The sequence below is a fragment of the Acidobacteriota bacterium genome (assembly GCA_016716905.1).
Lineage (GTDB): Bacteria > Acidobacteriota > Vicinamibacteria > Vicinamibacterales > SCN-69-37 > SYFT01.
The window spans coordinates 115343-173013 of sequence record JADJUS010000014.1 but is presented as its reverse complement, the minus strand read 5'-3'; the positions used below and the strand labels follow the sequence as shown (position 1 = coordinate 173013).

The 57671-nt window shown below is 64.8% G+C and carries 51 protein-coding genes and 1 other RNA gene (2 of these 52 running past the window's edge); 40 read left to right on the top strand and 12 right to left on the bottom strand.

The window, feature by feature from the left end; all coding sequences use genetic code 11:
• Both IPL75_14670 and IPL75_14665 read left to right on the top strand, forming a co-directional pair.
• Window positions 1-1625 carry the 3' portion of a YvcK family protein gene (locus IPL75_14670; GenBank protein ID MBK9241466.1) on the top strand. It extends 283 nt beyond the left edge of the window, so only the last 1625 of its 1908 coding nucleotides appear in the window; the start codon falls outside the window, past its left edge; it ends in the stop codon at window positions 1623-1625.
• A gap of 21 nt (window positions 1626-1646) precedes the next feature.
• Window positions 1647-2582: a class I SAM-dependent methyltransferase gene (locus IPL75_14665; GenBank protein ID MBK9241465.1), complete on the top strand. Its 936-nt coding sequence runs from the start codon at window positions 1647-1649 to the stop codon at window positions 2580-2582.
• Between the two features lie 15 nt (window positions 2583-2597).
• On the opposite strand, the gene IPL75_14660 is transcribed toward IPL75_14665, so the two are convergent.
• The 3 genes from IPL75_14660 to IPL75_14650 all read right to left on the bottom strand — a co-directional run bounded on the left by IPL75_14660 (window position 2598) and on the right by IPL75_14650 (window position 5921).
• Window positions 2598-4226, bottom strand: coding sequence for a hypothetical protein (locus IPL75_14660; GenBank protein ID MBK9241464.1), 1629 nt, complete (start codon window positions 4224-4226; stop codon window positions 2598-2600).
• Window positions 4132-4650 carry a hypothetical protein gene (locus IPL75_14655; GenBank protein ID MBK9241463.1) on the bottom strand — a complete coding sequence of 173 codons (519 nt, stop codon included), beginning with the start codon at window positions 4648-4650 and terminating at the stop codon, window positions 4132-4134. The genes IPL75_14660 and IPL75_14655 overlap by 95 nt, the downstream gene beginning before the upstream one ends.
• A gap of 107 nt (window positions 4651-4757) precedes the next feature.
• Window positions 4758-5921 carry a hypothetical protein gene (locus tag IPL75_14650; protein ID MBK9241462.1) on the bottom strand — a complete coding sequence of 388 codons (1164 nt, stop codon included), beginning with the start codon at window positions 5919-5921 and terminating at the stop codon, window positions 4758-4760.
• A gap of 165 nt (window positions 5922-6086) precedes the next feature.
• Here IPL75_14650 and IPL75_14645 point away from each other — a divergent pair, with 165 nt between their 5' ends.
• Window positions 6087-6815 (top strand): hypothetical protein, encoded by a 729-nt coding sequence (locus IPL75_14645; GenBank protein MBK9241461.1) that lies wholly within the window; start codon window positions 6087-6089, stop codon window positions 6813-6815.
• Between the two features lie 77 nt (window positions 6816-6892).
• Here the strand turns inward: IPL75_14645 and IPL75_14640 are convergent, their stop codons facing one another.
• Together IPL75_14640 and IPL75_14635 are read right to left on the bottom strand one after the other, a co-directional pair.
• On the bottom strand, window positions 6893-8095 hold the full coding sequence (locus tag IPL75_14640; protein MBK9241460.1) for a hypothetical protein: 1203 nt from the start codon (window positions 8093-8095) through the stop codon (window positions 6893-6895).
• A gap of 78 nt (window positions 8096-8173) precedes the next feature.
• Entirely contained in the window at window positions 8174-9151 is a 978-nt protein-coding gene (locus IPL75_14635; GenBank protein ID MBK9241459.1) for a flippase-like domain-containing protein, read from the bottom strand.
• A 122-nt stretch (window positions 9152-9273) separates the two neighbouring features.
• Between IPL75_14635 and IPL75_14630 the strand changes: the two genes are divergently transcribed.
• The 3 genes from IPL75_14630 to IPL75_14620 are packed head-to-tail and all read left to right on the top strand — an operon-like array spanning window position 9274 to window position 13946.
• Window positions 9274-10413 (top strand): glycosyltransferase family 4 protein, encoded by a 1140-nt coding sequence (locus IPL75_14630; protein MBK9241458.1) that lies wholly within the window; start codon window positions 9274-9276, stop codon window positions 10411-10413.
• A complete protein-coding gene (locus tag IPL75_14625; protein ID MBK9241457.1) occupies window positions 10410-12284 on the top strand; it encodes a hypothetical protein in 1875 nt (624 codons plus the stop codon). Before IPL75_14630 ends, IPL75_14625 begins: the two co-directional genes overlap by 4 nt.
• A 6-nt stretch (window positions 12285-12290) precedes the next feature.
• Window positions 12291-13946: a hypothetical protein gene (locus tag IPL75_14620; protein ID MBK9241456.1), complete on the top strand. Its 1656-nt coding sequence runs from the start codon at window positions 12291-12293 to the stop codon at window positions 13944-13946.
• Here IPL75_14620 and IPL75_14615 read toward each other — a convergent pair.
• On the bottom strand, window positions 13907-14971 hold the full coding sequence (locus IPL75_14615) for a flippase-like domain-containing protein (protein MBK9241455.1): 1065 nt from the start codon (window positions 14969-14971) through the stop codon (window positions 13907-13909). The genes IPL75_14620 and IPL75_14615 overlap by 40 nt on opposite strands.
• 176 nt (window positions 14972-15147) lie before the next feature.
• On the opposite strand from IPL75_14615, the gene IPL75_14610 reads away from it, so the two are divergent.
• The 10 genes from IPL75_14610 to IPL75_14565 all read left to right on the top strand — a co-directional run bounded on the left by IPL75_14610 (window position 15148) and on the right by IPL75_14565 (window position 23151).
• Window positions 15148-16230: a glycosyltransferase family 4 protein gene (locus IPL75_14610; protein ID MBK9241454.1), complete on the top strand. Its 1083-nt coding sequence runs from the start codon at window positions 15148-15150 to the stop codon at window positions 16228-16230.
• Window positions 16227-16988 carry a class I SAM-dependent methyltransferase gene (locus IPL75_14605; GenBank protein MBK9241453.1) on the top strand — a complete coding sequence of 254 codons (762 nt, stop codon included), beginning with the start codon at window positions 16227-16229 and terminating at the stop codon, window positions 16986-16988. The genes IPL75_14610 and IPL75_14605 overlap by 4 nt, the downstream gene beginning before the upstream one ends.
• Complete coding sequence (locus tag IPL75_14600) at window positions 16985-17965, top strand: NAD-dependent epimerase/dehydratase family protein (protein MBK9241452.1); 981 nt, start codon at window positions 16985-16987, stop codon at window positions 17963-17965. Before IPL75_14605 ends, IPL75_14600 begins: the two co-directional genes overlap by 4 nt.
• A 184-nt stretch (window positions 17966-18149) precedes the next feature.
• A complete protein-coding gene (locus IPL75_14595; protein MBK9241451.1) occupies window positions 18150-18701 on the top strand; it encodes an acyltransferase in 552 nt (183 codons plus the stop codon).
• A 3-nt stretch (window positions 18702-18704) separates the two neighbouring features.
• On the top strand, window positions 18705-19757 hold the full coding sequence (locus tag IPL75_14590; protein MBK9241450.1) for a glycosyltransferase family 4 protein: 1053 nt from the start codon (window positions 18705-18707) through the stop codon (window positions 19755-19757).
• A 5-nt stretch (window positions 19758-19762) separates the two neighbouring features.
• The gene (gene ttcA, locus IPL75_14585; GenBank protein MBK9241449.1) at window positions 19763-20545 is read left to right on the top strand and encodes a tRNA 2-thiocytidine(32) synthetase TtcA; all 783 of its coding nucleotides are present in this window, start codon (window positions 19763-19765) and stop codon (window positions 20543-20545) included.
• A 6-nt stretch (window positions 20546-20551) separates the two neighbouring features.
• Window positions 20552-21001 (top strand): D-tyrosyl-tRNA(Tyr) deacylase, encoded by a 450-nt coding sequence (locus IPL75_14580; protein ID MBK9241448.1) that lies wholly within the window; start codon window positions 20552-20554, stop codon window positions 20999-21001.
• Window positions 20998-21849 carry a transporter gene (locus tag IPL75_14575; protein ID MBK9241447.1) on the top strand — a complete coding sequence of 284 codons (852 nt, stop codon included), beginning with the start codon at window positions 20998-21000 and terminating at the stop codon, window positions 21847-21849. The genes IPL75_14580 and IPL75_14575 overlap by 4 nt, the downstream gene beginning before the upstream one ends.
• Before the next feature lie 56 nt (window positions 21850-21905).
• Window positions 21906-22703: a methyltransferase domain-containing protein gene (locus tag IPL75_14570; GenBank protein MBK9241446.1), complete on the top strand. Its 798-nt coding sequence runs from the start codon at window positions 21906-21908 to the stop codon at window positions 22701-22703.
• A gap of 10 nt (window positions 22704-22713) precedes the next feature.
• Window positions 22714-23151: a hypothetical protein gene (locus tag IPL75_14565; GenBank protein MBK9241445.1), complete on the top strand. Its 438-nt coding sequence runs from the start codon at window positions 22714-22716 to the stop codon at window positions 23149-23151.
• Between the two features lie 269 nt (window positions 23152-23420).
• Here IPL75_14565 and IPL75_14560 read toward each other — a convergent pair whose 3' ends face one another.
• Window positions 23421-25946, bottom strand: a complete 2526-nt coding sequence (locus IPL75_14560) for a serine/threonine protein kinase (protein MBK9241444.1) — start codon at window positions 25944-25946, stop codon at window positions 23421-23423.
• Window positions 25947-26022: 76 nt separating this feature from the next.
• Window positions 26023-27627: a glycerol-3-phosphate dehydrogenase/oxidase gene (locus tag IPL75_14555; GenBank protein ID MBK9241443.1), complete on the bottom strand. Its 1605-nt coding sequence runs from the start codon at window positions 27625-27627 to the stop codon at window positions 26023-26025.
• A gap of 23 nt (window positions 27628-27650) precedes the next feature.
• Between IPL75_14555 and IPL75_14550 the strand changes: the two genes are divergently transcribed.
• From IPL75_14550 to gcvP, 22 genes are all read left to right on the top strand, one after another.
• Window positions 27651-28412, top strand: coding sequence for a methyltransferase domain-containing protein (locus tag IPL75_14550; protein MBK9241442.1), 762 nt, complete (start codon window positions 27651-27653; stop codon window positions 28410-28412).
• Window positions 28413-28415: 3 nt separating this feature from the next.
• A complete protein-coding gene (gene dapF / locus IPL75_14545; protein MBK9241441.1) occupies window positions 28416-29219 on the top strand; it encodes a diaminopimelate epimerase in 804 nt (267 codons plus the stop codon).
• A complete protein-coding gene (locus tag IPL75_14540; protein ID MBK9241440.1) occupies window positions 29216-30742 on the top strand; it encodes a DASS family sodium-coupled anion symporter in 1527 nt (508 codons plus the stop codon). Before dapF ends, IPL75_14540 begins: the two co-directional genes overlap by 4 nt.
• Window positions 30743-30849: 107 nt before the next feature.
• Window positions 30850-31533, top strand: a complete 684-nt coding sequence (gene radC / locus IPL75_14535; GenBank protein ID MBK9241439.1) for a DNA repair protein RadC — start codon at window positions 30850-30852, stop codon at window positions 31531-31533.
• A 38-nt stretch (window positions 31534-31571) separates the two neighbouring features.
• Window positions 31572-33560 carry a methionine--tRNA ligase gene (gene metG, locus IPL75_14530; GenBank protein ID MBK9241438.1) on the top strand — a complete coding sequence of 663 codons (1989 nt, stop codon included), beginning with the start codon at window positions 31572-31574 and terminating at the stop codon, window positions 33558-33560.
• Between the two features lie 18 nt (window positions 33561-33578).
• Window positions 33579-34391, top strand: a complete 813-nt coding sequence (locus tag IPL75_14525; GenBank protein ID MBK9241437.1) for a TatD family hydrolase — start codon at window positions 33579-33581, stop codon at window positions 34389-34391.
• 46 nt (window positions 34392-34437) lie between these two features.
• The gene (locus IPL75_14520; GenBank protein MBK9241436.1) at window positions 34438-35439 is read left to right on the top strand and encodes a polyprenyl synthetase family protein; all 1002 of its coding nucleotides are present in this window, start codon (window positions 34438-34440) and stop codon (window positions 35437-35439) included.
• A gap of 1 nt (window position 35440) precedes the next feature.
• On the top strand, window positions 35441-37471 hold the full coding sequence (ligA, locus tag IPL75_14515; protein MBK9241435.1) for an NAD-dependent DNA ligase LigA: 2031 nt from the start codon (window positions 35441-35443) through the stop codon (window positions 37469-37471).
• Complete coding sequence (locus tag IPL75_14510) at window positions 37468-38958, top strand: trypsin-like peptidase domain-containing protein (protein MBK9241434.1); 1491 nt, start codon at window positions 37468-37470, stop codon at window positions 38956-38958. The genes ligA and IPL75_14510 overlap by 4 nt, the downstream gene beginning before the upstream one ends.
• Window positions 38955-40340, top strand: coding sequence for a sigma-54-dependent Fis family transcriptional regulator (locus tag IPL75_14505; GenBank protein ID MBK9241433.1), 1386 nt, complete (start codon window positions 38955-38957; stop codon window positions 40338-40340). Before IPL75_14510 ends, IPL75_14505 begins: the two co-directional genes overlap by 4 nt.
• 21 nt (window positions 40341-40361) lie before the next feature.
• Window positions 40362-40917: RNase P RNA component class A (rnpB, locus tag IPL75_14500), an RNA gene on the top strand.
• A gap of 353 nt (window positions 40918-41270) precedes the next feature.
• On the top strand, window positions 41271-42314 hold the full coding sequence (locus IPL75_14495) for an amidohydrolase family protein (GenBank protein ID MBK9241432.1): 1044 nt from the start codon (window positions 41271-41273) through the stop codon (window positions 42312-42314).
• Window positions 42315-42551: 237 nt separating this feature from the next.
• A complete protein-coding gene (locus IPL75_14490) occupies window positions 42552-43481 on the top strand; it encodes an SDR family oxidoreductase (GenBank protein ID MBK9241431.1) in 930 nt (309 codons plus the stop codon).
• Between the two features lie 287 nt (window positions 43482-43768).
• Complete coding sequence (locus IPL75_14485) at window positions 43769-44116, top strand: helix-hairpin-helix domain-containing protein (protein MBK9241430.1); 348 nt, start codon at window positions 43769-43771, stop codon at window positions 44114-44116.
• Between the two features lie 86 nt (window positions 44117-44202).
• On the top strand, window positions 44203-44748 hold the full coding sequence (locus IPL75_14480) for a GspH/FimT family pseudopilin (GenBank protein MBK9241429.1): 546 nt from the start codon (window positions 44203-44205) through the stop codon (window positions 44746-44748).
• The gene (locus IPL75_14475; GenBank protein MBK9241428.1) at window positions 44745-44990 is read left to right on the top strand and encodes a hypothetical protein; all 246 of its coding nucleotides are present in this window, start codon (window positions 44745-44747) and stop codon (window positions 44988-44990) included. Before IPL75_14480 ends, IPL75_14475 begins: the two co-directional genes overlap by 4 nt.
• A gap of 102 nt (window positions 44991-45092) precedes the next feature.
• A complete protein-coding gene (locus IPL75_14470; protein ID MBK9241427.1) occupies window positions 45093-46031 on the top strand; it encodes a sigma-54-dependent Fis family transcriptional regulator in 939 nt (312 codons plus the stop codon).
• 77 nt (window positions 46032-46108) lie between these two features.
• The gene (locus tag IPL75_14465; protein MBK9241426.1) at window positions 46109-46888 is read left to right on the top strand and encodes a hypothetical protein; all 780 of its coding nucleotides are present in this window, start codon (window positions 46109-46111) and stop codon (window positions 46886-46888) included.
• Window positions 46889-46908: 20 nt separating this feature from the next.
• Window positions 46909-47097: a hypothetical protein gene (locus IPL75_14460; GenBank protein ID MBK9241425.1), complete on the top strand. Its 189-nt coding sequence runs from the start codon at window positions 46909-46911 to the stop codon at window positions 47095-47097.
• A gap of 103 nt (window positions 47098-47200) precedes the next feature.
• Window positions 47201-48328 carry a glycine cleavage system aminomethyltransferase GcvT gene (gene gcvT / locus IPL75_14455; protein ID MBK9241424.1) on the top strand — a complete coding sequence of 376 codons (1128 nt, stop codon included), beginning with the start codon at window positions 47201-47203 and terminating at the stop codon, window positions 48326-48328.
• Between the two features lie 10 nt (window positions 48329-48338).
• On the top strand, window positions 48339-48710 hold the full coding sequence (gcvH, locus tag IPL75_14450) for a glycine cleavage system protein GcvH (protein MBK9241423.1): 372 nt from the start codon (window positions 48339-48341) through the stop codon (window positions 48708-48710).
• Entirely contained in the window at window positions 48711-51578 is a 2868-nt protein-coding gene (gene gcvP / locus IPL75_14445) for an aminomethyl-transferring glycine dehydrogenase (GenBank protein ID MBK9241422.1), read from the top strand.
• Window positions 51579-51959: 381 nt separating this feature from the next.
• Here gcvP and IPL75_14440 read toward each other — a convergent pair whose 3' ends face one another.
• Window positions 51960-52355 carry a GxxExxY protein gene (locus tag IPL75_14440; protein ID MBK9241421.1) on the bottom strand — a complete coding sequence of 132 codons (396 nt, stop codon included), beginning with the start codon at window positions 52353-52355 and terminating at the stop codon, window positions 51960-51962.
• 412 nt (window positions 52356-52767) lie between these two features.
• Window positions 52768-53646: an aminotransferase class IV gene (locus IPL75_14435; protein MBK9241420.1), complete on the bottom strand. Its 879-nt coding sequence runs from the start codon at window positions 53644-53646 to the stop codon at window positions 52768-52770.
• Window positions 53647-53751: 105 nt separating this feature from the next.
• Here IPL75_14435 and IPL75_14430 point away from each other — a divergent pair, with 105 nt between their 5' ends.
• The gene (locus IPL75_14430) at window positions 53752-55335 is read left to right on the top strand and encodes an NAD(P)H-hydrate dehydratase (protein ID MBK9241419.1); all 1584 of its coding nucleotides are present in this window, start codon (window positions 53752-53754) and stop codon (window positions 55333-55335) included.
• Window positions 55332-55739 (top strand): tRNA (adenosine(37)-N6)-threonylcarbamoyltransferase complex ATPase subunit type 1 TsaE, encoded by a 408-nt coding sequence (gene tsaE, locus IPL75_14425; GenBank protein MBK9241418.1) that lies wholly within the window; start codon window positions 55332-55334, stop codon window positions 55737-55739. The genes IPL75_14430 and tsaE overlap by 4 nt, the downstream gene beginning before the upstream one ends.
• Window positions 55740-55745: 6 nt before the next feature.
• Here tsaE and guaB read toward each other — a convergent pair whose 3' ends face one another.
• Complete coding sequence (gene guaB, locus IPL75_14420; protein ID MBK9241417.1) at window positions 55746-57230, bottom strand: IMP dehydrogenase; 1485 nt, start codon at window positions 57228-57230, stop codon at window positions 55746-55748.
• A gap of 123 nt (window positions 57231-57353) precedes the next feature.
• A protein-coding gene (gene secA, locus IPL75_14415; GenBank protein ID MBK9241416.1) for a preprotein translocase subunit SecA crosses the window boundary here: on the bottom strand, window positions 57354-57671 show its 3' end. It continues 2607 nt past the right edge of the window; only the last 318 of its 2925 coding nucleotides appear in the window; its start codon lies beyond the right edge, outside the window — the gene reads right to left on this strand; its stop codon occupies window positions 57354-57356.

Here is a 57671-nt window from a genome sequence, read left to right as displayed (position 1 = left end):
CGGCCAAGCGAGGCGATCAGCCCTGGACGGTCGCGGTGTCGCGCTACCTCGAGGCATTTGAGCGGGAACTCGATCGCACCGGGCGCCCGTTCGAGTTCTCCGACTGCAGCCTGGGCAACCTCGTATTCGCTGGCGCGTTCCTGGCAGCGGAACACAACTTCAATCGCGCGGTCGCCGACTATTGCTCGCTGCTGAATCTGCCTGCGGGGCTGGTGGAGAATGTCACCGATGGTACGAACGCCTACCTGGTGGCGGTGGACACTGCAGGACGGTTGCTCGCGAGCGAAGAGGACGTGGTGGATGCGAAGCGCCAGAACCGCATCGCCGACATCTATCTAATCGGGCGGCCGCTTGAGCCTGCCGAGCAGTCGCACGTGGCCGCACTCAGTCCCGCAGAGCGCGATCAGTTTCTGGAAGGGCGATCGGTGCCGGTGCACGTGAATCCGGCGGTGGTGGCCGCATTGCAGGACGCAGACCTGATCATCTACGCGCCGGGCACCCAGCACTCGAGTCTGTTTCCGTCGTATCTTACGCCGGGCCTGAGCGCAGCCATTGCCGGAAACCTCACGGCGATCAAACTCCTCATCACCAATCTGTATCAGGACGCAGAAATCACGGGCGCCAGCGCCGTCGACATCATCAACCGGGCCCTGTATTACCTGTGTGAGAAGGGCCGGGCCACAGTGCCAACCCCGTGCCTGATCACGCACTACCTGCTCAACGATCCTGGCCGTGAGTCACCCGTGCCGTATGTGCCGCTTGGTGCGGTTGAAGCGCTCGAGGACCCGAGGCTCGTGCGCATTGGCAACTACGAGGATGGCGTCACTGGCCATCACGATGCCGAGAAGCTGCTCAAACCGTTTGTGGCGTCGCTGCTTGGGTCGGATCGCGAACCCACCGTCGCTGTGTATCTGCACGACGCCGATTCCCCCAACAAGCTGCTCCAGACGCTGCTCGAGATGGTCCGGGGCGGGATGGGCGACCTGCCGCTCCGGGTGACGGTGGTGCACACCGCGCATGCGGTGGATGCCGGGCTCGCGGCGTCGTTGCCGTTCGCCGTGCGGTTCGTCGCACAGTCCCAGGTGCTCGATGTCCTGCGGGGCGGGGAGTTCGAATACGTGATCCTGTTCGAGTCGTCCGGGATGTATCGGGGAGAAGACATTGTTGCGCTGGCCTCGCAACTCGCGTTTGTCCGGCTCGATGCTGTGTGGGGCAGCCGGCGGCTGTCGATCAGGGATGTTGAAGAGGCGATGGCGCTGCGGTACCGCCACAACTGGTGGCTCAAGACGGCCAGCCATCTCGGCAGCCATCTGCTGAGCGCGCTTTACCTCGTGTTGTTCGGCCGCTACATCAGCGATACACTTTCAGGTGCGAGGGCCGTTCGGGCGAAGTACCTCCGTGGAGTGAATGTCGATCCGGCCCTCAAACTTGCGAACCACCAGTTACTGGCCTCGCTCTTGCGGGACCGGCCAGAGGTTCTTGAGATCCCGGTTCGGTTTTTCCCCATTTCCCCCAAACGCGTGAAACGGACCTCGGTGTTCGAGGGCTTCCGCGCCGTGTGGGAAATTGTGGTGCGGCGCCTGTCGCCCGCGCCTGGGGCGACGCGCCCCGAGGGCGGGGCCTGAGTCTTGTTGCGGAGAGCGGACGTGCATAGCCAGAGTTCGACTGAAGGCCCGACCGGGCAGTATGAATCGGTTCCGTGCAACCTGTGCGGCGGGACGGACCTGGCGACGGTACTTCCCGCCACGCAACGTACCGAAATCGAGCTTGAGGTCCGATTCAAGAGTTCCAGCGATGAGGCGCTGCACGACCCCCTTGTGGAGTGCCGGTCGTGCGGACTGCAGTTCGTGAACCCCCGGTTGCGCGCCGACGTGATTCTCGGCGGCTACCGCGACGGCACGGACGAGACATTTGTCTCGCAGGCGCCGGCCCGCGAACGGACCTTCGCCAAAGCGCTCAACATGATCGAACGGCTCGCGCCCCACCGGGGGCACATGCTGGACGTTGGCACAGCCGCCGGCTCATTCCTCCATGTCGCGAAGGTGCGCGGCTGGACGGTGTCGGGGTGTGAGCCCAACACCTGGCTCGGCGCCTGGGGCAAACGCACATACGGCATCGACATTCAGCCCGGCACGTTGTTCGAACAGCACTACGCCGACGCGACGTTTGATGTGGTGACGGTGTGGGACGTGCTGGAGCATACCCACGATCCCCAGGGCTTTCTCGGGGAGTGCCAGAGGGTGCTCAAACCCGGCGGCCTGCTCATCGTGAACGTACCGGATATTGGCAGTTGGCTCGCGCGACGCATGGGGCGTCACTGGCTGATGCTGCTGAGCACGCATCTGTACTACTTCACCCGGCAGACGCTCGGGCAGATGCTGCAGCGGGTTGGCTTTCAGGTGGTCCGGATGAAGCCGCACATCCAGTGGCTGGAACTGGGCTATGTCATCAAACGGGGAGAGCCTGTGGCCGGGCCCGTGGCGCGGCTGGCCGGCAAGCTCACCTCGGGCGTGGGCGCCGCCGGTCTTCATGTGCCGTATTGGATCGGCCAGACCCTCGTCATCGCGCGCAAGCGCGCGTGACGTCCGGCCGCGTGGCTATTTGACGACTTTGAATACTTCGACGCTGCCGCGCCAGTAGACCGGCTGGAACAGACTCGGGTGCAGCGCAAATTTCTGCACCGACGCACCGTTGACCTTCCGCTCCACGTCACCCACGTAAAAATAGTCCACGCCCAGCTCGACAAACGCGGTGTGAGCGACCTCCGCTGACGGGCTCTGATACGCTTCATGCACGCGCGCCATCGCGGGTTGGTATCGCAGGGGATTCAGTGTGAACAGCCCGTTGCCCACCGCCATCCGTCGTCGGGCAAACGCCGTGACAAAAGCCCAGGTATTGCGATCGCGCGGCAGCGCGTCGGTCTGCACGGTGGCCGTCGGAGGCAGAACGGCGTGAATGTACTGCGCCGCAGCGTCATCGTCTGGACTGATGTGAACGGTCCAGGGGAAGTTGCCCGGACTGTTCTCGATGTTCGAAATATCCCGAGCGTTGTACCAGTCGAGCGCCACCGTCGGCAGCGCCACGATCGCTCCGAGCAGCAGCAGCGCTGAGAGCGCGATCGATCGCACCCCGCCTGCAGCGCGCCAGTTGTCGATGGCGAATGCGAGCAGAATCCCCAGGCACAGATACATCAGGTGACCGGTGCGGAAGGTCACCTGCGTGTTTTCGTGGCCGCGAAGATCGACAAAGAGAAAGACGACCGTGATGACCGCGAGGATCGACGCCAGCGTGATGACCAGCCGGCTCGATGCGCGAAACGCCGCGCGCAGGCCAAGCGGCGCAAGAAACAACGCCGGGCCAAAGCTGAGCAGCACAAAGGTCCACGGCCCGCGCAGGAAGAAACGGTTCCATCCAACAAGAAACGCATTCGGCGTGGATTGCACCATGCCAAGACCGAGCGTGAGGCCAAGCAAGAGCAACACCATGACTGCGGCTACCGAGCGCGAGACAAACCAGGCGCCGAACCCGCGGCCACGCTCGGCAGCCAGGATCGCCACCTGCGCGACGGCGTACGACCCCACGAGGAGCGTTCCATTAAAGCTGCTGATCGCGAGCATCGCGCCCAGCAGCAGCCCCTCGAGAATCGAGGGGGCCAGCGTATTGGCTCGTCGGGCGCGGGCGACGACGAGCAGCAGGATGAACACCAGGGTCAGCGCCATCAGGTGCTGGGGGGTCCACCACATCGCGCGCTGGAACCCATCCACGCCCGGCAGATTCCAGACCCACCGCGTGACGGCGTCGATGTTCCATGTACGGAATTCGGCGATGGGCCTGCCGGTCGCGATTTGATCCCACAAGAAATACGCACCCTCGAAGCTCGAGGCGAGCAGAATCGTGGACCACGAGATCGCAGTGGCCAGCGCGGACGCGCCGAAATTGCGGACGGCCAGGAAGCCGACGCTGATGAACACCAGCGCCATCGCCGTATCCGTAAGCATGATGGCCGGGTCCACGGGCAGTACCGGCCTCAGCTGCGAAAAGACCCCAGGCAGTGTGAAGTAGGTCCAGTAGTAGGGGAATGCTTCGAGCGGTGAGAAGGGATTGGCCAGTGGCACCGTGCCCTTGGCGAATTCAGCGACCACCGTCATGTGGACGAAGAGATCTGCGTTGAAGTACGCACGATACGCCAGGCCCAGGGGCGTTGTGTTCCCGACCAGTGCAAACACTGGCCCCACCACTCCGAGCGTCAGCAGCCACAACACGGCGAGGGCGAGGCGATCGGGCGCGTCCAGCCGGACGAGCGCGATGACGCCAGGTTGCGGCCGCCGGAAGGCCCATAGTCAGCACCAGGGCGAGGCCGGTGATGGCCGCCAGCACGGCGAAGGGGGACGAGACACCCACCAGTCGCAGCGCCGCGCAGGTCACGGCGCCGGCGACGTACCCCAGCGGCAACGCCAGAATGGCGCGGCTCAACGCGTCGGCGTCGTCACCGGCAACCCAACGGGCCAGCCACCAGCCCGGCAAGGTGAAGATCGCCGCAATCAGGAAATAGAGAGGCAGGTCGATGAACGAGGGGAGCATCGCCCACGAGGACAGGAGCACGCCAACGGCGACCATGAAGACCAGGCCGCGGTTGACGGTTCGAATCATGGGCGAGGAGATCGTTCCACCAACGGAGAAGTGAGTCAAGAGAAGGGCCCGGACACACGAAGGGCGGCCGAGGTGGCCGCCCTTCGTGCGTCACAAAAACGATCGAACTAGCGGCGGGCGGAAGGGCTTGCCAGCACGTCCGGGAACGGGAACTGCGGCCGCGTCTGCAGTGGCGATACCCAGAGGTTCTTCGCGATCATGCCCGCGGCGGTCGCGTCGATGGCACCGGCGCGTCCGACGGGAGCGCCGATGTGAATGACGTGCGGGATGGGGCGATAGGCGCGCGTACTCGTGCCCCGCGTGGCGCTGTACATGACCTGGCCGTTGGGCCCACCGCGCCTGACTTCCAGGGTGAAGAGGTCATTGCGCCAGGTGCAGCGCCACAGGTACCACTCTTCGTCGTTGAAGTCGACCACAATGCGCGGCGTGTCGTGAATGTGCTCTTCGTCCCCGGCATCGCCGGTGATGATGCGGGCCTGAACGGCACCTGGCGTGACGTAGGCACGGCCACGGAGTTCCGCGGTCATGCGGTAGTCGTTGGACGTAATGTCACCACCATTTTCCTGCATCGACATGATCTTCGACTTGTCGCCGGGGTTGGACTCATCAACACCCTTGACCATCATTGAGAAGGTGCCTTCAGTCAACGTGGTGGGCAGCGTGTAGGTGATGCGGCTGGTCTGATCAAGCAGCTTGACACCAACGCCCGGCAGCCACTGCACGTTGCCAAACACCGTGCCGACGGTCTTACCATCGGTCAATGAGTCGAAGATCTCATTGCCTCGGATGTAGGAGGGTGGAATGTCCGGCGCCTTGAACGTGAAGGTTGAGGACCAGGGGCCGAACGCACCGCTATAGGTGGCGCGGACGCGCCAGGTATACAGGGCACTGGTATCGAGCTGGTTGGGCAGCACCCAGGTTGTGGTGGCGCCGCTCGACTGCGGAACCTTCGGATTGGCGATCAGCGTCCCGGCAGGGTTGCTGCCGAGCAGTCGCACTTCATACTCGAGGGTGACCGGGAACGAGATGTTGGTGCCGGACACGTTGGTGGAGACGAGCGAAATGTTCGTCGTCGTGGTCACCTGCTGGTTGTTGGCAGGTGACTGCAGTGTTGGTGCCGGAACCTTCAGCGTGGATCCGCCCGGGCCCAGATCATCAGAGGCCGGTGCGGTCGGTGATGGAATCGACTGGGTGCCGGGCTGGCTGCAGGCCACAGCCACCGCCAGGATGAGGGTGCCGGACACGAGGGCGAATGCAGAAGTCGTACGCATGCTGAGAGTTTCTCCAACGAGTTTTTCCGTTGCTGGGCTCACGCACCAGCCATTACCATGGACGTGCGTTGTATGATATCCCAGTCAGCGCCTAAGTGAAATTGAATGCGGATGCGGCGCAGTGCCAGGCCATCGGGCCCAGTGAGACTCGATTAAAGGACCGAAATGATGAAGAGAGTAGTGGTAGGAACTGTTTTCAGCGCCATGCTCCTGGGAGGGGCCGACGCCCACGCCCAGATGCTCCAGTGGACCGATCGGGTGTTCTTGAACGTGAGTGGAGGCGTCCAGACTGGAAAGAAGGATGTCGCAACCACGCTCTCATTCCCGTTGTATGACGAAACAGCAACGATAGACACCACCCGCGAAATCAAAGGCTCGGCCATCTGGGACGTGACCGGCGGCATTCGTGTGTGGAGCAACATGGCCGTGGCGCTCAGCGTCTCGGGCCGCAAGGCGGACAGCGATGGGCTCACCACCGCGGTGATTCCCCACCCCGCGTTTTACGACCAGGCTCGGTCTGTGAGCGGCAGCGTGGCCGGCATGAAACATTCGGAGTTGTGGACCAGCGTCCTGATCGGCTGGATGATTCCGGTCACCGAGAAGTTTGAAGTCATGGCGATGCTGGGCCCGACCGTCGCGGCCGTGCAGCACGAGACGGTGGTGGGCGCCTCCGTGGTCGAAGGCAGCAGCCCGACCGTCACAGTGGACCTCGAGACCGTCGACAAGTCCGTGTGGGGCGTGATGGCCGGCGTGGACGGGCGGTACCTCATTACGAAGAACATTGGCGTCGGCGCCTTCGCGCGGTATTCGGCAGCGAAGGTCAACCTGACCTCGACCACCAAGCTGGATGTTGGTGGATTCCAGATCGGCGGCGGCGTCCGGATCAAGTTCTAAGCCGCAGGGACTCAAGACAAAAGGGGCAGGCGCTTGCGGCGCCTGCCCCTTTCTTTTTGTACCGATGGTCCGTGGCGCTACACGCCTGAACAACTGAACTGCGGGTAGCCGCCGTAGTAGGGGAACGTTCCTTCGCCCCAGTAGAGCTTCAACGGCGTGCTGATGTTGTCGTAGTCAAAGGCGATATCGATACCCCGGAGCGTACCGTTGTCCATGTGCACCAGGAAGTCGATGCTGATCTCGGGGCCGCCGCGCTTGAGGTTCCAGGCGAGGTCCAGGCCGCCACAGCGGCCAGCTTCGATGATCCGGTCGCGCAGGAACATCATGTTGCTCTGACGTTGCCCGAGCGAACCCACAGGGACCAGATACTGCGGGTACTTGGCCGCGATGCACTGCACGATGGCGTCGCCGTTGTTACCGGCGCAGGATCCGCCCGTGCCGCCACCGCCACCACCACTGCCGCCACCTGGCGGCGGGGGAGGCGGCACCACCACGGGTGCGACGGGCGTCCGGAAGACCTCTGTCTTGGACCAGGCGCCCACATTCAGACCATCGGTGATTCGGACGCGCCAGTAGACCGTTGTGTCGTAGGGAAGGGCCGACGGGATGGCGAGTGACGTCTCACCTCCGGGGTTCACGGGGGCCTCGGCGCTTGCTGCCTGACCTCCGAACGTGTCTGTGCCAGAAATCTGGAAGAAATAGAAGAGCGCGCCGTGCGGCCCCGTGGTGACCGCATTGGCGGCGACCAGTGTGGGCGTGCGAGACTCGACTCGAACGTTGCCCACCGGAGACTTCGCCACAGGCGTGCCGATGAAGATGGGCATCAGGACGTCGAACTGCGCCGCAGCCGACCATTCGCTGTTGTTGGCGCCATCCTCGGCCCGGGCGCGCCAGAGGTAACTGCGTCCGGGCGCGAGTTTGTCGGGCAGGCGCACGGCGGTGCGCCCGTTCGGGCCAGGTCCGATGTTGTTGGCCGTGAAGACGGCGTTGGCGAACGTGGCATCGGTCGCCACCTCCACACGCAAAGTGAACGGGCGTGGGCTGCTGCTCGACGGGTTTTCAATCAGCAGTGTGATGGGTTGGTTCTTATCTTCGATCTTCCAGCCGGTCCCGGGTTCCAGGGCCTTGGGCACGGTGATGTCCACGTTCGCCAGCGGCCCGGCAATTTGGGGACTGAGCGGATTGGCGGTTTTGCTCTGCTCGCAACCGGCGGCAACGACGAGCAGCAGCGCCGCAGTTGACAGGTATGTGGAGCGGCGGGCGAAAAACGTGATCGGCATATGGGGCCCTCTTGCAAAAAGCACAGACTGAAGGCCGTATCGGACGTGAATCGGTCCGCCGATAGGGCCGCCGCGTCACTACTTATGCAAGCTGGACGCCAAGCCGGATCGAGAGGAATTTGAGCCAAGGACCATCAAAATCCCGCCCGGCAGATTACCAAGCACGCCGAGGAACCAGAAGAGCAACCCGAGCGCGAAGGCCTCTTCCCTCGGCAATCCGGCAAGGGCGAATAACGGAACGAACGAGGCCACGCCGGCGCCCAGGCCAGACACCGAGAGGGGCAGCAGGAAGGCCAGCACTCCGAAGGGAATGAGGGCGAAATACCACCCGCCGCCCAAGGTCAGGCCTATGGCGAGCCCCAGGCACCACGCCTGTGCCGATCGCAGCGCTTGAACGCCGATCGAGGCGAGCAGCACCCCGATGAGTACGCCCCGATGACCGCCATACTGGCGAATCGCGGTCAGAAACTTCTGCGCGAGCCGTTCTACTCTCGGGAATCTGCGCCCGGCCCAACGCACGAGACCGGCCAGAATCCTTGAATCGAACAGCAACAGGATTGTGCCGGCCACGCCAAGAATCGCAATGACGATGGAGACCGCGAGGAGGCGGCCGTCGATGAGCCGCCCCACGAGGATCGAGCCGCCGGCGGCCATCAGCAGAACGGAGACGGTACCCAGGAGGCGGTCCACCGCGACCGATCCCACGGCCAGTTGGGTCGGCGCACCCAGTCGCGACAAGCTGAGGGCGCGGACCGCATCTCCGCCAATACCGCCAGGTAAGAATGTCCCGACAAAAGTGCTCACGAAGAAAATTCTGACTATCTGGTGCCGGGGGACGCAGGGCGGAGTTTCCACGGCGCGCAGGAGTGCCATCCACCGCCAGGCCATCAGCGCGCGGTCGATCACCACAAGCCCGAGGCACACGCCGAACCATGACAACGAACCCGCTTTCACCGCACCGGCGATATCGGTCCACGAGGCATTCCTCGTGGCCAGCCACATCAGGCCACTGGCGAGGAGCACTCGGAATGCCAACTGCGCGGCCCTGGAGATCATTGCAGCAGATTCTACATGGGCGCTAAAATGACGCCGGTCCTGCGAACGTCCCCTTCATGCCAACCGAGCGCCCGCTAAATATCCTCCAAGTCTGTGACCACCTGGGCTGGGAGGGGTCGCGAATGCACGGCGTCAAGCGCCTGTTCGCGTGGATGATCCCCAGGTTTGATGCGTCACGGTTTAAGGTCTCGCTCGTCAGCCTGCGCAAACGCGATTTGTCTGAAGAGACGTTGGACTCGCTGGGCATTGACATCACCTATCTGGAGCGAGGCAAGTTCGATCCCCGCACCCTGTTCGCACTGCTGCGCATCATCGACGCAAAACACATCGACATCCTGCATCTGCACGGTTATGGCGCCACCACATTTGGGCGCCTCGCCGCGGCGATGCGCGGCATTCCCGTGGTGCTGCACGAACATGCGAACCTCACCAGCACTCCGTGGTTTCAGAAAGTGGCGGACTGGACGCTGGAGCCGTACACCGACGTGGCGCTCGCCGTCTCAAAGAGCACGGCAGAGTTTGTCACCGGGGCACGCCTGGTGCGGCCCCAGAGAACCAAGGTCGTGTATCTTGGCGCGCCACTCGATGAGTTTGGTCAGGCCGTGACCGCCGGCGAGCGGGCGGCGGCGCGCGCCGCGCTCGGCGTGGGGCAGGACGACGTGGTGATGGGGACGGTCACTCGGCTTCACGACTCCAAGGGCAATCAGTACCTGGTCGAGGCCGCGCGGCTGGTTGTGGATGCCCGGCCGAACGCGCGGTTCTTCCTGTTCGGGGAAGGGCCGCTGCTGGCGAGTCTGGAAGCCCAGGCCGCCGCACTCAACCTCGGGGACCGTTTTGTCTTCGGCGGGTTTGTGAAAGATGTGCGCAGCGCGCTCGCGGCGTTTGACGTCTCGGTCTTCCCGTCGCTGTGGGAAGGCACCCCCCTCACCGTGTTCGAAGCCCTCGCCGCCTCACGCGCCATCGTCGCCACCGATGCCGATGGATTGATGGAGGTGCTGACGCCCGACGAAGATGCGCTCATTGTCCCGCGGCGGGATGCCCGGGCGCTCGCCGACCGCATCATCCGGCTGGTGGATTCGCCAGCCGAGAGACAGCGCCTTGGAACAGCAGCGCGCAAGACGGCAGAGTCATATGACATCACGGCCTTTGTCCGGAAGATGGAGCAGCTCTACAGCGTGCTGCATCAGGAGTCGCGGCCGCGGCACCGGCGGGTGGCCGAGGAAATGGATCTCGGATTTCTGACAGGGAAGGCCCGCGCGTGATGCCGGCAACGGCTGACGCGCGCTGGCGCGCCGGCTGGGTCTCGGCGGCGGCGGTATTTATCGTCCTTGCCGGTATCGCGCTGTGGATGGATCCCGTTGGCGTCAGGCGCACCAACGCAGACCCGACCGCTGCGCCTGGTTTTCAAAGCGACGAGGCCACCTACTACCTGATGGGGCACAGCCTCGCGCGCGACTTCGACCTCGAGTACCGTCACGAAGACCTCGCGCGGACCCGGCGCGAATTTCCTGGCGGGCCGAGCGGCGTCTTTCTGAAGCGCGGGCTCACGTTGAATGGCCAGCCTGATTCGGACCAGAGCCGCCTCTTCTACGGCAAGTCGTTTGTGTATCCCTTGGTCGCCGCGCCCTTTGTCGCGGTCTTTGGCACCAAGGGCTTTTACATCCTCAACAGCCTATTACTGGCACTGGGCTTCTTCTGTGCGTACGCGTTCATCAGCGCGCGGTCAGCCGCAGGCGTCAGCCTGGTGCTGGCGGCTGGTTTTGTGTTTCCGACAGTTGTGCCCGTCTACTGGGCGTGGATCGCGCCGGAGTTATTCAATTTCTCGCTCGGCCTGCTCGCGTACTTCTGCTGGCTCTACAAGTTCGTGGCGCCGACGCCGTCTTCGGCTCGCACCGCGTGGCTCAGGGGCCCAGCCTCAGATGTTGCGGCGGCGGTGATCATTGGCCTCCTCACGTTCTCGAAACTGACAAACGCGTTGCTCGGCCTTCCGATGGGGCTCTGGTGGCTGTGGAAGAGGGAATGGAAACGGGCCGCCATCGTCGCCGCCGGGTTTGCGCTTTCTGCGGGGCTTGGGTTTGGGACAAACCTTGCCATCAGCGGGGAGTGGAACTACCAGGGCGGCTTCGACAGGCGGACGTGTCACAACGCGTTTCCGCTTGAGACTCCTGCCGCGGGGCTCGATGTGTGCGAGCCACGGGAAACGAGCAAAGCGCTCACAAACGTCTGGTTTGATCCGCAGATGTTGTGGAGCAATCTGCGGGCGAATCTCGGCTACTTCTGGATCGGCCGCTATGGCGGGATGGTGGCCTACTTCTTCCCGTTTGTGTTTGCCGTTGTCGCCCTTCTCACTGCGGGACAGCAGCGACACACGTGGCAGTGGTTCGTGCTCGCGGGTATCGCGGCGCAAATGATCGTCTTCCTCATCACGCTGCCCTACACATTCATGGGCGGTGGAGGCTCGGTCGGCAATCGCTACTTCATGGGCGTGTACGGCGTGGCCGTATTTCTGCTCCCGCCCATTCGGTCAATCGCGGCGTCGCTGGTCCCGTGGCTGGTGGGCGGATTGTTCATGGCGCCTCTCGTGTTGAGTCCATTCGACACATCGATGCGGCCAGGCGATCGCGCCTTCAGCGGCCCGCTCCGCTTGCTGCCCGTCGAGCTGACCAATTACAACGACCTGCCGGTCACGACCGAGCGAGACCTGATGGTACGCGGATTCGGAGCCAAGCCAGGCCACCCGGGATTTGGGTTGATGTACCTCGACAAGAATTCATGGCTTCGCGAGGCCGATGGCCTGAGCTTCTGGACTCGCGGCCAGTCGCGCGCGGAGCTCCTCGTCCGCACAAACCTGCCGGAACGTCGTCTTCAGTTGATGCTGAGCGCTGGTCCATTACCCACGACTGTCGATCTGAACCTCGAAGGCCGTCGCGTGACGGTGTCGCTAGTGCCGAACCAAACTGCGATTGTGCAGTTCGCTCCGGATCGTGGGTTTCCATTCAAGAACGTGCAGGATCAGGTCAGCTACATCTGGCGCCTGGCGATCACCACCGATACAGGCTTCGTGCCGCCCCCAAGCCCGGACAACGATACGCGATTCCTCGGCGTGCGGGTGCTGCCGCTGATTATCAGATAGGCGAGCATGAGACGGCAGACACTGCTTGCCACGCTCGCCGGCTGCGCCCTCGCGGCGCTCATGACCTGGCCGATGATGTCTGCGCCTGGGCAACTGGCCCGCATTGATACCCACGACGGGAAGTTCAGCGTGTGGAACGTCGCGTGGGTCGCGCACGCGTTGCTCACCGACCCCGCGAACGTCTTCAACGCAAACATCTTCCATCCGCATCAGGGGACGCTGGCGTACTCAGAGGCGAACCTCGTCGCAGGCGCAATGGCCGCGCCGGTGTACGCGATCACAGGCAATCCGATCGCCGCGCACAACATCGTGGTCTACATCAGCCTCGTGTTGGCGTTTGTGCTGACCTGGCACCTCGTGCGCCGCCTGACAGGGTCGTCCTGGGCCGGTGTGCCCCCGGCGGCCGGCTTCGCGTTCTCCGCGTATGTCTCGGCGCACACCGCCCACGTGCAGCTACTGCTGGTGTTTGTCGTGCCACTAGTCCTGATTGTCTGGCACCGCTTCGCTGAGGCGCCCGGTCTTCGTCGAGGTTGTGTGCTCGGCGCGACGCTGACGTTCGCGGTCCTCGCGTGTGCGTACTACGGAATCATGATGGGTCTGGCCGTCGGATTCGCGGCGTTGTGGTTTGCGGTGGGGCAGCCGCATCCTCGCAAATACTGGGCAGGCCTGGGTGCCGCGGTTCTTGTCGCCGCACTCCTGGTGGCTCCTGTCGCACTGCCGTACGCGACCATGCGCGACGAGGTGGGTTTCCGGTCGGCGCTCAATGTCGAAGAGGCGCGCGACTTGTCGGCCGACCATCGCACGTACATGCGCGGACAGTCGGGCCCGTTCACCAAGGTGCTGCCCGAGTCCTGGCGTGCGGGCCTTGATTCGTATGTGGGTCGCCTCGGTGAGGTGCTGTTCCCCGGGATCATCGTCATCGGGCTGGCGCTGGTGGGCCTGGCCCTTTCGTCCCGCGTTGTGCACGCGCGCCGAGTGTTCTGGTTCTACGTCGGTGTGACGACGATGGCGGTGTGGGCATCGCTGGGACCGGCCGCGGGGCTGTACGGCTGGCTGGCCGACATCATCCCGTTCATGTCGTTCCTGCGCGCGCCGTCACGATTCGGTGTCCTGGTGCTGATGGGACTCGCCGTGTTCGCAGGGATGGGCATCGCCGCGATTGCAAAATCCGGACGACGACGGCCCTGGCTGGTGCCGGTGCTGCTGGCGCTGGTCGTCATCGAGTTGCGCGTGTCGTGGCCGCTGCGACCTGTGCCGCCCGTTCCTGAGGCGTATCAGGTGCTGGCGGGCATGCCCAGAGCGGGCACACTCGTGCTGCACTTTCCGTATCGCCGTGGCGAGTGGTTTCCTCACGTCGAGCACATGTTCTGGTCCATGTGGCACTGGCAGCCATTGGTGAATGGGTACAGTGATTTCATCCCGCCAGACATTCAGGCAGAGGCGATTCCGCTCAATGGGTTTCCCAACGAAGAATCGTTCCGCCTTCTGCGGGCACGCGGGGTGAGGTATGTCGCCATCGACTGGCGCACCTACAACGAGCCGGCCACCGAGGTGATGCAGGGCCGGTTTCCGCCGTACGCGGCGTACCTGCGGCCACTCGTGACAACCGGTCCGGTGTCGCTCTACGAAATCGTCCGCTGGCCAGAGTCCGCCGGGCGCTGATGCTGCGTGAGGTTGGCGACGCCGCCCGAGAGCGAGAACAACATCACGAGCGCGGCGCCCAGGAAGGAAAGCGCGAATGCCGACTCCAGCGGCAGGCCCAATCGCGCGAAATAAAAGCTGAACGTGGCCTCACGCACGCCAAGCCCGTTCACCGAAACCGGAGCCATCTGCACGATGAACGACAGCGGTATGAGGACCGCGAGGTGCGCGAGCGGAATCGGCACGAGGATCGCCTGCGCGATGGCCGCATAAAAGAGGACGAGCACGGCTTGCACCACGATGCCGCCGCCAAACCCGAGGGCGAGGGCAGACGGACTCTCCCGAAAACGCGCCAATGCACTGACGAGCCGGCTGATGCGTTCTTCCACCCATTCCTGATGGAGGGCCTTGAGCGGTGCCAGTGCCTTCCCGATGGCATTGGGTCTCAGTAACACAATGGCGCCAACCAGCGTCCCGACACCGAATGCGAGCCACAAGAGTCCGGGTCCGAGTGCCGCAATCACCGGGCTCGCCGTGGTCGTCATCGACGCTCCCACTGCCGCGATCAAGACCAGTGCGAGCAGGCCGATGCCACGATCAACCAGCACCACGGTGGCGGCCCGCGTTTTCGAGCCGGCGGCACGAGCGGTGTCGCGCACCCGGATGACGTCGCCGCCAATGTTGGACGGCAGGAAATTGTTGAAGAACGTGGCGACCAGGTACGACCGCAGTAAGGGCCCGAGGCCAACGGCCACGTTCTGCGCGTGCAGCAAGACCCCCCAGCGCCAGGCACTGATGAATACCATGACGAAGTACAGGCCGAGTGCGACGACCAGCCACGTCACCGAGGCCGTGCGCGCGATGGCCCAGAGCCGTGACAGGTCCACACGCGAGAGCAGCAGATACAACAAGCCTGTTGAGACGACGATCTTGATGGACCAGATCAGCGCCTGGCGTCCGCCGCGCGCGGGCGGGTCTTTGGCGTCAATGGCGTCAGTCGTGTCGTTGACGCCAGGCGCGTCAGGACCAGGGGGCACGTGTGTCATCAGGATCGACGCGAGCTACTACCGGGGGCGAAGTGTAACACGCGGGTATACAATCATCCGCAGCCCCAACGCCCACGCGATCGGGCCCTGACGGCATGCACATTCTCATGATCGCGCCGGAGCCGTTTTTTGAGCCCCGGGGAACCCCGTTTTCTGAATTACACCGCATTCGGGCGTTGACCACCCTCGGACACACGGTCGATCTGGTCACCTACCCGTTTGGCAGTGACGTCCAGATGCCCGGGTTGACGATCGTGCGCTCGATGGCCCCGCCATTTGTGTCGCGCGTGCGAATCGGGCCGTCGTGGGCGAAGGTGCCGCTCGATGCGCTCCTGTCGCTCACCGCACTGCGACTGGCGCTCACGCGGAAGTACGACGTCATCCACTCGCACGAGGAAGGCGGCGCGATCGGAATTGTGCTTGCCGCAATGCTGCGCAAGCCCCATCTGTACGACATGCACTCGAGCCTGCCGCAGCAGATCTCGAACTTCGGGTTCGGCAAGTTCAAGGGCCTGGCCGCGTTGTTCGGATGGATCGAACGCCTGATGATCAAGCGCTCGGGGGTCGTGATTGTGATCTGCGAGGATCTCGACGACACAGTGAAGGCGCTGAAGTTGCCGGTGCCCACCGTGCTGATCGAAAACGCCGCAGGCTCGGGTGCGGCGCCGTCGGCAGGTACCGGACTCGCCGTGCGACGGTCGCTGGGCCTCGACGAAGCCACGCCGGTTGTGCTCTACACGGGCACGTTTGAGGCGTACCAGGGCCTTGACCTGCTTTATGACGCGATGCGGATTGTGGTGGCGGCTCGTCCGGAAGCCCGGCTTGTGATGGTGGGAGGCGAACCCGCGCAGGTCGCGACGGCACGTGTTGCCGTTGACCGTCTCGGACTCTCGTCGGCGGTCATCTTCACCGGCCAACGACCCGCCGAAGAAGTGCCGGCTTATCTCGACGCGGCCACAACCCTGGTGTCGCCACGTTCGAGTGGCACGAACACGCCACTGAAGATCTACCAGTACCTCCGGTCGGGGCGGCCGATAGTGGCCACGCGTCTGCGCACGCACACGCAGGTCCTTAATGACGACGTGGCGATTCTGACGGCGGCCACGCCAGACGAATTGGCCAAGGGCCTGCTCCGGGCGATGAGCGACCCTACCGCCGTGACCATTGGAGCGCGCGCACGCGAACTCGCCAACACGAAGTACAGCGACGAAGCCTTCATCGAAAAGACGCGCCGTGCGTATGAGGTGCTCGTCCGATGAATCGTCAGCACTACAGCTACACGCATTACGCCAGCAAGGATGTGGCGGAAGGATTCGACAACCTGCGGTTCAGTGGTCCGATCGGCCGGCACCTGCTCGCCGAACAGGAGGCCTTGCTCATGGCGGCCTTCGCCCCACTGGGGACCGGCGACGGTGATCATCCGCTAGCAGGGTGCTCGGTGGTGGACGTCGGCACCGGCACTGGACGCGCAGCGATCGGCCTCGCGCGCGCGGGCGCGACGGTGGTGGGAGTGGATGCCTCGTCCGAAATGCTCGATGTGGCGCGCGAACGCGCCGCAAGCGCAGGCGTCGCCCTGAACTTCGAAGTGGGAGATGCGCATGCCTTGCCGTTTCCGGCCGGGCATTTCGACGCGGCCGTTTCACTGCGGGTCCTCATGCACACGCCCGACTGGTCGCGGTGCGTCGGCGAATTGTGCCGTGTCGCGCGCCGTCGCGTTGTGGTGGATTTCCCTTCGGCGTCGAGCCTGGCCGCTGTCGAAAGCGGTGTGAGGCATCTCAGACGCGCCGCCGGGCACAAGGTCGAAGCGTACCGGGTGATGTCGGAACGCAGTGTCATTGCCGCGTTCCAGGCGAGTGGATACCGCGTGGTCCACATTCACCGGCAATTCGTCATGCCGATCGCGTTTCACAAGGCGGTGGGTTCGCTCGGCTTCACACGCGGGTTGGAACGTGTGCTCAGGGGCGCCGGTCTGCTCTGGCTCGCGGGGTCTCCGGTGACGATGGTGGCGGAGCGGTGAGAGCGCTGGTCACGGGGGCCACGGGGTTCACCGGTGGGCACCTCGTGCGGCGACTGGTGGCGGCGGGCGATACCGTGCGCGCCATTGTCAGGCAGCCGGACCAGGCGCGGGACCTGAACAACGCGGGAATCGAAGTGGTCCGCGGCGACCTCACCGATGCCGCGAGTCTGCGCGCCGCGTGTGAGGGCGTCGACGTGGTGTACAACATCGGCGCGCTCTACCGGACCGCCGGATTACCCGCGTCGGCCTATCGCGCGGTCAACGCCATTGGTGTCGAGTCGCTTGTGAGGGAAGCAGCACGCGCGGGCGTCCGCCGCGTCGTGCACTGCAGCACGGTCGGCGTACACGGTGATGTGGAACATCCTCCGGCGAATGAAGAGGCGCCGCTGCGGCCCGGCGATGTGTATCAGGAAACCAAGGTTGAGGGCGAGCAGTTGGCCATCGCCGCGGCAAAAGACACAGGCGTCGAGTTGGTGATCGCCCGTCCGTCCGGGATCTATGGCCCCGGTGACCGACGCTTGCTGAAGCTGTTCGGCGGAGTGGCGCGTGGCCGGTTCGTGCTGCTTGGCAATGGCGAGATCTTCTATCACCTGACATACGTGGAAGACCTGTGCGACGGCTTTCGCCTGTGCGCCACAGTGCCTGCGGCGGCGGGACGCACCTACATCCTGGCGGGTGGGGAAGTCACGACGCTGAAGGCGTTGATCGAGATTACGGCGGAGGTGGCCGGCGTGGCGCCGCCACGGCTGCGGCTGCCTGTGTGGCCGTTCTGGCTGGCCGGCGCCGCGTGCGAAGCGGTCTGCGCGCCACTCGGCGTGGCGCCGCCGATCTATCGACGCCGTGTAGACTTCTTCACCAAGAGCCGCGCGTTTGATATCTCGAGGGCTCGCGCGGAGCTGGGTTTTGCGCCGGCGGTGAGCCTGCGTGACGGCATTGGACGCACACTGGAGTGGTACCGTGGCCAGCACTGGATCTGATCGGGACATCCCGCGCGTGCAGGACCAGTTGTTTCGTGCGCCTGGTGGAGCGCGCGCGAAATACAGCGCGCTCATCGTGGGCAAGCCTGGCCTGGGTGCGTTGGTCAAGTACGAGCTTGTCACGCTGTTCGCGCAGTGCGTGCCTGGCGCCCTCGGGTTGATGCTCCGGAAGTCCCTGTACCCCATGCTGCTGGGCCGTTGCGGTCGCAACGTGGTGTTCGGCCGCGACGTGGTGCTGCGTCATCCGCACAAAATCCACATCGGCGACAACGTCGTTATCGACGACCACTGCCTGCTTGACGCCAAGGGCGACACCAACCGCGGCATCGACATCGGGAATGGGGTGTTCGTCGGACGGAACACCATTTTGTCCTGCAAGAATGGCGATATCGTCCTGGCCGACGGCGTGAATATCGGATTCAACTGCGAGGTGTTTTCCGCAGGCCGCGTCACCATTGGGGCGCACACCCTGCTGGCCGCGTATTCGTATCTCATCGGCGGCGACCACGATTTCAGCGACCCGACTGTGGCGGTGAACGCACAACCCCGCAAGTCCGACGGCATCGCGGTGGGCGCCGGCGTGTGGATTGGTGCGGGCGCGAAGGTGCTGGATGGCGTGTCGATCGGCGATCGCGCCATTGTGGGCGCGGGCGCCGTGGTGCTGGGGCCGGTGCCGGCCGGCGCAAAAGCGGTGGGTGTGCCGGCACGCGTACTGAATCCGGGTCCGGACGCCTGAGTCATGGCTCTGGTCGCGGTCGTGACGTCGTCACCGCCGTCCGTGGAGGGCGGTCACATGGTGATTGCGCGCGCCCTGGTGGACGCCGTGAAGACGGAAGGCCACGACGCGGAGCTCGTCACCACGCCATCGAATCCATTTGGGCAGCAAGCGTCCGAGTACCTGACGACGTGGCGGACCAACGTCAGGGAAATCGGCGGTCGGCGGGTCGACCATGTCATCTCACTGCGGTATCCGTCGTATGCCGTGCGGCATCGCTCTCACGTGTGCTGGCTGAACCACACCATGCGCGAGTACTACGACCTGTGGGAAGAGTTCTCAGGCCCGCTGTCACCGCAGGGACGGCTGAAGGAATCCGTGCGGCGCAGGTTGATTCACGCGGCCGACACCTGGTGCTTCCAGCATCACCTGAAGGCGCTCTACGCCCAGTCACTCACGGTGCAAGGTCGGCTCAAGCGCTGGAACGGCGTGGCGTCCGCGGTGCTGTATCCACCGGCGCCCCAGCGGACGTACCGATGCGACGGCTATGGCGACTTCATCTTTGTCGTGTCACGGCTCGCACCGCTCAAACGAATTGATCTGATCCTCCAGGCGCTGGCGACTCCGGCGGCTCAAGGCGTCCGGTGTGTCATTGCGGGCGAAGGGGAAGCCGAGGACGCCCTTCGCGCTGAGGCCACGCGCCTGGGGCTTGATGGCCGGGTGACCTTCGCCGGCCGTGTATCCGACGCGCAGTTGGTGGACTACCTGGCGACGTGCCGCGCCGTGTGTTTTGTCCCGAAGCGTGAAGATTACGGCTTTGTCACGGTGGAAGCGTTTTCGGCCGGGAAGGCTGTGGTGACGGTCACCGACAGCGGAGGACCGGCCGAGTTGGTGGTGGACGGAGTGAACGGCCGTGTCACTGCGCCGGACGCTTCCGCCCTGGGACAGGCTCTGGCCGATCTCTGCGCCGACCCTTTGCTGGCGTCGCGTCTGGGGGCCCAGGCCCTGGCCACCGCCGGGCGTTTCACATGGACGGGTGTCGTTGATACTCTCGTCACACAGCACCTTCGCCCATAACACCCATGTCCTATCGAACACCTCTGGAACACCGCATCGCCAAGAAGACCACCCAGGCGATCCTTGAGCACAACCTCATCGAGGACGGCGACCGCGTGATGGTCGGCCTGTCGGGAGGTAAAGACAGCTGGGCGCTGATCCAGATTCTGGACGTGCTGCGCAAGCGTGCGCCGATTACGTTTTCCATCTGCGCGATCAACGTGAACTCCGGCTACAAGGACTTCAAGCACAGCGCTGTGACCGAGGCCTGCGCCGAACGGGGGTGGGAAGTGCACATCGAGCACACCACCATCGGCGCCGTCATGGATGACATCCTGGAGGATGGCGAGACGCCCTGTTCGCTCTGTGCCCGGCTGCGGCGGGGCGTGTTGTACCGGCTGGCGGATTCGGTGGGCGCCACGAAGATCGCGCTTGGCCACCACATGGACGACTTCGTCGAGACACTGCTGCTCAACGTGTTCTTCCAGGGCGCGCTCAAGGCCATGCCCGCGCGTCTGACCTCGGACAACGGCAAACACACGGTGATCCGGCCTCTCGTGTATGTCACCGAGGCTGAAGCCCGCGCCTACACCCAGGAAAACAACCTGCCGGTCATCGGCTGCTGTTGTCCTGCCTGTGGAGACCTAAGCCTCAAGCGCCAGCGCCTGAAGCGGATGATCGCCGAACTGGAACTGGAACACCCGGACATCAAGAATTCGATGATCAAGGCCATCGGGAACGTGGCGCCTCGCCACCTGCTCGATACGCGCCTGTACCCGGTGGCCCAAACCGCCGCGGCTCTCCGGTAACTGCCCGTGCGTGCGGTGATTACCCGCGTGTCGTCGGCGTCGGTCTCCATCGACGGCCGGGTCGTGTCTGAAATCGGCCAGGGGCTGCTTGTGCTGATTGGGGTGGCGAACGGCGACGGAACGGCCGATACCGACTATGTCGCGGCCAAGATCCGGGATTTGCGGATTTTCAGCGACGCGGCGAACAAGATGAACCTGAGCGTGATGGACGTGGGTGGGGCCGTCCTGGCGGTCTCGCAGTTCACTCTGCTCGCCGATGTCCGGCGGGGACGCCGGCCCTCGTTTATCGGGGCGGCGGCGCCCGACGTGGCCAACGACGCGTACGAAGGCGTCGTGTCACGCCTTCGGGACGCGGGGTTGGTGGTCCGGACTGGCGTGTTCCAGGCCGATATGCAGGTGGCGTCGGTCAACGACGGCCCCGTCACCATTTGGATTGATTCGCGGAGTGATACATGACGAGAGTGATTCAGAGGTTGGTGCTGGGTGTGGTGATGATGGGGTTGGCGGCGCCGGCGTGGGCGCAGTCGCGACCGCTGGTCACCGAGGACCCCGAGACGGTTGGCCCCGGCCAGATTCTGCTGGAAGCGGGCATTGACTACAGCCGCCAGGCGTTTTTCCCGGTGTCCGGCCTGCAGGGCAACCTCATGAGGCTGGGGACCCTGGGCTTGAGTTTTGGTGTCAGTTCCATTGCTGAAATCCAGATCGACGGTGGCCTCCGCAATCGGTTGACCATCACCGACAGGCTTGCCGGCCCCCTGGCCGGCATGCTGGACATCACAGGCGATTCGACCGCCGACGTGGAAGACATTGTGGTGGGCGCCAAGGTGCGCTTTGTCTCCGAAGGCGTGGGCCGCCCGTCACTGGCCGTGCGATTTGCGACGCGACTGCCCAATGCCGGCAACGAAAGCGGACTGGGACTCGACACCACGGACTTTGCACTCGCCCTGGCGATGGGCAAGACCATCCAGCAGGTGCGGGTGGTTGGAAACGCCGGATTCGCCATCCTCGGTGATGCGACGCGTGGCGATCGCCAGAACGACGTGTTCATCTACGGCTTGTCCATTGCCCGGGCGATCGCCAACGGCGCTGAAGTGGTGGCCGAACTCAATGGTCGTGCCAATACGCGCACGGGAACGGTGATTGCGGGCACTGAGAGCCGCGCGGCGATGCGCGTCGGGTCGCGCTTCACGCGTGGACCTGTGCGCCTGGATGCCGCAGTGATGTTCGGCATCACCGAGCGCGATCCCGCATGGGGCTTCACCACGGGACTCACGTGGGTGTTTAACGCGTTCACGGTTAAGTAACTGGGGAAGTTAGGAACTGGGGAACTTAGGAACTGGGGAAGTTGGGAACTGGGGAAGTGGCTGCTGAGCAGATTCGGTTTAACGACGGGGCGGCCTACGAACGCTACATGGGCGCGTGGAGCCAGCTCGTCGGGGATGCGTTTCTCGAGTGGTTGGCACCCGAACCCGGTCTGCGCTGGCTGGATGTCGGATGTGGCAGCGGAGCCTTCACCGAGATGCTCGTCCACCGCTGTGCTCCAGCCTCGATTGACGGAATCGACCCGTCAGAAGAGCAACTCGCCTTCGCCCGCACGCGCCCGGCATTGCGGCTCGCGCAGTTTCGTCAGGCCGACGCGATGGCCTTGCCGTTCCCCGGCCACACGTTTGACGCGGCGATCATGCCGCTGGTGATCTTCTTTGTTTCCGATCCTGCCAAAGGCATTGCCGAAATGGCTCGCGTGGTGTCTCCCGGAGGCCTCGTGACGGCCTATGCGTGGGACATGCCGGGCGGCGGATTTCCGTATCGGACCCTCTTCGCGGAGTTGCGCGACCAGGGCGTCTACGTACCGTCAGCGCCAAGTCCAGATGCGTCCGGCATGGACGCCATGCGCGCCCTCTGGACAGACGCGGGCGTCGAGGCGCTCGAGACGCGCGTCATCACGGTGGAACGGACGTTCGCCGATTTCGACGATTACTGGACGACGGTCCTTGGCAGTGCGAGTGTGGCTCGGATATTGGCGGCCATGACGCTGGAGCAGTTGACGCCGATCAAGGCGCGCATGAAGGAGATCCTGCCGGCCGCCGCCGACGGCCGCATCACCTACAGCGCCACCGCCAACGCGATTGCGGGGCGCGTGCGACAATCCCCATCATGACCCGACGTCGGTGGTTCCTCTCCCTTCTGCCCCTGGCGACACGAAGGGGCCCGACATCATGATGACGGAGGAGGCGAATCACCAGCGCGGATTCGCGTTCCTCAAGCGTTCGGCCATCGATCAGCACATCAACACGCGCAATCGGTGGGACGACCTCATCCCGGTCATCACAAAGTTCCCGCAGTACCTCGGCATTGGACTGTCCGAAGACACCGCGATCGTGGTGACCGGCGATACGTTCGAGGTCATCGGCCGTTGGAAAGTGACCGTGCATGACAACACGCAGGCGTACCAGCCGTGGGACAAACCCTACGACGTGCTGAACCCCGGCGACGTCTATGACATGAAGACCCGGAAGATCCTGAAGTACGGCAATGGCGCGACCGCGGGCCGCGGCGGTGGTGGCGACGACCGCCAGCCGATGGACTACCTGCCTGGCGTGCCGTAAATCACGTAGCCTTGAACGCTATCGATACCCGCAACGAACTCGCGCGGCTCATCGAACAGCAGCGGAACGCCCTGCTCGCGGTGTGGAGACGCAGGTCCGTGAACTCCCGGCGGCACGGGACCTGGATGTCCCCACGCTCAACGATCACATTCCGGGCCTGCTGGCCGAGCTTGCGATCGAGTTGCGGCGGAACAAGTCTTTTGGTTGCGGCGCGCCGCTTGCTCCACGCTTCAGCCACAAGGCATCCCTGTGAAGCGAGGCGGCGAGAGTCACGTCACCGTCGACACCGGCCGACGGGCGGCCCACACCCCGAATGCGGCCACGGTGCCCATGACAGCCAGTCTGAACACCACCGCATCTGACGACCATAACGAGAAGTCGGTGGTCAGCGGCGCGAGCATCGTCAGATTCAGGAAGAGCAGCCAACTCATTCCCGCCACCAGACCGAATCGGGCCACGGCCACCACGCCGAGCGACACCACCACCACCATCGCGCCCATCGTCGGCCAACTGCGCGCAGAGAAGAGGATGAACCCGCCGGCGCCCAGCGCAGCCAGGAGGGCCGCCCCAATCCAGAAGCGGCGCGCCACCTTCGACACCAACGCCACGAAAACCAACGCCGCCAGCGCGGGTGCGGGATTGAGCGACTGCAGGACGACTTCGACCGATCCCAGCACGGAACCGAGGGTGCGCAGATCAATGGCATAGTTCGGTCCGTACGGACTCTGGGTCCAGACCTTGATCCAGCCGCTGAGACAGAAGGCTCCGGCGCCCGTGAGCGCGAGGAGGCCGCCAACCAGCACGTCGCGGCCCACCATTGGGTCGATGACACGTCCTGACAGGAGGCGGTTCCACGAGATCAGGAGCGAGGGGCGAGTACTCCGGATGACCGGCTCAAGCGCCACGTAGAGCAGGGCACCAATCGCGCCCGTCACGATCGTGGCTGATACACATTCGGCGAACAAACGAATCGATCCGTCCAGGGTTGCGGGCAACTGGCTGCCGATCGCCACCGTCAGTCCGGATGGAATGCCCGCCATCGCGGCCACCGTGCGCGCGCCGGCCACATCGCCTCGACCCGCGCGCAGATGGTGCCGCGCCATGACCACGCCGCCGATCAGCACGCCAACCATCACCACCGCGAGCAGGGCGATCGCGGCGACGTCGCCGGTCGGACCCGACGCAGCCATTCGTGAGGTCGCCGTTTCCCACGGTCCAATCACCTGGAAACGCACGACACGCCCGCCGGCCGACGCCGCTTCGATCCGCAGGGGTAGGTCTGAGTGGTCCGCGTAGGTTCCGGTCCAGGCGCGCAACTCGTCGGCAAACACAGCCGGCGTCCACACCGGAGTGGCCGCGACGAACGTGGTCATGTCGAGTTCCGCCGCCGCAAAGAGCGACGCCCAATCGGTGGCGCCTCCATCGCCATCGTCGAGTGCGGCAGACGGGATCGCGAGAAACGAGACGAGCCGGCCGCGTGTGTCCATCACGATGGTGATCATGCCGGGCGAGTCGGGTGGGGGATCGGACGGCGTCACCACCACGGCCGGCCGTCCACCGGCGAGCGGCAGCAGGGGAACGGGACTCTGCCGGTACCAGAAATAGAACGTCAAGGGCTGTCCCGTCGTGATCCGGGACCACCGCTCAGATGCCGGCAGCGGATCGTTCGACCAAGTGGCCCACGCAGAGTCGATCGCGAACCCGCTCGCCTGGTCGGCTGGCCGTTCGCCATATCCTAGTTGCGCAACGAGGCGGGTCGCTCGGTCGGCGAGAATCACCGGCGAGGTAACGAGCGGCGCGAGTTGGTGCTGATTGACACGATCCCCAAACGAGAGCAACACCAACAGTACCGCGATCGCGGCAAGGCCTCCCCACGCGGCGGCGGGTGTCAGTGCTCCGGCGGCGGGCGCGGCCGCCACCATGGCCGGCGATGGTGTTTCGCCCGCGAGCAACGCCGCGTCCAGCGAGCGACCGCCCGGCAGGGCGAGCGCAATTTCCGCGGCCGACGCTGGGCGTTCTCCGGGCTCCGGCTCAAGGCAGCGCAGGATGACTCGCTCAACGGCCGGGTCCAGATCCGGAACCCAGTGTGAGGGCCGAGGGGGCGCGCCGCGGTCACGTTCCAGGACCGGCCTGCCCGTGAACACCTCGTACAGCACCAGTCCGAGGGCGTAGAGATCACTGCGGCGGGTTACGCCGCGCCCATCGCGCTGTTCCGGCGCCATGTAGGCGGGTGTTCCGGAGCCGACGTCTGCGGCGGGGATTTCGGTCTCGACGCCGGCGAGCCCGAAGTCCGTGATCCGCGCCCGGCCGTGGCCGTCGAGCATGACATTGGCGGGCTTGATATCGCGATGAAGCAGTCCGACGTCGTGCGCCGCCGACAGGCCCGCGCACATCTGTCGCGCCACCTCCACGGCCTTGTCGTGGGGCAGGCGACCGATGCGACGCATCAATGACGCGAGGTCTTCGCCGTCGATATATTCCATCGACAAGAAGTGCCGCCCGTCCACCTCGCCGATGTCGAACACCCGGCAGACGTGGGGATGCGAAATCTGGCGTGCCAGCTTGACCTCGTTATGGAACCGGGCGAGCGCGGCGCTGTCGTGCGCGAGTCCATCGGGCAGGAACTTCAGCGCCACCGCCTGGCCGAGCTTCAGATCGTCGGCCCGATATACCTGGCCCATGCCGCCGCGGCCGATGAGGCTCGCGATGCGAAAACGGCCGGCGATGACGGTACCGGGCACCAACCGGTGGTCATCAAGGCCTCCTGCCGCGGCAGTCTGGACGTGAGGGCTCACACTCGTACGCGTAGCGTCTTCGGGCACGACAGGCGGATACTACTGCAGCGCCATGAATTTCGTCGAAGGGGCGCGGTCAGACCATGAACCGCTTGTGGACGCGCGCCAGTTCTTCCTCGCGCCGTTCAATCGACCAACTCCATTCGCGCGTGAGGAGATCGGCTGCGCGTTCGAGCGCCGGTTCGCCGGGGTGGCCGGCTGAGCCGAGCGGTGTCCGTCGGAAGACCACGTCCTCAAGCCGCACAGCGGCGGCCTCGCGGGCGGCGTAAATCACTTCGCCCTCGATCACGGGCCCGGAGGGATTGAGCCGCGCCAGCGCGCCCTCGGTGTGCGCACAGCGCAGCACGGCCGGTCCCTCCGTCCCGTACCACCCGGCCAGATGCGCGTGGATCGTTTTCTCGAGCGTCAGTCCCAGCGCGCGCGATGTTTCCTGCAGGATGCCGTCGCTGTCGGCGATGTCGGCGTGGGGGAGCACGGTGGTGCCCGTCCGGCACGGCCGGGCCGGACGTCCGGCGAGTCGAGCGACGGCGTCCACCGCACGCTCGGCCGCCAGCCGCGCGGTTGTGTACTTCACGCCCACAAGACTGAACAGCCCCGTCGATTCGCTGTGCACCAGTAGTTTTGGCTCAGCCAGCAGGTCGAGCCCTGTGCCCGTCGCCTGCGCGGGCACAAGTCCCTGGTGCACGAAGCGCACATCCTTGCGCGTGGCGCCAAGAGCAGGGAAGGCCGTTTGGATCTCCGCGAGGAATGCTTCCACAATCGGCCCGAGCGGTGCCGCGTCATCCCCCGCGACGGCGCCTTCCGGCTGGTACGTGCCGACCAGCACGCCGCCGGCCCAGGGCACAGCCGTCAGCATGCGTCCCTGCGCCGAGGGTGCGGCGAGCGCAATGTCCTTGGCCGGCCGATCGATCAGCAGGTTCATCGCGCGCACCAGCGGAGGAGCTCCGGTGGCACCGAAGCGTTGGTGCAGGGCAGCCAGGCCGGTGCCGGCGGCCAGCACCACGGCGTTCGCGCGAACGTCGAACACGTCGCCGGTCAACACGTCGCGGCACGAGACACCCGTGATGCGCGAACCTTCGCGCATCGGAGCCTGGGCCTCCACATACGTGGCCACGACCGCGCCGGACTGGTGCGCAGCCAGTGCCACTGTCCATGTCAGACGGTCCGGATGCACGGTCTGGTAGTCGTACCAGATGGCGCCGCCAGAGAGGCCCTTGGGTGCGATGCCCGGAAAGAAACGCTGCGTCGCCGCAGGCGACTCCAGGCGCGTACTGGGCAGGTGCAGCTCGGGGGACACGTGCTGGTTCCGCGACTTCCCGACGAAGTCGTACAGCTTGAACCCGGCCCGGACCATCAATCGTGACCGCCGGGTCCCGCGGTAGGTGCCGATCAGGAAGGGCAGGGGCCGCAGCAGGTGTGGAGCAATCCGCGCCCAGGCCCGCCGTTCCGCAATCTGCTGCCGGCATTTCAGCAACTGGCCAGATTGCAGCGCCCGCAGCCCACCATGGATGGTCCGCTGATGGTTGAAGGAAATACCGCTGCCAACGTCACCGCGCTCGACAAGCGCCACCCGCAAGCCGCGGGCCGCCGCGTCGTAGGCCGTAAACAAGCCGTGGATGCCGCCGCCCACCACCAGCAGATCGAAGGACTCGGCGTGCAGTCGGGAAAGGTCGCGTGTCATACCTGCCATATAGTAAGTCGCGCATGAACGAACGCGTCCGCGAGTACTGGAACACCCACATCCACGATCTTGAGATTTCCACCCATGCTCCGGGGAGCCCGGGATTCTTCTCCGATCTCGACCAGTATCACTTCGAGAAACTGCATCACCTTCTGGACCTCGTCCACTTTGACGAGTGGAAAGGCCGGGACGTGCTTGACGTCGGGTGCGGCGCGGGCGTCGAGGTGGTGCGATTCGCCCGGGCCGGCGCGCGCGTCACCGGGGTGGACATCGCGCAAAGTGCCATCACCCTGGCCCGCCAGAATCTCGAACAGCAGGGATTGTCAGCTCGGCTGGATGTGGTCGATGGTGAACATCTGCCGTATGCCGATGCGTCGTTTGATCTCGTGTTCGCCCACGGAGTGGTGCAGTACACCGGCGACGACCGGCGGATGGTGGCAGAAATCCACCGAGTGCTTCGCCCCGGTGGGCTGGCGATCTTCCAGGGCTACAACCGACTCTCGTGGCTCAATGCGCTTTCGAAGGTCATGAAGACTCCGCTTGAGCATGAGGACGCACCGGTGCTCAAGCGCTATTCGGCGGCCGAGTTCAGCGACTTGTTGAAACCCTTTTCGAAGGTGGATCTCGTCTTTGAGCGGTTCCCCGTGAAGTCGCGGCTCCACAAGGGCTGGAAGGGACTCGCGTTCAACACGTTCTTCGTTGGCACGTTTAACGCCCTGCCTCGCTCGTGGGTGCGGCGCTACGGATGGCACCTGCTCGCGTTTTGCCGAAAGGGCGCTGCGTAGCCTATGGAACTCGTCAAGGCTCACGCGTACGGAAACGACTTCCTGCTGCTCCCGTCATCCGACACCGCGCCGTCGGGCGACATGGCGTCTCTGGCCCGCCGAGTGTGTGATCGGCACGCCGGCATCGGCGCCGACGGCCTGATGATCGTCGTCGAAACGGAGCGAGGCGCGCGCACCCGTTTGCTGAATGCCGACGGGAGCCGGTCCGAGATCTCCGGGAATGGGATTCGGTGCGTGGCCGCATGGCTCGCTCGCACCAGAGGTCTTGAGGCGGGATCGCAGGTTGTCCTCGACACCGAAGCGGGTCTGCGGACGATCGACGTGCTGTCTGTGGATGGCACACGTTACTCCTGTCGTGCGGAAATGGGGCAGCCCGAGGGGTTGCGCCAGGTACCGATCGAAGTCGCCGGACAGACCGTCACTGCCGTCGTGCTTCGCGTCGGCAACCCGCAATGTGTGGTTATCGGGCCGCCCGAACACCTGACGACCGCGCGCCTGCACGCCATTGCGGCAGGACTCGCCGTTCACCCGTTTTTTCCGGAAGGCACAAACGTCGAACTGGCCACCGTCGAGGAAGCTGGCCGGGTGAGGATCCTGATCTGGGAACGCGGCGTGGGACCAACCGAGGCGTCAGGCACCGGCGCGTGCGCTGCGGCGGTTGCGACGGCGATGTTTGGCGGCGCCGCCCGCCGGTCCGACGTCGTGTCGCCCGGAGGCACGCAGCGGGTGGAGTGGACGGATGACGGAATTCTCCTGACCGGGTGGGCCGAACTGACGGGCGCCGTTCAATGGTGGGGGGCGCAGTGAGGCAATTTCACAAGGCATCGGAGGTCGGCGAATCATTTTCCCCGGCAGAGGAACAGTTCAACCGTCGTCGCCGCACCTTCGGCTTGTTTGCGGGGCCGGCGTTATGCCTGGGAATCCTGCTCCTGCCCACGCCAGGACTATCCGACAACGCGCACAAGCTGAGCGCGATCCTGGCGTTGATGGTGACGTTGTGGATGACGGAGGCCATTCCGCTGGCCGCCACAGCGCTCTTGGGCCCGACGCTGGCGGTGCTGTTCGGCATCGCCAACGCGAGAACGGCGTTCGCTTCATTCGCCGACCCGATTATTTTTCTCTTCATCGGCAGCTTCATCCTGGCCGAGGGCATGTTTGTGCATCGGCTCGATCGGCGCATGGCGTTTTCAGCGCTGGCTTCACCGTGGATCGGGAGCAGCGCCCTGCGCCTGGTCGTGGTTTACGCCACCGTTGCTGCCGTGCTTTCGGCCTGGATGAGCAACACCGCGACCACCGCGATGCTGTTTCCTCTGGGGATGGCCGTTCTCGTCGAACTGGGCCGCGGTCGGTCGCACGACCCGGCTTTTCAACGGTTCGCGATGACGATGATGCTGGTCACGTCGTTTGCGGCGTCCATTGGCGGGATGGCGACGCCAGTTGGCACACCCCCGAACCTGATCGGCAAGGGGTTGCTGCTCAAGAACGCCGGCATTGATATCTCCTTCGCCGGTTGGATGGCCCTGGGTGTGCCGCTCGTCATTGTGATGATGGGCACGCTGGTGGCGTGGATGCTGTATCCCGCGGCACGGCACGTGCGCCTGAGTGAGACGGCGACGGCGTCGGTCCGCGAAGAACTGCGCAAGCTGGGCTCCATGCAGGTCGGCGAGCGGAATGTGGTGCTGGCGTTTGCGGTCACGGTGTTGTTGTGGACCCTGCCCGGCATGCTGGCACTGGTGCTGGGCCAGACCCACTGGCTGACCATGCGCACCACTACGCTGTTTCCCGAGTCCATCGCCGCCATCATTGGCGCGCTGTTGCTGTTTGTGCTGCCGATTAGCTGGCGCGCCCGGCGGTTCACGATGACGTGGGAGGAGGCGTCGAACATCGACTGGGGCATCATCCTGCTGTTCGGCGGCGGCCTGGCGATGGGCGGACTGGCCGACTCTACGGGACTGGCCGACAGTTTCGGCCGGTGGGTGGTCAGCTACGTTCCGGGCGCCGGCAGTGCGGGGTTGACGATTGTATTCACCGCCGTCGCCATCCTGATGTCGGAAGCGGCCTCAAACACGGCTGCCGCCACGGTGGTGGTGCCGACGGCGATCGCGGTGGCGGTGGCGGCGGGCGTTTCGCCCCTTGAGCCGGCGCTTGGGGCCACACTTGGTGCGAGCATGGGATTCATGATGCCCATCTCCACGCCGCCCAACGCGATTGTGTACAGCAGCGGCTACATCCCGATCGGCACCATGATGCGCTACGGCGTCGTGCTCGACGTTGTCGGATTTGTGGTGATCGTCGCTGCTGTGCTCGGGTTCGGGTGGGTCGTCAGATAACGCGATCTTCAGGCCCCGCCGACTGGCAGATTCTGCAAGGCGCCCTCGTCACACGTCGAAAAGTCGCCGTGTATGAGTGCGCCCGAATCTTGCAGGGCGCAATCCCCGTGACCCACGCAGATCTCACCCCGTTCCAGATTCCTGAAGGCCCACGCGAGAAACTGGAACGACTGGGGATGGCCGCGATGTCCGATGCGGAGTTGCTGGCGATTGTGCTGGGACACGGGGCCGCTGGGCACTCGGCGCATCGGCTGGCCGTGTCGCTGCTGGAGCAGGCGCCGGGGCTGCACGGGCTTACCCGGATGTCGCGGGATGAGTTATGCCGGCTGCCCGGAATAGGCGCTGCGCAGGCGGCGCGCGTATTAGCCGGCATTGAAGTGGGCCGGCGGACGCTGACCAGGCGCCCCGCTTCACGGCCCCAGTTCATCACGGCCAAGGAGACGGCCGAGCACCTGTTGCCGCGGTATGGGGCACACCCCGTCGAGCGCTTTGGTGTGTTGCTGCTCGACACCAAACAACGCCTGCTGCGCGCCCACGTGATTTCCGAAGGCTCGCTCGACACCTCACTGGCCCATCCGCGAGAGGTGTTCCGGGCGGCTGTCGGCAGTGGGGCCGCCTGCGTGATCGTGTTTCACAATCACCCGTCAGGCGACCCGTCACCAAGTCCGGACGACCGCTCGCTCACCCTGAGACTGGTGAAAGTCGGCGTACTCTTAGGCGTGCCGCTGGTGGACCACCTGATACTCGCCGATGGGGCGTACTGGTCGTTTCGGGAGCATGGGATGATTTGACCCGCACCGGCTACAATGGAGGTTTCCGGTATTCGACCATGTCCCGTTTCTACCTCACCACCGCCATCGACTACGTCAACAACCGGCCCCACCTGGGCACGGCGTACGAAAAGATTGCCGCCGACGTGATCGCCCGGTACCACCGGCTGGCCGGCGACGACGTGCGGTTCGTGATGGGTAATGACGAACACTCCCAGAACGTGTTTCGACGGTCCACCGAGGCCGGACTCGATCCGCTGGCCTACTGCGACCGGATGGAAGGCGAGTTCCGCACGGTGTGGGCGGGGCTCAATATCTCGTTCGACGATTTCATCCGCACCACCCAGCCGCGGCACAAGGCCGCAGTGCAGGCGATGGTGCAGCACGCGTTCGCGAGCGGCGATATCTACGAAGGCCTGTACGAGGGCTGGTATTGCGTCTCCTGCGAGGAATTCAAACCCGACAAGGGATTGATCGAGGGCCAGTGCCCCGTGCATCGCACCACACCGGACTGGATCAAGGAGAAGAACTACTTCTTCCGCCTGTCGAAATACCGTGACGCCCTGCTTGAGCACTACGCGGCACATCCAGACTTTGTGGCCCCCGAATCGCGGCGCAACGAAATGCTGCGGCTGCTCGAGGGCGGCCTCGAAGACATCTCCGTCAGCCGCGCAGGGCAGGCGTGGGGCATTCCGCTGCCGTTTGCACCTGAGAACGTGGTGTACGTCTGGTACGACGCGCTGATCAACTATGCCGCGGCCGTCGGTTACGGCACCGATCCGGCGATGTTCGACCAGTGGTGGGCGCAGACCGGCGAACCCATCCGGCACGTCGTGCATCTGGTGGGCAAAGACATCACGCGGTTTCATTGCGTGGTCTGGCCGGCGATGCTGATGAGCGCGGGCCTGCCGCTGCCCACCCAGATCTTCGGCCACGGCTGGGTGCTGTTCAAAGGCGAGAAGATGAGCAAGTCGCTGGGCACGGTGGTGGACCCGCTCGACGCGGTGGGGAAGTTCGGTCCCGACCCGTTGCGGCTGTTCCTGTCGAAGGAAATTGTCTTCGGCAACGACGGTGACTTTTCGTGGGACCGGTTCGAAGAGAAGTACAACGCAGACCTGGCAAACAACCTTGGCAACCTCGTCAGCCGCGTGACGGCCATGGCCGATCGGTACCGGCAAGGACATCTGCGCGCAACACCGATGGCGCCACACCTGGCGGCCGCAGGCCTTGAGGCCGAGACTCGGTGGAAGCAGGCGTTTGACGAACTGGCTATCGATGTGGCGTGCGCGGCTGTTTTCCAGTTCGTGGATCGCATCAACGAATACATCGCGACCGAAGCCCCGTGGAAGCTGGCCAAGGCCGGCGACAACGCCGCGCTGGACACGGTGTTGTGGAATGCCACCGAGGCCCTGCGCGTGGCCGCGGTGATGTTATCGCCGGTGATGCCCGCGGCCTGCGATGAGATTCGCCGGCGCGTCGGTGATGCGTCAACTGGAGCCCACGTGCTGTGGGCACAAGATGGCCAGTGGCGGGAGAGCGGCGAGCGGTTCGTCGTATCCGGCGCCGCGTTGTGGCCGCGTTTGGAACCAAAGGAGAAGTCCGTGTCAGAAGAAATCAAGCCAGCGATCGGTCAGCCCGCCGTGTCACAAGCCGACGGCACCGGAGCCGAACCCGCACCGGCGCCGGCCCCTCAGCCGCCCGCGTCGCAGTGGCCGCTCGAGTCACGCATTTCGATTGAAGACTTCATGAAAGTCGATCTGCGCGTGGCAAGAATCCTCACGGCCGAGCGCGTGCCGAACTCCAAGAAGCTGGTCAAGCTGACGATTGACCTCGGCTCTGAACAGCGCACGCTCGTGGCAGGCATTGCAGAAGCCTACGAAGCGGACGCCCTCGTCGGCCGCACCGTCGCCATCGTCGCCAACTTGAAGCCCGCCAAACTGATGGGTATCGAGTCCAACGGCATGATCCTGGCGGCAAGCCCCGACGGCGGCAAGCCCATGCTGGTGGCGTTTGACCAGGCCCCGGCACCCGGAACCCGGATCCGGTAGGGCCGATTCGAACTGACGATGTTTGTTGATTCGCACTGTCATCTGGCCGACGAGGCGTTCCTCGCCGACCTGCCGGAGGTGGTGGCCAGGGCGCACGCAGCGGGCGTGCTGCAGGCTGTGTGCATCCTGTCGGCAGACACGCCCGAGGAACACGCGCGGGTGGCGGCGGTTCAGGCCGCGTGGCCGGGCGTGATCTTCGCAACCGCCGTGCATCCGCATCGCGCAGGCGCGTACGCGGACCGGGTCGGCGACGCCGTCTCGGCGGTCCGTGACACCACCATGCGCGTCGGCGCCCGGCTCCTGGGGGAAATGGGCCTCGATTACCACTATGATTTTGCCCCCCGGACCGTGCAGCAGGAGGTATTCGCCGCGCAGGTCCAGCTCGCCGTGGAACTCGACCTGCCTGTGGCGATTCACACGCGAGAGGCCTTCGACGACACCATCCGAATCCTGGACGATGCGGGCGCCGGCCGGGTACGCGGCGTGATGCACTGCTTCACGGGGACGGCCGCGGAAGCGCGACGGGCGCTTGACCTGGGCTTCTACCTGTCCATTCCGGGTATCGTGACCTTCCCGAAGGCGGGGGCGTTGCGTGACGTGGTGGCCGGGCTTCCGCTTGAGAGAATCGTGGTCGAGACCGACGCGCCCTATCTGGCGCCGGTGCCCCATCGGGGCAAACGGAATGAGCCGGCGTTCCTGAGCGAGACCGTTCGGCAGGTTGCCACCCTCCATGCTTTGGGAGTTGAGGTGATGGCCGAGCAGATTCAGACGAATTTCCACCGGCTCCTGGGCGCGCCTCGCGTTGACACTCCCTCGAAACCTGTGTTCTGATCCCTACAGTTTTTCGGCAGCAAAGAACCCCGGCGAGACCCTATCTGTGAACCCTTCTGCCACATCCGTCCCGGATCTCGGCGCGATCTTCGAACCGGTGCGCGAGGCCCTGGGGCGCGTTGAACAGGAGTTCGCGCGCCACCTCGAGTCCAAAGTCGATCTGATCCCGCAGATGGGCCGCTACATCCAGATGAGCGGCGGCAAGCGGGTGCGGCCAGCCGTACTGCTGCTGTCGGCGCGCATGTGCGGGTACACCGGAGACCGCGACGTGTTGAACGCCGCCGTCGTGGAGTTCATCCACACCGCCACGCTGGTGCACGACGACATCATCGACGAGGCCGAAACGCGCCGTGGGCGCCTCGCCGCGCACTCGCGATGGGGCAATGACGTCACGGTACTGCTGGGCGACTACCTGTACATCCGCTCCATGGCGATGGCCCTGACCCAGGATTCGCTCGAGGTGGTGCGGTTGCTGTGCGAAGTCACGCTGCGCATGATCGAAGGCGAGCTCTACCAGTTGACGAAGATGGGCGACGGCGCCATCACCGAAGACGAGCATCTGGAGATCATTCGCCGCAAGACGGCCTACCTGTTCTCAGGTTGCGCGGAAATTGGCGGCGTGCTCGGCAATTGCACGCCGGCGCAGCGCATCGCCCTGCGGGAGTACGGCTTTAATCTCGGCATCGCGTTCCAGATTGTGGACGACGTGCTGGACTACACGTCCGACGAAGCGGTGCTGGGCAAGCCCATCGGCGGCGATCTGCGCGAAGGCAAAGTCACCCTGCCCATCATCCTGCTGCAGCAGCGCACCGGCCCCGATGTGGCCGAACTGATTCAGCGCGTGGTCACCGAACGCCAGGTCACTCCCGAGGCGTGGCAGACGATTAAAGGGCTGCTGGCGACCCACGGCGCCGTGGACGCGGCGTATGAGCGTGCCGTGACCTTTGCGCACGCAGCGCGTACCCACCTCCTCGACGCCTTCCCGTCGTCGGTCGAACGTGACGGTTTGGCGTCGCTTGCCGACTACGTGCTGCAGCGCGACCGGTAGTGTGACACCCGCCGAACGTCTCGCCGATCTACGCGCCCGAATCAGGTATCACGAAGAGCGGTATTACGTCCGCGATGCGCCGGAGATTTCCGACGCGGAGTTCGACGCGCTCATGCGGGAGCTGCTCGAACTTGAGGCGCAACATCCTGACCTGATCGATCCGGACTCGCCGACGCAGCGGGTGGGCGGCCGGCCCGCGGAAGGCTTCGCGACGGTCGATCACCTCGAGCCGATGCTGAGCCTGGACAATGCCTACAGCGCCACCGACCTTCGGGATTTCCATGGCCGGGTGTGCCGGGGGCTGGACGTGGCGGAGGACTCGGCCCTTGCCTATGTGGCTGAGCTCAAAATTGACGGTCTCAGCATCGCCCTCACGTACGAAGGGGGCCGACTGCGCCGGGGCGTCACCCGTGGTGATGGCGTGCATGGCGAGGACGTGACGTCGAACATCCGTGTGCTGCGTTCAGTGCCACTGGCCCTGAAGACGGACGCGCCGGCGATGATGGAGGTGCGCGGCGAGGTGTATTTTCCGCGCGCCGCGTTTGCGCGCGTGAACGAGGAGCGCGAGAAGGAAGGCGAGCCGGCATTCGCAAATCCGCGCAATGCTGCCGCCGGCACGATCCGGACGCTGGATTCCGCAGCGGTGAGCCGCCGGGGGCTCCGAGTCTTCGTTTATCAAATTGTCGTGCCCGCCGGCGCCGCCATGGTGTCGGATACACACAGTGGCGTGCTCCAGACCCTGGGCGAATGGGGCCTTCCCGTGGAGAGCCATTGGACGCGATGCGCCGGCGTCGATGCGCTCATCGACTTCTGCGAATCGTGGCGCGAAGCGCGGCACAAGCTGCCGTTCGAAACCGACGGCGTGGTCATCAAGCTCGATGACATGACGTTGCGGGCACGCCTGGGTGCGACGGCCAAGTTTCCGCGCTGGGCCACGGCGTTCAAGTTCCCGGCTGAACAGGCGCGCACGCGTTTGCTCAGAATTGACGTGAACGTCGGCCGCACCGGGGCCGTGACGCCGTATGCCGTCCTTGAGCCAGTGCGGCTTGGAGGTACGACAGTGCAACTCGCGACTCTGCACAACGAGCAGGAGGTGGCCCGCCGGGATATCCGCGACGGCGACCTTGTTCTCGTGGAAAAGGGCGGCGACATCATTCCCAAGGTCATCGGGCCCATCCTCGACGCGAGATCCGACCCGCCTCCGGCGCCGTGGACCATGCCGACGGCCTGTCCGGCCTGCCAACAGCCGCTGGCCAAAGCCGAAGACGAAGTGGTCTGGCGGTGCGAGAACGCATCATGTCCGGCCCGCCTCCGGCGCGGCCTCGAACATTTCGCCGCTCGCAAGGCGATGAACATCGAGGGGCTGGGTGAGTCGCTCGTCAATCAGCTCATCGACGCGGGCCTTGTCAGAAGCTTCGCCGACCTCTATCGCCTGACCACGGAACAGTTGGCGGCGCTCGAGCGCATGGGCCAAAAGTCTGCAGCGAACGTCGTGGCGGAAATCGAGAAGAGCAAATCGGCAGACGTCTGGCGCGTGTTGCACGCACTGGGGATCAGGCACGTGGGAGAAGGCGCGGCGCGGGCTCTGGCCAGGGCCTTTGGCAGCGTGGCCGCGCTGCGCGTGGCGACGCTGGAGCAGATCGAAAGTGTCGGCGAAATCGGTCCGGTGGTGGCGCGATCGGTTCGCGCATTCTTCGACGAGCCGGCCAATGCGAACATGCTCGACGACATGGCCGCTCAAGGCGTGGTGATGACCGATGCGCACGCGGATGCCGAGAACGCGCCCCGGCCGTGGGCGGGGTGGACGTTTGTCCTGACGGGCACACTGACGGGGCGCACAAGAGACGACGCCGCGGAAGCCATTGGGCGTCTGGGTGGAAAAGTGTCGGGCTCGGTCAGCAAGAAGACCCGGTATGTGGTGGCTGGCGCCGAGGCCGGTTCAAAACTGGACAAGGCGAAGACGTTGGGCGTGGAGGTCCTGGATGAAGCCCAATTCGAGGCGCTTATACTGAAAGCTGCGGATTCAGTATGAAGGCTCTGGCAGTTTCGCTGGTCGCGCTCGCCGCCACGGTGGGGTTCCTGCTGGGCCTCGTCGCCGCGGGTGGCACACCCACGGGTTCGCGGCGCGGTGTGGTGACGCCAGCGGCCCTTGAAACGCGCCCGTTATCGATCAGTACCGGCGCCGCAGTGGCGTCGCCGGTGAACGCCGGGACCGGTGTGGACTTTGCGGCGGTGGCCGCCCGTGTGAACGGGGCGGTGGTCAACGTGGACGCCGTGGCCCGAGAGATACGAGGCCGCACCCCGCGCCGGTTCCAGCGGGACATGACCGATGAAAATGGCGCCCCCCGCGAAGGGTCGGGGAGCGGCTTCATCATCGATGCCGCCGGTTTCATCCTGACCAACCACCACGTGGTGGAGGGCGCAGACCTGGTGACCGTCACGCTCGGAGATGGACGCGCTCTGCGCGCCACCGTCGTGGGCACCGACCCGGCCATCGATGTGGCATTGCTCAAGGTGGACGTCTCTGGTGGCCTGCCGGTGGCCCTGCTGGGGGACTCCGATACGCTCCGCGTGGGCGAGTGGGTGTGCGCCATTGGAAACCCGATGGGCTACGTGCACTCGGTGACGGTGGGCGTGGTGTCCTTCCTGGGCCGGAAGCTTTTTGATCAGAGCCTGGACGCCTACATCCAGACGGACGCCGCCATCAGCTTTGGCAACAGCGGAGGTCCGCTGATCAACAGCCGCGGGCAGGTGGTGGGCATGACCACCGCTGTCAGTTCGCAGGCCTCGAACATCGGATTTGCCATTCCCATCAGCCAGATCGTCTCGGTGCTGCCGCAACTACGCGAACACGGGCGTGTGGCGCGTGGATATGCGGGCGTGGTGCTGACCACCGCGACGCCGCGCCTGCAGGCCGCGCTGCAACTCGCACGTGACCGCGGTGCACTGGTGCAGGATGTACCGCCCGAAACACCGGCATCGCGCGCCGGGCTTCGGCCGTATGACTTGATCACGGCCATAGACGACGTAGACGTGGTGTCCGATGACGCATTGATTCGATACATCTCCGCCCAGGCTCCAGGAACCGTGGTGCGCTTTGATGTGTGGCGCGATCGATCGAGACAGACGGTCACGCTCAAGCTGACCGAACGCCCCCTTCCATCCACCGCGAGAGCGGCGCAGCCACCCGGCGGAGTTCGGCCCGCGCTGAGCCAGGAACAGGGGCCGCTCGGCATGATCGTGCGCGACATCGACGACGTGACGGCCAGGCGCAATGCCCTGCCGGAGTCGGTCACCGGCGTGATGATCAGCGACGTGGACCTGACCGGCCCCGCACGGCAGGCGCGCCTGCGACGCGGACAGGTGGTGATGGAGATCAACCGCCAGCGCATTGGGAGCGCGGCCCAGTTCCAGCGGGTGGTGGCCGCGCTTCCGCGCGGCGCCGCAGTCGCCGTCTACGTGTTCGATCCCGTGACCGACCAGCGGGCGATCTACTCCGTGATCATCGACCCCTCATGAAATCAAGACTCCTGGTGATTGACGACGATTCGGCGATTCGCGACACGATGCGAATGCTGCTGGAATACGACGGGTACGAGGTGCTGCTGGCGGCGTCGGGCCAGGAGGGCCTGGCCATGGTTGAAAAAGAAGCACCGGACCTGGTGTTTCTTGACGTCAAGATGCCGGGCATGGACGGCCTTGAAGTGCTCAGCCGTCTGCGCGGAACCAATGACTCACTGCCGGTGGTGATCGTGTCGGCGCATGGCAACACGACCACCGCGCTCGAAGCGGGGCGCCTGGGCGCATTTCGCTTCATCGAAAAACCGCTGTCGAAGGACTACGTGCTCGACGCGGTGCGCGAGGGGCTGGAGTTGGGCACCTTGCGCCGGGAGAACCGCCAACTGCGATCGGCCCTCGAGACGCGGCATCACGTGGTGGGCGAAAGCGGCGGGCTGCGATCGGTGATGGATCAAGTGCGCCGCGCGGCGCCGACCAATGCGACTGTACTGATTCTCGGCGAAAGTGGCGCCGGCAAGGAACTCATCGCGCGCGCGGTGCACCGCAACAGTCTGCGCGCCCGGGAGCGGTTTGTACAAGTCAACTGCGCAGCCATTCCCGAAGAGTTGATTGAGTCGGAGTTGTTCGGGCACGAACGGGGCGCCTTCACAGGCGCGACGGAAAAGCAGACGGGCAAGTTTGAGCAAGCCGACCGGGGCACAATTTTCCTCGACGAGGTCGGGGATATGAGCCCGAAGACCCAGGCCAAGGTCCTGCGTGTCTTGCAGGAAGGCGAAGTGGAGCGGCTGGGATCGGCCCGGACCATCAAGGTGGACGTGCGCGTCATTGCCGCGACCAACAAGGACCTGGAAGAGGAAATTGCGGAAGGGCGCTTTCGCGAGGACCTGTACTTCCGCCTCAGCGTCATCCCCATCAAGGCGCCGCCGCTGCGTGAGCGGCGTGATGACATTCCGGCGCTGGTCTCGCACTTCACCGCGCAGTTCAGCCAGGAACACAATCGCCGGCCAGCCAGTTTCTCGCGCGAGGCGATCGAAGCCCTCAAGCAGGCCCGCTGGCGCGGCAACATTCGCGAACTGAAAAACGTGGTGGAGCGGTTGCTGATCATGTCGGAGCGCGATGTCATCAGCGCCCGGGATGTGACCGACGTGGTGGGGCAGGCCGGCCCGGCACCGGCATCGGCTGCGGCCGGGGCGGCTGCGACGGTGCCGGCGGCGGCGACCCTGCGCGCGTTCAAGGAGGCCACCGAACGGGCGTGGCTGGTGGACCGCCTGCGTGAACACGCCTGGAATATTTCGAAAACCGCAGAAGTCATCGACACCCCGCGCAGCAACCTGTACAAAAAATTAGAACAGTACGGAATCCGGCAGGAAGTGGACGGATAGGGTACTCTGGAAGCTTCCGTCGTGGTGGGCTGGATGATCGCTGTTCAACTCGTGAAAGCGAGTTGGAGAGAGGAAAGTCCGAACTCCATAGGGCAGTGCGCCGGGTAACTCCCGGTCGGGGCAACTCGAAGGACTAGTGGCACAGAAAATATACCGCCCTTCGATTCGCCCCTTCGGGCCCCCCGCCGGGCCCCCCCCGCCCCCCCCCCCCCCCCCCCCCCCCCCCCCCCCCCCCCCCCCCCCCCCCCCCCCCGCGCTAGCCTCGGAGAGGCGAGTCGAAAGGTAAGGGTGAAAAGGTGCGGTAAGAGCGCACCGCGTCTGCTGTAAGGCAGATGGCAGGCAAAACCCCGCACGGAGCAAGGCCAAATAGGGAGACGGTCGAGCACCGACGTGCTTCACGGCGCGTGCGGACTCGTAAAGGACGGCCCGTCCGATGTCTCCGGGTAGGCTGCTGGAGCCGGTGAGCAATCACCGGCCTTGAGGAATGATCGTCGCCCGCCATAGCCCGCCGAAGCGCCGAAAGGTGCGGAGGTGGGCGACGGTGGGAACAGAATTCGGCTTACGGCCCGCCACGACGGAAGCTACTTTCTAACGACCGCGAACAAAGATAGAGTACGCCCGGAGGCTGAGGATATGAGTACGACCAAGCGAATCCTGTTGTTCGGTGCCGCGGCCCTGGTGGCGGCGTTTTGGCTCGGACCGGACACGGCCGTGACTGCCGAGCAGTTGGGCGGGCTGGGCCAGGCGCAAGGCCAGGCGGCGGGTCAGGGGCGTGGCCGGGGCGGTGGCCGGGGCGCGGTGATTCGCCCGGTTGACGGCAAGTGCCCGGTGGGCACCGCGATGATCGCGCCGGACCAGTGCTCGCGCACCGTGCCTCCCGTGAATGGTGAGTGCCCATCAGGAACGACGTTGCAGCGCCCCGGCAGTTGCATGTTCCCGGAATTCACGGCGCCGTCCATCCTCGATTACCGCCCCCGCTCCACGCTGGTGGTGGCCGAGCACATGGTGCCGCGGGCGAAGTACCCCGTCATCGATATTCACAGCCACCTGGGTGTGTCTGAGCTGAACCTGGAGCAGACCATCAAGGAGATGGATGCGCTGAACCTTCAGATTCTGGTGAACCTCAGCGGTGGTAGCCAGCCGGACCAGGTAAAGGGCCGCGTGGACTTCATCAAGGGGTCCAAGTACGCGAACCGGTTCGCGGTGTTTGCCAACGTCAACTGGAACCAGCCGGATGCGCCCGGGTGGGCGGCCAAGGCGGTGGCCGACCTGGAAGGTGCAGTGAAGAATGGCGCCATCGGGTTGAAGATCTCCAAAGGGCTGGGCCTGCAGAATGTGAAGACGGATGGTTCGCTGGTCAAGGTGAACGATCCGTTGCTCAAGCCCATCTGGGAGGCCTGCGCGCGACTGAACATCCCGGTCATCATCCACACCGCCGAACCGGAAGAGTTTTTCTCGCCGATGGACTTTCAGAACGAGCGATGGCTTGAGCTGGCGCTGTTTGAGGACCGCCGCAACTACATGCCGGGACGGCCGAAGTTTGCCGATCTCCAGCGCGAGCGCGACGAGTTGTTCATCACCAATCCGAAGACCCGTTTCATTGGCGCGCACTTCGCCTACTACGGGAACAACCTGAAGAAAGCCGCCGAGCTCCTGGACAAGGCCCCCAACGCGGTGCTCGAGGTGGGGGCCGTGCTGTATGACTTCGCGCGGCAGCCGCGCGCGTCGCGCGAGTTCTTCATCAAATACCAGGACCGCGTCCTCTTCGGCAAAGACGCCTACTACCCCGAGGAATACCCGTACTACTGGCGCGTGTTTGAGACCACCGACGAGTATTTCGACTACTACCGCGACTACCACGCGTTCTGGAAGCTGTACGGCATGGACCTGCCCGATGAGGTCCTTAAAAAGCTCTACTACAAGAACGCTCTTCGGGTCGCTCCTGGTCTCCCACAGGCGGGATGGCCGAGGTAGGGACGTCCGTGTAAATGGCGAAATGTCACAAATGTCCGAAATGGCGAAATGCCGGACAAACCAATGCAGGGAAGAATGCTTGAATGTTCTTGGTGATCAGTGGTTGAATCTGCTACTCCAAGGTCATTTCTGCATTGCGCGCCTTCGACATTCGGACATTCTTCCTTCCATTGGTTTGTCCGGCATTTCGCCATTTCGGACATTTGTGACATTTCCCCATTACGATAGTCATCGTTTATGTCTCTGTACTTAGTGACCGGCGGTGCCGGCTTCATCGGCTCGCATCTGGTCGAAGCGTTGTTGAAACGCGGCGATCAGGTGAGGGTCGTCGATAATTTTTCAACCGGCAAACGCGAGAACGTTCCGGCCGGCGTCGATGTCATCGAGGGCGACCTGGCAGACGATGGCGTGGCGGTGCGGGCGGTGGTTGGCTGCGACTACGTGTTGCATCAGGCGGCCATCCCATCGGTGCCGCGTTCGGTCAAAGACCCGCTGGGCACTCATCGCGCAAACGTGGACGGCACCATGCAACTCCTGGTCGCATCGCGCGACGCCGGGGTCAAACGTCTCGTCTTCGCCGGCTCATCGTCTACCTACGGCAACTCAGCGGTGTTGCCCAAACGCGAGGACATGCGGCCGTCGCCGATCACGCCGTACGCGCTGCAGAAGTACATCGGCGAGCAGTACTGCCAACTCTTCACATCGCTCTACGGGCTGGAGACGGTCACGACGCGTTACTTCAACGTGTTTGGCCCTCGTCAGGCGCCAGACTCGCCGTACTCCGGTGTCATCTCCCTGTTCATCAAGGCACTGTTGGCTGGACAGTCGCCGCTGATTCATGGCGATGGCCGGCAGACGCGCGACTTCACGTATGTCGCGAATGTGGTGGACGGCGTGCTTCGGGCGGCAACCGCCGAGGGTGTGAGCGGGGAAGTCATCAACGTGGCCACCGGTGGGCGGATCTCGCTGCTTGAACTGGTGCGGGCCGTGCAGTTGATCCTGGGTTCCGACAAGGCGCCGACGTTTGATCCGCCTCGCGAAGGTGACGTGAAAGATTCACAGGCCGATATCTTCAAGGCTCGCAAGATGCTGGGTTACGACCCCAGCGTGCCGTTCGAAGACGGGCTGCGTCAGACCGTCGCGTGGTTCAAAACGTTGTCAGTCTGACGCCCTCCACGGGCTGACTGACAACGGCGATTTCCTCTTCTCCTCACTCCCCGGCGACGGCCGACTGGTACGTCGCGCGCAACTCCCGTGGCTGCACTCGCTTAGCGAGACGAGAGCGCCGGCGCGGAGTTGGCCTTCAACCTGCAATCTGACCTGACCGGGTACCGGCCAGCCACGCCGTATCAATGCGGCCTCCTGACCTTGCGTTCGGGCGATGTGGCTGTGCCGGTGCCGATGCACTCTTTCCGCGTATGGGACGCGGAAAGGCCATGACGGAGATCAGACACATGCGTAGCTCACTCACGTTGGTTCTCGCCCTCATCCTGACCGTGTTCTCGGCCCAGTCTCTGGCGCAGGCAACCGGCGCGCCCGCACAATCCGGCAAGCCGGCCAAGGAAGGCAAGGAGGCGCCCGCGCTGGCGCCGATCAACCTCAACACGGCCACGGCCGCCGAGCTTGAAGTGCTGCCGGGTGTGGGGCCCGCGACGGCTGCCCGCATCGTTGAGTACCGGCTGAAACAGGGCGGGTTCAAGAAGATCGAAGACCTGATGAACGTGCGTGGCGTCGGCGAGAAGATGTTCCTCTCGCTCAAGCCGATGATTGTGGTCACACCGGGCAAAGGCGTGTGGCTGTAGATCAGCTGTCTGGGCCGACAGGACCCAGAAACCCTGACGGGACGGGGGCCGATCGGCGCCCGTCCCGCGCTGACGGTGCGTCGCTGGTGGAGGTCGTCCTTGCGCTCGCGATCGTGATGTCGCTCTGTGCGATTGGCGTGCCGGCCCTGGCGCATGTGGCGGATGCCAGGCGGACCCGCGACGCCTCTTCTTTTTTGGCGGGCCAATTTCGCATGGCACGTCAGCGCGCTGTCATGACCGGCCGGTACGTCGCCGTCGTGTTTGATGACGCGGGAGGCGAAGTGGGGTGGCGGACGTGTCTGGACGGCGACCGCGATGGGGTGTCCCGTTCTGACATCGCGTCTGGCACCGATCGGTGTGAGAGGGCGGCCGAGGCGGTCTCATTCAGGTTTCCAGACGTGCGAGTGGAGTACCTCCCTGGTGTGCCGAGCCCCGACGGTGATCTGGCGCCGGCGCCCCTGCGGTTTGGCACGGCAGCGATGGCGGCGTTTTCACCAGCAGGGACGGCGTCATCCGGGACGGTTGCCCTGCGCGGAGCGGGCTCGGCGCAGTTTGCCGTGCGGGTGGCCGGCGTCACCGGCCGCACGCGAGTACTGGAGTTCGATCCTGGCCGCCGCGTATGGGTGGAATGAGCGTCGTCCGGCGGTACCGGGTCGGCCGCGATCTCATGCCCGTGGAGTTGACCGAGGAACTCGGACATCTGGAGGGGCGATCGCGTCTCGCGCCAGGGGAAATCGTGGAACTGCTTGATGTGCCTTCGGCGCGCGGTGTTGAGCCGCGTCGAGCCCTCGTAGAGTCGTGGTCGGTATGGACGATGGGTCATGGAGGAACGGTTTATCGCGGCACTTGCCGGTGGATTGAGTCATCAGGGTAACGTCCGGGCCTTCTGGCGTTGCCGTCGCACTCGTCCCTGCCAGTGGAGCGTCGCTGATGAGTTGGCACCAATCGTGATAGTCGTCCCGCGGGAGGCGCGGCAATGATCGTGGGGCAGAGCCTGGTGATGCAGAAACTGCGTGCGGACGTTGTCCGCGTCGGTGCAACGAACTTCACGGTTCTGGTGGAGGGGGAGAGCGGCGTCGGCAAGGAACTCGTGGCCCGGGCGCTTCACGACGTCAGCCCACGGCACCGGGGGCCATTTGTCGCGGTCAACTGCGCAGCACTCGTGGAAACGCTGCTCGAGGCAGAACTATTCGGCATCGAGGAACGGACGGCCACGGGCGTGCGCGGGCGCCGGGGGAAGTTTGAGCTGGCTGAGGGAGGGACGCTCTTCCTGGATGAGGTGGCAGACCTTTCGGTCACAGCGCAGGCCAAGCTCCTTCGCGTGTTGCAGGACATGCGCGTGGAGCGGGTGGGCGGACACAGTACCAGGGCGGTCAACACCCGGGTCATTGCCGCCACCAACCGGCGGCTGGCCGATCAGATGCAGGCCAAGCGCTTTCGCGAGGATCTGTATTACCGGCTCTCTGGCGTCGAACTCAGCGTGCCGCCGCTGCGCCTGCGCCGCGATGACATCCCGCTCCTCTCCAGGCATCTGCTGGAGCGGCATCGCCAGGCGCAGCAGGTGGAGCTTGGCGCGGCGGCGCTCGACGCGCTGATGGCCTTTGACTGGCCCGGGAACGTGCGTCAACTCGAGCGCGTGCTTGAGCGAGCCATCGCGCTTGGCCCCGGCTCGGTTGTGGACGTGGGTGATCTTCCATCGATCGTCACGAAGGGCTATCGCGATCTGGTGGACGACCTGCCAGGTGACATCGAGTCGCTGCGCACCTGGAGCAGCCGCTACGTGCGCGGCGTCCTGGACCGCTGCGATGGCAACAAGCGCAAGGCTTGTGACGTGCTCGACATCAGCTATCACACGCTGCGCTCACATCTTTCGTTCGCGCCCGGCGCCACGCACGGCGACGCGCGAACCCCGTAACGCAGGGTCGCCGATCGATCAGGAGGCTGAATGGCTGACAACACAGGGTAGTGAGGAGGGTGATGGCAATGACAGCAATGAACAACGCAACAAGTGCGCGGTGGGCCGTCGTGGCGGCGATCGCGATGGCCGGCCTGTTGGCGCCGGCGGCCGCACAGGCGGCCGACGGGCCGTCGGTGCGTGTGACGCGGCACGGGACCGGTCGCATCGTGATGGAAGTGGCCGACAAAACAGTCACGGTCCGGAAGGACGTCTCGGCCGATCGTTCGGTGGTGACTCTGACCACGCCAAACGACCGGCTCATTCTCATCGTTCGGCGCGGCGTCCTCAGCCTCAGCGGGCCGGCCGGGGATGTGACGATGGAGGGAGGGGGAGTGGGGGAGTACGGGCAGGTGCTGGCCGTTCTCCAGAGCTCGGAAGCGGCGGCCAGCGCCCGGACGCTTCTGGCGACGATCGCCGAAGGCCCCGACACGTTCGTCGGCCAATCGATGTTGCTGACTCGCGCGCTTCTGGAGTCGGGCAGCGGCAGTTCGAAGGCCATGACTCTGCACCAGGAGTGGGCGGAGGAGCGCGCAGCGGCCCGTGCGGGCGCCAGGCGGGCTACCCTGTCGGGCAGGCCGCAGGTCTTCAAGGTCGCGGTCAGTGACATGGTCCAGCAGCGTGGGCCCGGGGAGTGCTGGGACCTCTACTCGGCCGAAGCTCTTCGCATCGCCAACGACTTTGGCGAGTGCACCGACGACCTGAGGTGGTACGAGGCGCACAAATGGGCGGGATGTTCGCTCATCTACGCCGTGCGATCCGAGGCGGCGATGGCGTGGTTCATCGCCTGCAACGGTGGCGTTCCGTTCAGCGGGTAAGTAACCAACAGGGAGGAAACATGCGCGTCATTGCCGTCGTACTCGCACAGGTCATCATTGCCGTCCTCGTCGGCGGGCTGATCATGCCCGCGGTCTTGTTTTCGGTGCCGCAAACCCGACAGGCCGGTCCCCTGGTCCTGTTGCTCCTTGTCGCACTGATGTTCGGGCTCCTGCGTCTGGCGTGGCCGGCGCCCAAACGCGACCGCTAATGCACGCGCAGCGCTCCGGGGCGGGCCCGCGCGCCCGCCCCGGAATCGGTTTACTGTGGTTGACGATGGGGGGAGGCGATAGTACGTTTGTAGAGACGCCACCATGACGACAACCCCACCAGCAGCAACCCTCAAAAAGACACCGCTCAACGCCCGGCATCGCGCCCATGGAGCTCGCATGGTCGAGTTCGGTGGGTGGGATATGCCAGTCGAATATTCAGGCATTACAGACGAGCACATGACGGTGCGCACGGCCGTCGGATTGTTTGACGTCTGTCACATGGGCCAGATTGAGCTGGCCGGGCCTGATGCGCTGGCGGCCGTCCAGTGGATTTCGTCCAACGATGCGAGCCGGTTGGCCATTGGCCAGATTCAGTACTCCGCCTTGACGACCGCTGAGGGGACGTTTGTGGACGACATCCTGGTCTACAGGATGGGCGAGCAGCACTTCATGTTGGTGGTGAACGCCGGCAACATCATGAAGGACCACCAGTGGATTGTTGCGAAGGTGGCCGAGCATGGCGGCGACGTCTCGGTGGTCAATGCGAGTTCGCGTTACGCGCTGATTGCGATTCAGGGGCCCCTGGCCGAGCGTGTACTGCAGACCCTGACGGATATCGATTTGAGCGCCATCAAGTACTACTGGTTCGACCACGGCGAGGTGGCTGGGGTCCGCGTCACTGTGTCGCGTACCGGGTACACCGGCGAGGATGGGTTCGAGGTGTTTGCGCCGCCTGCCCAGGCCGAGCGGGTGTGGAACGCATTGCTTGAGGCCGGGGCCGCGCATGGGATCAAGCCGTGTGGTCTGGGTGCCCGGGATACGCTGCGGCTTGAGGCCTCGATGCGGTTGTGCGGCAGTGACATGGACGAGGGCACGTCTGTGGTCGAGGCCGGTTTGAGTTGGATCGTCGGCTGGAAGAAGGATGCGTTCCTTGGCGCCGAGCGTCTGCGTGCCCAGAAGGCGGGGAGCCTGGAGCGGCGGCTTGTCGGTTTCGAGATGCGCGACCGCGCCATCGCGCGTCACGGCCATGTCGTGATGGATGGCGAGACCCCGGTGGGTGTGGTCACGAGCGGCACTCAGACGCCGTATCTCAAGAAGTCCATTGGACTGGCGATGGTGCCGCTGGCGCTCTCGGCGCCTGGCACGTCGCTTACAATTGATATCCGGGGCCGGCGAGTGCACGCCGAGGTTGTCCCTGAACCGTTTTATAAGCGCTCAAAACCCGCGTAGGAGTCTTCGTATGTATCCGACCGATCTGAAGTACACCGTCGAACATGAATGGGTCCGCGTTGACGGCGACGATGCCGCGGTGGGCATCACGGATTTTGCCCAGAAACAACTCGGCGATGTTGTGTTCGTGGAGCTTCCCGAGGTGGGCCGCGCCCTGACCAAGGGCGAGGTCTTCGGCACCATTGAATCGGTGAAGGCGGTCTCGGAGCTGTTTTCGCCGGTGTCAGGCACCGTCGTCGCCGTCAATGACGCGCTGGCCGCGCATCCGGACTACGTGAATGGCCAGCCGCACGAGACGTGGATGATTCGAGTGAAGATGTCCGACGCCGGCGAGTTGGACGGCCTCATGAACTCCACCCGCTACGACGCGTTCATCGCGTAAATCGTCGAGGTCACGCCCGTGTCCGATCAGTTTGAAATCCGTCACATTGGCCCCCGTCCGTCTGATCTCCCGCATATGTTGCAGGCGGTGGGTGCCGCAACGATCGACGGGTTGATCGACCAGATCATTCCTGCCGACATCCGGCTCACAGCGCCGATGGAGTTGCCGCCGGCCGAATCGGAGACCGCGTACTTGTCGCGGCTTCGCACCATTGCGGCGCGGAACCGGGTCTGCCGCAGCTACATCGGCATGGGGTACTACGACACGAACACCCCGCCGGTCATTGTGCGGAACGTCCTGGAAAACCCGGGTTGGTACACGCCCTACACGCCGTATCAGGCGGAAATTGCGCAGGGCCGGCTTGAGTCGCTGCTCAATTTCCAGACGATGGTGTCTGACCTGACGGGGATGGAGATTGCGAACGCGTCCCTGCTCGACGAGGCCACGGCGGCGGCGGAGGCGATGACGCTGCTGGCACGCGTGACGAAACGCCAGAACGCGACGACCTTTGTGGTGTCTAACCGTGTGTTTCCGCAGGTCAAGGCGGTGCTGGTCACCCGAGCGGCGCCGCTGGGCATTCAGTTGCGTTTTGTCGATTTCTCGACGCCTGGCGCGGCATCAGGGTTGGGAGAGGACGTCTACGGTCTCTACGTGCAGTCGCCCGATGACCATGGCGAGGTGCACGACCTGCGCGGCCTGATTGAGCAGGCGCACGCGGCTGGAGTACTGGTGGCTGTCGGTACGGATCTGCTGGCGTCGGCGGTGTTTACACCACCCGGTGAGATGGGGGCCGATGTCGTGGTGGGCAGTGCGCAGCGGTTTGGCGTGCCGTTGGGGTACGGCGGGCCGCACGCCGCGTTTTTTGCCACTCGTGAGGCCTATGTGCGGCAGGCGCCTGGGCGCATCATTGGCGTCTCGGTGGATTCCAAGGGACGGCGGGCGTATCGGATGGCGCTGGCCACGCGTGAGCAGCACATCCGCCGCGAGAAGGCCACGTCAAACATCTGCACGGCCCAGGCGTTGCTGGCGAATATTTCCGCGTTTTTCGCGGTGTATCACGGTCCATCGGGGATCAAGGCGATTGCGGAACGGGTACATGGACACGCCTCGCGGTTGGCCGCGGCGGTTGCGGGTCTGGGGTGGACGCAGACGAACCGCGTGCTCTTTGACACAGTGCGGTTTGAGGGAGCGGTGGCGGCGATCGACAAGGTCCGCGCGGCGGCCGAGCGGCTCGGGATCAACCTCAGGTTTCCGGACGCTGGCGTGGTCCAGATTTCGCTGGATGAGACTGTCACGGATGCCGACCTCGCGGATGTCGTGAGTGTGTTCGAGGCCGCCGCCGGCAAGAAGGCGACTGTGCCCGTTCAGGGAGCCGCAGTGGCTGGAGCGTTGGCACGCACGACGCCGTTCCTGACGCATCCGGTGTTCAGCACGTGTGCCTCTGAGACGCAGATGATGCGGTACATCCGCCGGTTGGAGAAGAAGGACATCGGGCTCGACACGGCGATGATTCCTCTTGGCTCCTGCACCATGAAGCTCAATGCGGCGGCCGAGATGATGCCGATCACCTGGCCGGAGTTTTCCAGGCTGCATCCGTTTGCGCCTGTCTCGCAGGCGGCCGGCTACATGCAGGTCATCAAGGAACTGGAAGAAGCGCTGTGTGTGGTGACCGGCTTCGCGGCGATGTCGCTGCAGCCGAACTCAGGCGCACAGGGCGAATTTGCGGGGTTGCTCGTCATCAACGCGTATCACGCGAGTCGGGGTGAATCGCATCGCGACGTGGTGCTCATTCCGCAGTCGGCCCATGGCACCAATCCTGCGAGCGCGGCGATGGTGGGCCTGAAAGTGGTGGTGGTGGCCACGGACCCGCAGGGGAATGTGCGGCTCGAGGACCTGCAGGCGAAGGCTGAAGGACATCGTGACAAGTTGTCGTGCCTGATGATCACCTATCCCAGCACGCACGGGGTGTTCGAGGGGGCGATTCGGGAGATCTGCCGGATCATCCATGACAACGGCGGGCAGGTCTACATGGACGGCGCGAACATGAATGCGCAGGTGGGCCTGACCAGTCCTGCGGCGATTGGCGCCGATGTGTGTCACCTCAACCTGCACAAGACGTTTGCCATTCCCCATGGCGGTGGCGGTCCTGGCATGGGGCCGATTGGTGTGGCCGCGCACCTGGCGGCATTCCTTCCGGGCCATGCGGTGGTTGAGACCGGTGGGACCAGCGCGATCTCGGCGGTGTCGGCGGCGCCGTGGGGCAGTGCGAGCATCCTCCTGATTTCGTACGGGTACATCCGGATGCTTGGCGCTGCCGGCATGACCGCGGCGACGAAGTTCGCGATGCTCAACGCCAACTACATCAAGGCGCGGCTCGAGGGGCACTATCCCGTGTTGTATTCGGGCGCGAATGGCCGCGTGGCGCACGAGTTGATCTTCGACCTGCGCCAATTCAAGGCGCACGGCGTGGATGAGACGGACATCGCGAAGCGGTTGATGGATTACGGGTTCCACGCGCCCACTGTGTCGTTTCCGGTGGCGGGGACGCTCATGGTGGAGCCCACCGAGAGCGAGCCGCTCCAGGAGCTCGATCGGTTCTGTGATGCGATGATCGCGATCTGGTCCGAGGTGCAGGCGGTGATTGATGGGACCGCTGACAAGGTCGACAATCCCCTGAAGAATGCACCGCACCCGGCGGAGGATGTGGCGGCCGACGAGTGGACGCACAAGTACACCCGGGCCCAGGCGGCGTATCCGGTTCCATCGCTGCGCCACCACAAGTTCTGGCCAACGATCTCGCGGATCGACAATCCGTTTGGCGACCGCAACCTTGTGTGTGCGTGTCCGCCGCTTTCTGACTACGAGTAAACCTCGTCACGACGGATCTACACGGAGGCACGGAGGCCACCGAGGCTTTTCCTTCACGACGGATCTGCACGGACCGGGCCAGGCTTTGCCTTCACGACGGATCTACACGGAGGCACGGAGGCCACTGAGGCTTTTCCTTCACGACGGATCTACACGGAGGCGCGGAGGCCGCTGAGGCTTTTCCTTCACGACGGATCTACACGGAGGCGCGGAGGCCACGGAGGCTTTTCCTTCACGACGGATCTACACGGAGGCACGGAGGCCACGGAGGCTTTTCCTTCACGACGGATCTACACGGAGGCGCGGAGGCCGCTGAGGCTTTTCCTTCACGACGGATCTACACGGGGCACCAGAGGCCACGGAGGCTACCTTCACGGCGGATCATCCGGAGCCGGCGGGTCTCCACAGCATGCGCCGGACGCCCTCTATCAGCACCGGGACGTTGAAATTGATGAGGAGCCCCGTTGGCAGGCCTGTCAGCTTCAAGTAGGTCAGCAACTGTGCCTTGTGAACGGGTTGCAGCGTTTCGATAGCCTTGAGTTCAACCAGGACCCGTTCTTCGACCACGAAGTCCACCCGGAACGCTGTTTTGACGGAGAGGGTCTTGTACTCGATGGGTACAGCAACCTCGCGACGGAAGTCCAAACCCGCCGCCTCCAGTTCGCACGCAAGGCAAACGTCATAGACCGACTCGAGAAGGCCCGGACCTGTTCGCCGGTGGACTTCAATTGCGCACCCGATAATTTGTTCGGTCAGTGGATCATGCAGGTCGCTCATGCCACCGGATCCAGCAAGAACCTCGCCAAGCATCGCAGAAGGCTCTGCCGAGCATGGTGCCGCGGGCCCTCTTTGGTCCGCCTCCCTCATGAGAGTTTCGGCGGGCCCAAAATACCCGGCAGCCCAGGGATGGGACGCCCACGACCCATCTCGAGCGTCCCCGTGAGGTCCGTCGAAATCTGTGGCGGCGCAAAGCCTCCGTGCCTCGGCGTCTCCGTGTGGATCCGTCGTGACGAACACTCTCTGAGGTCTCCGTGCCTCCGTGCAGATCCGTCGTGACGAAACATCTCTGAGGTCTCCGTGCCTCCGTGTAGGTCCGTCGTGACGAAAACTCTCTGAGGTCTCCGTGCCTCCGTGTAATCCGTCGTGACGCAAAGGCTCTGCGGCCTCCGCATCTCCCTGTGATCCGTCGTCAGCCCGTGCGGCGTCGGAATTCCGCCAGGAGGCTGGCCGTCAGCGGCCCCGGCGCGCCGGTGCCGATCACGTGGGTATCGACGGCCACCACCGGCGTGACCTCGCGTGTCGTCCCCGTGATGAACGCTTCGTCCGCACCGAAGACGTCGGCAGGCGTGAAGTCTGATTCGTTCGTCTCAATTCCCAGGTCGCGAGCGATGTCGATGACCCACGCGCGCGTGACGCCCGGAAGGAGTCCAGAGGCGAGCGGCGCCGTCCTCAGGCGCCCCTGCGTCACGATGAAGAAGTTGGACTGGGAGCATTCAACGATGGCCCCGTCCTGATTCATCATCAGCGCTTCGTCGGCGCCGTGGCGCAACGCTTCCTGCATGGCCAGCGCGTTGTTGAGCAGGTTGTTGGACTTGATCGCGGGGTTGAGCGCGTCGGGGTGATTGCGTCGAATCGAGACGAGCGATACGCGAATGCCGTGTGTGAAGGTGTGCTCCGGCGGAGCGGGGAAGGGCTTCACGATGATGACGAGTGTGGGCGCCGGGCAGGCCTCCGGGTTGTAGGTCAGGCCTCCGACGCCGCGAGTGAGGAGGATCCGGATGTACGTATCGCCGACTGCGCCGAAATGGTCCGTGTAGCCGCGCGTGGTGTCGCGAATATACGCGGCCATCTGGTCGTCGGTGTACGGCACGTCGAGGGCCATCAGGCCGGCCGAGCGACGCAGGCGATCCATGTGCGGGCCGAAGAGGAACGGTTCGCCGCGATAGGTGCGCAGCGTTTCGTACACGCCCTCGCCATAGAGGAACCCGTGATCGAACACCGGCACCACGGCGTCCTGCGCCCGTGTGATGGTGCCGTTGACAAACACTGCCGCTTGAAGGGAAGACATATCGCGAGCTTGCCTCGCCGAAGTTCCGCCGAAGCGCATCAGCGCGAAGGCGAACGAAGGCGGGTTGCGCGAGTCTAGCACACGCGATACGCTCCGGTTATTCGTATGCGAGTGCTCACCCGTCAGCAGATGCGCGACGCCGACCAGCAGACTACCCAGGAAATCGGCATCGCCTCGCTGGTGCTGATGGAAAACGCCGGACGTCAGGTTGTGGCGTCGATGGAATCGGCCTTCGAGGATCTGTCGGGCCTGCACGTCGCGGTGGTGTGCGGGAAGGGGAACAACGGCGGCGACGGATTTGTGGTGGCGCGGACGTTGTATGAGCGCAGCATCACGGTGTCGGTGTATCTGCTCGGCGTGTCCGCCGACGTGCGGGGCGACGCCCGCATCAACCTCGGCGTGCTGCGCGCCCTGGAGCTGGATGTGGTGGAGATTGCCGATGCCTCCGCCTGGGAGTTGCATGGCTCCGACGTGCTCGCGGCCGATCTGATCGTTGACGCCATTTTCGGGACAGGTTTTTCCGGCCCCGCGACCGGTCTGGTCGAGACGGTGATCGCCGATATCAATGCGGCCGCAACTCCAGTAGTCGCCATCGACCTGCCGACCGGCCTTGATGCGGATACCGCCGAGGTTACGGGCCCGGCCGTGGCCGCCACGCTGACTGTGACGCTTGGGGCACCCAAGCTGCCGCTGGTGATGCCGCCGGCCGACCGTCTGGTCGGCAGCCTCGTGATCGCCGACATCGGCATTCCGCGCAGCGTGATTCAGGGCCTCGACGGCCCATGGCTTGAACTCGTCACCAGGGAGCGCATGCGGGCACTGGTGACACCACGCGTGGCCGAGTCGCAGAAAGGCGACTATGGGCGCGTCCTGATCGTGGCCGGGTCACGCGGGAAGACGGGCGCCGCCTACCTGTCGGCCTGCGCAGCCCTGCGGTCGGGTGCCGGTCTGGTAACCATCGCCACGCCGATGTCGTGTCAGCCCATCCTGGCTGGCCTCGGCGTGGAATACATGACCGAAGGCCTGCCAGAGACCGGCGACGGCCAAATCGCCTGGGAGGCCCTGGAGCAGATTCTGGAGGCCGACGCGGATGTCATCGCCATCGGCCCTGGCCTGGGACGGGCGCCGGCGACGATGGCGCTGGTGCAGGCGGTGGTGGAGCGCGCGGGCGTGCCGATGGTGCTCGATGCCGACGCGCTCTTTGCGTTTGTCGGGGAGTCCGACCGACTGGTGGGGCGCGATGGCGCGGACATCATCATCACGCCGCATCCCGGCGAAATGGCACGCCTCACCGGCCTCACTGTTGAAGCCGTACAGGCCGACCGGGTCGAAGTCGCGCGAACCTTCGCGACCACGCACCGCGTACATGTCGTCCTGAAGGGGCACCGCACGGTCGTAGCCACGCCGGAAGGGAAGGCCTACATCAACCTGACCGGGAATCCCGGAATGGCCTCTGGCGGCACCGGGGACGTCCTGACGGGGGTCGTGGCGGCCTGGTTTGGCCAGTTGCTCGATGCGGAGGACGCGGCGCAGCTGGGCGTCTACCTCCACGGCCTGGCGGGGGACCTTGCGGCGGCCGATGAAGGCGAAACCGCCATGATCGCCGGCGACATCGTAGACCGCCTGGGCGACGCCGTGCTGGAACTGACGGCGACACGGCGCCGCAAGCCCGAGGAGGCGCAGGAGTGAGGACCATTCACACCACCTCGGAGGAAGAGACCACCGAGGCGGGCAAGAACATCGCGGCCGAGTTGCGGGTGGGAGACGTCGTGTTGATCGACGGGCCCCTGGGCGCAGGCAAGACGGCCTTTGTGCGTGGTCTGGCCGAAGGACTCGGTGCGGACCCCAACGACGTGTCGAGTCCGACGTTCACAATCCTTCAGCAGTACGGCGGGTCGCTGCCGTTGTACCACGCCGACCTTTATCGGTTGACGCCTGCGGAGGTCACGGACTTGGGGCTTGAAGAAACCGGCCTCGACGGCATCCTCGCCGTGGAGTGGCCGGACCGATGGGCGGAGCGGCCGATGACGGCCCATCAGGTGGCGATCGACGATCAGGGCGGAGACGACCGCCGCATTCGCATCCGGCGCTGACGCGCCTTACTCGACGCGGTAGTTCGGCGCTTCCTTGGTGATGATCACGTCGTGGACGTGACCCTCGCGCATCCCGGCGGCCGTCACGCGAATGAGTTCGGCGTCGCGCTGAAGGGTCGGAATGTCGGGGCACCCGGTGTAACCCATGCCGGCGCGCAGGCCACCGATGAGCTGGTGAATCATCGCCGAGACGCTGCCCTTGTGGGCCACGCGGCCTTCAATCCCCTCGGGGACCAGTTTTTCCACCCCTTCAGCGCCGTCAAGGTCGAACTCGTCCTGGAAGTACCGGTCGCGGCTGCCGCGGCGCATCGCGCCAAGCGAGCCCATCCCGCGGTACTCCTTGAAGCTCCGGCCCTGATAGAGAATGACCTCGCCCGGGCTTTCGTCGGTGCCGGCAAAGAGGCTGCCAATCATGACGGCGCTCGCGCCTACGGCGAAGGCCTTGGTCAGGTCGCCCGAGTAACGGATACCGCCGTCGGCGATGATCGGCACATCGCGATCGCCGGCCGCGCGCGCACACGCGGCCACGGCGCTGATCATCGGCACACCGATGCCGGCCACGACACGTGTGGTGCAAATGGAGCCCGCGCCGATGCCGACCTTCACGGCGTCAACCCCGCGGTCGATGAGCGCGGTTGTGGCGCCGGCGGTTGCCACATTACCGGCCACCAGATCCACATTCGGGTACTCGCCGCGAAGCTTCTCCACCATGTCGAGCACACCCTGCGAGTGGCCGTGCGCCGTATCGATGACGAGCACGTCCACGTGCGCGGCCACCAGGGCAGCGGCGCGCTCCGGCGTGTCCTTGCCAACACCGATGGCGGCTCCCACGCGCAGGCGGCCGAGGTCGTCTTTGCACGCGTTCGGATATTTGATGAGCTTCTGGATGTCCTTGACGGTGATCAACCCCTTGAGCCGGTAGTCAGCGTCCACCACCAGGAGCTTCTCCACCTTGTGGTGATGGAACATCTCACGCGCGGTATCGAGGTGCGTGCCCACCGGCACCGTGATGAGGTTCTCGGTGGTCATGATCGCCGAGATGGGGCGGTCCATACTCGTGGCGAATCGCAGGTCGCGGTTGGTCAGGATGCCAACCAGCCGCCCCTCCTTGCTCCCATCGTCGGTAATCGGCACACCGCTGATGCGGTAGCGCTTCATCAGTTCGAGCGCCTCGAAAATCTGATGGTTGGGGGAGAGGGTGATCGGATTCACGATCATGCCGCTCTCGGACCGCTTGACGCGGTCCACTTCCGACGCCTGTTCCTCGGGGCTGAGGTTCTTGTGAATGATGCCGATGCCGCCGTGTTGCGCCATCGCAATGGCCAGGCGGCTCTCGGTGACGGTGTCCATGGCCGCCGAGAGGATGGGAACGTTCAGCTTGATTCGCCGGGTCAGGCGCGACGCGACGTCCACCTTGCTCGGCAGCACCTGCGAGTGCCGCGGCACCAGCAGGATGTCGTCAAACGTCAGGGCCTCGGTGAGTCCCGCCATAACCTGCGCTGCCGCCCCCAACTTCTCGCTCATCGAATCTCCATCATTCATTCATGACCTTCGCACGCCAGCACCCGGGCACGTCAGCACTCAGCACGTCAGCACTGAGCACCACGGGGCCGCCTAGGCCCCATGGCACTTCTTGAATTTCTTGCCGCTGCCGCAATGACAGGGATCGTTGCGGCCAATCTTCGGCTCATCGCGCCGCACCGTCTTGAGATCGGCGTCATCGCCGCCGGTGCGTGCCGGTGTCGGCGCTCCCAGTGACGCGCCGCGCGGTAACGACGACGCCGCAGGAGCGGTTGTCGAACTGCCGCCGCTGAACGTCATGGGTGGCGCTTTGCGTGGCGGGGGAGCCACCACCGGGGGAGCCGCTTCGCCGCTCTCGGAGAGCACGGGCCGGAGGCGCCACAAGTACCGGACGATTTCTTCGTCGATCCG

What these genes read in the sequence shown, in the direction of transcription:
- IPL75_14655 (MBK9241463.1), bottom strand. Translation starts at nt 4,650, where the DNA reads ATGATTCGAACCGTCAACCGCGGCCTGGTCTTCATGGTCGCCGTTGGC.
- IPL75_14650 (MBK9241462.1), bottom strand. Translation starts at nt 5,921, where the DNA reads ATGCGTACGACTTCTGCATTCGCCCTCGTGTCCGGCACCCTCATCCTG.
- IPL75_14645 (MBK9241461.1), top strand. Translation starts at nt 6,087, where the DNA reads ATGATGAAGAGAGTAGTGGTAGGAACTGTTTTCAGCGCCATGCTCCTG.
- IPL75_14640 (MBK9241460.1), bottom strand. Translation starts at nt 8,095, where the DNA reads ATGCCGATCACGTTTTTCGCCCGCCGCTCCACATACCTGTCAACTGCG.
- IPL75_14635 (MBK9241459.1), bottom strand. Translation starts at nt 9,151, where the DNA reads ATGATCTCCAGGGCCGCGCAGTTGGCATTCCGAGTGCTCCTCGCCAGT.
- IPL75_14630 (MBK9241458.1), top strand. Translation starts at nt 9,274, where the DNA reads ATGCACGGCGTCAAGCGCCTGTTCGCGTGGATGATCCCCAGGTTTGAT.
- IPL75_14620 (MBK9241456.1), top strand. Translation starts at nt 12,291, where the DNA reads ATGAGACGGCAGACACTGCTTGCCACGCTCGCCGGCTGCGCCCTCGCG.
- IPL75_14615 (MBK9241455.1), bottom strand. Translation starts at nt 14,971, where the DNA reads ATGACACACGTGCCCCCTGGTCCTGACGCGCCTGGCGTCAACGACACG.
- IPL75_14605 (MBK9241453.1), top strand. Translation starts at nt 16,227, where the DNA reads ATGAATCGTCAGCACTACAGCTACACGCATTACGCCAGCAAGGATGTG.
- IPL75_14595 (MBK9241451.1), top strand. Translation starts at nt 18,150, where the DNA reads ATGCTGCTGGGCCGTTGCGGTCGCAACGTGGTGTTCGGCCGCGACGTG.
- IPL75_14590 (MBK9241450.1), top strand. Translation starts at nt 18,705, where the DNA reads ATGGCTCTGGTCGCGGTCGTGACGTCGTCACCGCCGTCCGTGGAGGGC.
- ttcA (MBK9241449.1), top strand. Translation starts at nt 19,763, where the DNA reads ATGTCCTATCGAACACCTCTGGAACACCGCATCGCCAAGAAGACCACC.
- IPL75_14575 (MBK9241447.1), top strand. Translation starts at nt 20,998, where the DNA reads ATGACGAGAGTGATTCAGAGGTTGGTGCTGGGTGTGGTGATGATGGGG.
- IPL75_14555 (MBK9241443.1), bottom strand. Translation starts at nt 27,627, where the DNA reads ATGACACGCGACCTTTCCCGACTGCACGCCGAGTCCTTCGATCTGCTG.
- IPL75_14550 (MBK9241442.1), top strand. Translation starts at nt 27,651, where the DNA reads ATGAACGAACGCGTCCGCGAGTACTGGAACACCCACATCCACGATCTT.
- dapF (MBK9241441.1), top strand. Translation starts at nt 28,416, where the DNA reads ATGGAACTCGTCAAGGCTCACGCGTACGGAAACGACTTCCTGCTGCTC.
- metG (MBK9241438.1), top strand. Translation starts at nt 31,572, where the DNA reads ATGTCCCGTTTCTACCTCACCACCGCCATCGACTACGTCAACAACCGG.
- IPL75_14525 (MBK9241437.1), top strand. Translation starts at nt 33,579, where the DNA reads ATGTTTGTTGATTCGCACTGTCATCTGGCCGACGAGGCGTTCCTCGCC.
- IPL75_14510 (MBK9241434.1), top strand. Translation starts at nt 37,468, where the DNA reads ATGAAGGCTCTGGCAGTTTCGCTGGTCGCGCTCGCCGCCACGGTGGGG.
- IPL75_14505 (MBK9241433.1), top strand. Translation starts at nt 38,955, where the DNA reads ATGAAATCAAGACTCCTGGTGATTGACGACGATTCGGCGATTCGCGAC.
- IPL75_14495 (MBK9241432.1), top strand. Translation starts at nt 41,271, where the DNA reads ATGTTCCCGGAATTCACGGCGCCGTCCATCCTCGATTACCGCCCCCGC.
- IPL75_14490 (MBK9241431.1), top strand. Translation starts at nt 42,552, where the DNA reads ATGTCTCTGTACTTAGTGACCGGCGGTGCCGGCTTCATCGGCTCGCAT.
- IPL75_14485 (MBK9241430.1), top strand. Translation starts at nt 43,769, where the DNA reads ATGCGTAGCTCACTCACGTTGGTTCTCGCCCTCATCCTGACCGTGTTC.
- IPL75_14475 (MBK9241428.1), top strand. Translation starts at nt 44,745, where the DNA reads ATGAGCGTCGTCCGGCGGTACCGGGTCGGCCGCGATCTCATGCCCGTG.
- IPL75_14470 (MBK9241427.1), top strand. Translation starts at nt 45,093, where the DNA reads ATGATCGTGGGGCAGAGCCTGGTGATGCAGAAACTGCGTGCGGACGTT.
- IPL75_14465 (MBK9241426.1), top strand. Translation starts at nt 46,109, where the DNA reads ATGAACAACGCAACAAGTGCGCGGTGGGCCGTCGTGGCGGCGATCGCG.
- IPL75_14460 (MBK9241425.1), top strand. Translation starts at nt 46,909, where the DNA reads ATGCGCGTCATTGCCGTCGTACTCGCACAGGTCATCATTGCCGTCCTC.
- gcvT (MBK9241424.1), top strand. Translation starts at nt 47,201, where the DNA reads ATGACGACAACCCCACCAGCAGCAACCCTCAAAAAGACACCGCTCAAC.
- gcvH (MBK9241423.1), top strand. Translation starts at nt 48,339, where the DNA reads ATGTATCCGACCGATCTGAAGTACACCGTCGAACATGAATGGGTCCGC.
- IPL75_14440 (MBK9241421.1), bottom strand. Translation starts at nt 52,355, where the DNA reads ATGAGCGACCTGCATGATCCACTGACCGAACAAATTATCGGGTGCGCA.
- IPL75_14435 (MBK9241420.1), bottom strand. Translation starts at nt 53,646, where the DNA reads ATGTCTTCCCTTCAAGCGGCAGTGTTTGTCAACGGCACCATCACACGG.
- IPL75_14430 (MBK9241419.1), top strand. Translation starts at nt 53,752, where the DNA reads ATGCGAGTGCTCACCCGTCAGCAGATGCGCGACGCCGACCAGCAGACT.
- guaB (MBK9241417.1), bottom strand. Translation starts at nt 57,230, where the DNA reads ATGGCGGGACTCACCGAGGCCCTGACGTTTGACGACATCCTGCTGGTG.